Below are 50,147 nucleotides of genomic sequence, written 5' to 3' on the forward strand. Positions count from 1 at the left end.
CACCCCCCGGATCATCAACAACAAGGGGGGGAAGTCATGCCGGACCCGAAGGCCGGAGGCCCCATTGCGGAGCCACGAAAAAGGTAACGGGGGGGGGGCCACCGAAGCCTGCCGGATGGTCCGCGTCCGTACCGCACCGGGAGATTCCTCGTATGACACAGAGACAGCCGCCGCAGGCGACGTCAGCTCCGCGGAAGAACCCGTCTCCCGTGCCCGCAGCCTCGCCCGGCTCCGCCGGGAAACCTTCGGGCGGCCCCTCGACGAAGCGCCTGGTCGGCGTGGACCTGGCCCGCGCGCTGGCGGTGTTCGGCATGTACATCGTCCACATCGGCCCGGTGCTCTCGTCCACGCACGGCGTCGGCACCTGGGTCCGGTATCTGGCCGACGGGCACTCGTCGGTGCTGTTCGCCACCCTCGCCGGGTTCTCGCTGATGCTGATCGCCGGCCGTCGTGAGCCGAAGACCGGCCTGGCGGGCCGGCAGGCGAAGGCCCGGATCGCGATCCGCGCCGTGGTCCTGCTCGCTCTGGGCACCGTGCTGGCGATGGAGTACGGGGGAGTGATCATCCTCGGCTTCTACGGTGTCTACTTCCTCCTCGCCCTGCCTCTGCTGCGGCTGTCGGCCAAGGCACTGGCGATCACCGCGGCCGGGCTCGCGCTCGTCACACCGCAGCTGGCGTTCGTCCTGAACTCGCTGCTCAGCGAGTCCGTCCAGCAGACCATCGACGCCTACGACCCGCTCAAGAAGATCAGCGAGGTCGGCGTGCTCGATCTGCTGCTCACCGGCTTCTACCCGACGATCACCTGGATGTCGTTCGTCGTCGCCGGCATGGCGCTGGCCCGCCTGGACCTGTCGGCCGTCTCCGTCCAGCGTCGCCTGGCCGCGCTCGGTGCCGCCCTGACCGTGGGCGCGTATGGCCTGTCGCTGCTGCTGGCGGGCCCGAACGCGCTGCGCAGCACGGCGGAGGGCGGGAAGTCGTCGTCCGCCGGGTTCGAGAAGGCGTCGTCGTTTGGCAGCGGATCCTTCGAGGCCCCCCGGCGGGCGGCCTCGGAACTGCTGTCCGCCGGGCCGCATAGCGGCACCACCTTCGACATCATCGGCAGCGTCGGCGTCGCCATCCTCGTGGTCGTCGGTGCGACGGTGCTCATGGACCGCCTGCCGCGCCTGCGCAGCCTGGCGAAACCCGTCATCGCCGTGGGCGCCATGTCCCTGACGGCCTACGTCGGCCACTTCCTCGCCCAGTCCATGCTCGCCGTATCGGCCGGTGAGAGCACCCAGACGTCCTGGATCCCCGTGCTCACGTTCATCCTCGGGGCGATCGTGTTCGCCGCGGTCTGGTCCCGCTTCTTCCGCCGCGGACCGCTGGAGGCGCTGCTCAACGCCGCCACCAAGCCGGCGAAGTACGTCCGTTGACGCCGGGCCGGGGCGGTCGGCCTTCGTGGTCCGCCCGCCCCGGCTCCGACGGTGTTTCGCGGCCCGCTCGGATCGGCCGTCGGGTCCGCTGCCCCGCCGAACGAGGGAAACAGGCCCCGAGCCGCTTGGACAGCAGTCCTCGGCGCCGCCGTCCACGGACGGCGGATCCTAGGGTCGGGTACGGCGGCGCTCCGACCGCGCTCACGAAGCCCTGCGTGGCGCGCTTTCCACCCGACAGAGCCCGGCCCCCCTCTTGACGTGTCGTCGTCCCGGAACCGGAATCCCCCTGACCTTCGTCCTGATCGTGATCACCGCCGTGACAGCCGGGTGGGCGCTCGTCGCCCGAGGGCTTGAGCGGGGGCACGTCAGAGCCCCCGTGGTGCTGGTCCTCGCGGGCGTCGTCACCGGGGTGTTCACGCACAGCCAGATCGCGGTCACGCTCAACTCCGAGATCGCCCAGCACGTGGCCGAGGTCATCCTGGCGGTCCTGCTGTTCGTCGACGCCACGGAACTGCCGGGTGGCCGGCTGTTCGGCAACGATCCCGGCGCGGCCGTCCGCACCCTGCTGGTGGCGCTGCCCCTGAGCCTGGCCGCCGTCGTCCTGCTCGGCACGCTGCTGCTCCCCGACCTGCCCGCGGTGATCCTCCTGATCATCGCGTGCATCATCGTCCCCACCGACTTCGCCCCGGCCGAGACCCTCGTACGGGACACCCGCATCGCGGCGCGCGTCCGCGACGTCCTCAACGTGGAGAGCGGCTACAACGATCTCCCCGACGGTCCCTCCGCGGACACCGCCCTGTACGCCATGACCATCACCGTGCTCGGCAGCGTCCTGCTCCACGGCCTCGGCTCGACGCCCCTCGCCCGCCTGCTCGCCGCCCCCGTCCCCGACTCCCCGGCCAGCCCGGGTCCGCTGAGCATGTGGGACCGGGCCCTGTTCAGCGGGACCCGCTGGTCCTTGGCCATGAGTATGGGCATGGGGACTCCAGGTGAGGTGGCGGACAGAGCGTGCAGGAGCGAACCGCCTGGTGACGCGGGCGCCGTCCTCAGCCTCACGCGCCGTCTGGTGCGCCGGTACCCGACGGCTGTCCGGCGCCACTCCGCCACCCAGCAGGGCTGCCCCCCGCCGCATGGCGGGGGGCAGCCCTGCGGAGCACTCCACTCACACGGCGGGGCGCTCGGCCGGGACCAGGAGCTGGGTCGCTGCCAGCTGTGCGTACAGCTCGTCGCTATCCACCAGTTCCTCATGGGTACCGATCGCACGGACCGTACCGGCGTCCATGACGACGATGCGGTCCGCGTCCGTCACCGTGGACAGGCGGTGCGCCACCACCAGGACGGTGGTCTCGCGTGCCGTCTCGGCAATGACGTCCCGCAGCGCCAGCTCGTTGACCGCGTCGAGCTGTGAGGTCGCCTCGTCCAGGAGCAGCAGCCGGGGCCTGCGCAGCAGCGCGCGGGCGATCGCGACGCGCTGGCGCTCACCGCCGGACAGCTTCGAGCCGCGGTGCCCGACCAAGGTGTCCAGGCCGTGCGGGAGACGCTCGACGAGAGTGTCGAGCCTGGTCCGGGCAAGGATTGCGCGGATGTCGTCGTCCGTCGCGCCGGGCGCGCTGAAGACCAGGTTCTCCCGCAGCGTGCCGGCGAGTACCGGCGCGTCCTGCTCGACGTACCCGATGGCGGACCGCAGCTCCGACAGCGGCCACTCGCGTATGTCCTCGCCATCGACCAGGATCCGGCCTCCACTCGTCTCGTAGAACCGCTCGATGAGCGAGAAGACCGTCGACTTGCCCGCACCCGAAGGCCCGACGAAGGCCGTCATCCCGGCGCCCGGCACCTCGAAGTCCACCCGGCGGTGGATATCGGGCAGCCCGGACCCGTAGCGGAAGGACACGTCCTCGAAGCGGACCGACGCCGGACGCACCTCGGTCCGCACCGGCTTGTACGTGGCCGGCGGCTCCGCAGCCAGACGGTCCACCTCCTTGATCCGGGAGATCGCGGCCGCGCCCTCCTGGTACGCGGAGGCGGCCTCGACCAGCTTGTACACCGGCTCCATCAGGTAGAACAGGTACAGCAGGAAGGCGATGAGCGTGGAGACAGGGATGTCTCCGGACGCCACCCGCGCCCCGCCTACCGCGAGCACCGCGAGGAACGCCAGCTCGACGGCGAGGTTGTCCGCCGTACCCAGCAGGGCCTCCCACTTCGCGCCGCGGACGCCGTGCCGCCACGCCCGCCGGGCCGACGCCTCGACGCGAGCGGTCTCCCGCTCCTCCGCGCCGGACGCCTTCACCGTACGGAACGCGCCGAACGCCCGCTCCAGGCCGGTGGACATCTCCCCGACCGCGGCCTGGGAGCGCTCGGCGGCCTGCCCGATCCTCGGCATCACCAGGGCGGCGCCCGCGCCGACGACCAGGACCACGACGAGGGTGACGCCGAGCAGGACGGCGTCCAGGAAGGCCATCACCACGACCGCCGCGATCACCGTCAGCGCCCCGGTCGCGGCATTGACCACCGCCTGCGTGCTGACGGCCCGCAGCAGCGTGGTGTCGGAGGTGACCCGGGACATCAGATCGCCCGGCTCCATCCGGTCCACGGCCGAGAGCCGCAGCCGCAGCAGGCGGCCGATGAGGCTGCGGCGGGCGGCCAGGACCACCGACTCCGCCGTCCGCTCCAGGACGTAGGCGCCGAACGCCTCGGCCACCGTGCTCAGCAGCACCAGCACGGTCAGGGCCAGCAGAATGGCGGCGAGCGTGTCGCCGGACGAGAGCCGGTCGACCAGCGCCTTTGTGGCCAGCGGCTGCAGCAGCCCGCCGGCCGCTCCCACCAGCGCCAGCAGCAGACCGAGTACGACAGCCCACCGGTGCGGGCGGACGTACCCGTGCAGCGCCTTGAGCGTCTCGCGGACGCGCAGGGACTCGGCACCCGTCGCCTCCGGGGCGGATGCGGTGTTCACAGGATTCCCTTCCTACGTGGTCGGCCGCGCACCTCGTCGGCGGCGTACGGCATCAGCCCGCACAGGGGCCTCGGGGGTCGGCTCAGCGAGCCAGGTCGGCGGCCGTCGCGGCAAGCAGGCGCACAACGGCATCGCGGAGATCAGGGCCTACGGCAGTCAGACAGAGGCCGCTCGCCACCACCGCCATGACGAAGAACCCCAGGCCTCGCCCCCCCCGGGGCGAGCTGGCGTTGTTGAGACTCCATGTTTCGGCTGGGGGCCGACGGCCGGTTTCGGGCTTCTCCTCGCAGGCACGGTGGTCCATGCCACAAGCTTGAAAGCCCGGGCGCTCACCGGTCCATCCGGCGATCGTCGGGTGCACCCCCGCCGAGTGGCGGGAGAGGTCACTTGCGCAGGCTACGCGGCGTAACCACTCGCATCGGAGGGCCTGGCTGTTGCGCGGGCGGCCGATGCTTGGCAATCGTGTCCGGCCCTTCGGCGTTTTCGCAGGTGAGGCGCGTGTGACACGCCCCACAGGACGGCGAATTTCTGAGCCCTTGTCGGCATTGTCGCCGAGGGCATCCCGATGAGGTGATACCGGGCGTGAACTCCTCGGATACGCCCACCCGCAGTCCAGTCGAACGCCGTCACCGATGTTCTCGGCCCGGCAACTACTGCGGTCCTGGCCTTACATGTGCCGCCAGCGTCACGCACACCGCGATGACGGAGAGCCCGGCAAGTACGCCGAACAGGCCACCGTATCCGCCGAGCGGGCCCGCCAGGGCGGCGCCGGCCCAGGGGGCGAGGGCGGCGGCGAGGTGGGCGGGGGCGCCGAGGAGGGCGGAGAGGCGGCCGTAGTGGGTGGTGCCCCAGCGGTCGGTGACGGCGGTGGCCTGGAGGAGGGTGAGGTTGCCGCGGACGACTCCGGCGAGGACCGCGAGCAGGACGAGGAGCGGGATCGGTCCGGGGACGAGGGCCAGCGCGGCTGTGGTCGCTCCGCCGAGGGCGATCAGCGTGGCGGTGCGCGTGGTGACCGATGTCCGGGAGGCGAGGCCGGCGTAGAGGGTGCGGCCGAGGGTCTGGCCGGCGCCGCCGAGTCCGAGAGCCCAGGCCGCGGCCGTGGTGCTCGCGCCGCGTTCCTGGAGGAGGGGGACGAGGCCGATGACGACCGCGTACATGGCGAAGCCGGAGAGGGTGAAGGCGACGGCCAGGAGGACGAAGGGACGGCTGCGGGCGATCGGGGTGCCGTCGCCCGTGGCCGGGGGAGCGGGTGGTGCCGGGGGCCAGGGCGCGCGCAGGGCGAGGGCGTGGGCCGGGATCGTGACGGCGGCGAGGATCACGGCGAGGACGGCGTACGTGGCGCGCCAGTCGAGGTGTTCGGCGAGGACGGCGGTGAGCGGGGCGAAGACCGTGCTCGCGAGACCGCCGGCGAGGGTGACGATGGTCAGGGCGCGGATGCGGCCGGTGCCCCACTGGGGGTCCCCCCGGACGGAGTGTGGGGGAGGGTGAGGGCGGCGAATGCGGGCTGGTAGAAGGTGGCGGCCATGGCGACGCCGGCCGCTGTCCAGGCGGCGAAGAACACGGGGAGGTTCGGTGCCGCGGCCATGGCGAGGACGGCCAGGACGGCGAGGACCGAGCCGCCGGTCATGACGAGATGGGGACCTCGCCGGTCCAGCGTTCTGCCGATCGGAATGCCCGCGACGGCCGAGACGAGCAGGGCGAGGGAGAAGGCGGCCGTCGCGGCGCTGGTGGACCAGCCGGTGTCGGCGGTGATGCGGGAGAGCAGGACGGGGAAGGCGTGGTAGACGATTCCCCAGCTGGTGATCTGGGTGGCGCAGAGCGCGGGGAGTACGCCGCGTGGCCGCGACCGGTCCCCCGTTCCGGTCGCGGCCACGTCGGCCTGGGTGTCGGGCACGGTGGTCAGCAGCCGCCGGAGGTGGCGGGGGTTCCGATGCCGATGGTGAGGGTGGCGGGGGCGGCGCAGCAGCCGCCGCCGTCGGCCGGGTTCGCCTCGGGCTCGTCGAAGAGGCCGGCGCCGCCGCAGACGCCCGTCTCGGGCAGGGTGAGTTCGACGCGCTCGGCGGCTTCCTGGTCGCCGGCGAGGGCGGCGGCGATGGAGCGGACCTGCTCGTAACCGGTCATGGCGAGGAACGTCGGGGCGCGGCCGTAGGACTTCATGCCCACGAGGAAGACGTCCTTCTCCGGGTGGGAGAGCTCGTTGACGCCGTGCGGGTAGACCGTGCCGCAGGAGTGCTGGTTCGGGTCGATGAGCGGGGCGAGCTCGGTGGGGGCCTGGAGGCGCTCGTCGAGGCCGAGACGGAGCTCGGAGAGGAAGGAGAGGTCGGGGCGCAGTCCGGTGAGGACGATGACCTCGTCGACCGGGTCGAGGCGTCGGCCGTCGTCACCGACGAGGACGAGCTTGTCGCCGTCGCGCTCGATCGTGTCCGTACGGAAGCCGGTGACGGCGTCGGCGTGGCCTTCGTCGACGGCGGCCTTGGCGGCGAGTCCGAGGGCGCCTCGGGCGGGGAGCTGGTCGGCGGTGCCGCCGCCGAAGGTGGAGCCGGAGATGCCACGGCGCAGGATCCAGACGGCATGGGTGCCGGTGCCGTCGTCGGACTTCGCGAGGTCGGCGAGCGTGGCGAGGGCGGTGAAGGCGGAGGCGCCGGAGCCGATGACGGCGGTGCGCTTCCCGGCGTAACGGGCTCGTACGGCAGGGTTCTTGAGGTCCGGGATGCGGTACGAGATACGGGCGGAGGCCGCCTTCTCGCCGAGGGCCGGGAGGCCGTTGCCGCCGATCGGGCTCGGGGTGGCCCAGGTGCCGGAGGCGTCGATGACCGCTCGGGCGAGGAGCCGCTGCTCGGAGCCGTCGGTCAGCTGGATCTGCACCGTGAAGGGCTGGGCCTCACGGTCGGCGTCGACGATGCGGTCGCGGCCGGCGCGGGAGACTCCGGTGACGGTGGCGCCGTAGCGGACCTTGTCGCCGAGGACGTCGGCGAGCGGCTGGAGGTACTTCTCGGCCCAGTCCGCGCCGGACGGGTACGTCGCGCCGTCAGGCTTCACCCAGCCGGTGGGCGCGAGGAGCTTCTCTGCGGCGGGGTCGACGACCTCGGACCAGGTGGAGAACAGCCGCACGTGGCCCCACTCACGGACCGCGCTGCCGGCGGCGGGTCCCGCTTCCAGGACGAGCGGCTCGATGCCGCGCTCGGTGAGGTGGGCGGCGGCGGCGAGGCCGGCCGGGCCGGCACCGATGACGACGACGGGAAGCTGCTGCTCGGACATGACGGGTGTTCTCCTCAACGCGGGGTGGTGGCAGGGCGGTAGGGGTGGAGCGAGTCGGCTCAGTGGGGGCCGAAGCTCAGCACCGAGGTCTGTACGCGCCGGCGGTGAGCCTCGGCGCGGCAGGTGCTGTCACAGACGTCGGTGCGGCCGTCACGGAAGCTGATGTCGGCGATCTGTCGGACGGCGCGGCGGGTGCGGGCGGCGTGGAGAGCGCTGCGCAGGCTGGTGATCACGACGGAACCCCCTGTTTTGATGCTTGTCGATGTCCTTCTGTGGCTGGAGCTTGCCACTTGCATCGACGACTGTCAACATAGACGTATGTCGAATTCATGGGTTGAGCTTCCTGTCGTCCAGGCCGAGCAGGTCGCTCCGTGCTGCCCGCCGCTCACCTCGGCGGAGCTCTCGCAGGCGGACGCGGAGAAGATGGCCGTGATGTTCAAGGCGCTCTCCGATCCGGTGCGGCTGCGGCTGTTCTCGAAGGTCGCCTCACACCCGGCCGGAGAGGCGTGCGTCTGCGACATCGCTGACGTGGGGGTCTCGCAGCCCACTGTCTCCCACCACCTGAAGAAGCTGCGCGAGGCCGGCCTGCTGGCTTCGGAGCGGCGCGGCACGTGGGTCTACTACCGGGTGGAGCCGTCCGTGGTCGCCGCCATGGCCGTACTGCTGGAGACCCCCGGGCCTCGCTGACAGCGCGAGCGGGCGGCCGCCGGAGCCGTCAGACTCCGCGGCCCGGCGGGCAGCCTGTCATGATCACCGCGATGTCGCCCGGACGATGCCTGCTGTTCGCCTGGGGGCCACCCCGCCCTCCCGAATATCGGTGAACATCTATGCGGCGGGGCGTCGGCACGGTCCTCGCCCGTTCATCCGTATGCCCCAGGGGGACCAAGGTGCAGCTCCGGCTTTCAGGACGAACCAGGCAGTGGAAGGCGATGGCCGCCGTGGCAGCAGGCGTGCTGGTGCTCGGCGCGTGTGGCGGAAGCGACGCGGACGGCGGCGCGAAGCCGGTCTCGGAAGAACCGGTCCCCGACATCGACTGCCCCACCACCGGCCAGGTGCGCGGCTCCGGTTCCACCGCGCAGCAGAACGCGATGAAGCGGTGGATGCGGCAGTACCAGCGCGCGTGCGGAGGAGTGCAGCTCGTCTACAACCCGCTCGGATCGGGCGCCGGGGTGGCCCAGTTCCAGCGCGGTGCCACGACGTTCGGGGGCACGGACCAGGCGCTGGCCGAAGAGGACCGCAAGATCTCGCAGGAGATGTGTTCGGGCGGGCAGGCGATCGACCTGCCCATGGTCGGCGGCCCCGTCGCCATCGGCTACAACCTCCCCGGTGTGACCGGCCTCGTCCTGGACGCTCCGACGCTCGCCCGTGTCTTCGACAGCCGGATCACGAAGTGGAACCACCCGGCGATCCAGAAGCTCAACCCGGGCGTCAGGCTTCCGGAGCTGCCCATCGTCCCCGTGCACCGTGCGGACGACTCCGGCACGACCCAGAACCTGAACGCTTACCTCAAGGGCGCGGCCGGTGACCGCTGGCCGTACCCGGCCGACAAGAAGTGGCAGGCGAGGGGCGGTCATTCGGCCAACGGCTCGGATGCGGTAGCTACCGACGTGACACAGACCGACGGCTCCATCGGCTACTTCGAGCTGTCGTTCGCGGTGAAGCGGAAGATCGAGACCGTCCACATCGCCACGGGCGCCGCCGAACCGGTCGCCCCGACCACGGAGACGGCCTCGAAGGGCATCGCCACCGCGGAAGTGGTGGGCGAAGGCAAGGACCTGAGCCTGAAGTTCGACTACAAGACTTCCGCAGAAGGGGCGTACCCCATCGTCCTTGTGACGTACGAGATCGTGTGCGACACCGGCAACGACCCCGTCAGCCTGCCGGCGCTGAAGTCCTTCCTCGCCTACACCGCCAGCCGGGAGGGCCAGGAGGAGCTGCACGCCATCCACTACGCGCCGCTGCCCGAGTCCGTCGCGACGCAGGTGCGCGAGGTCGTCAGCGCGCTGTCCTGACTCACGGATCCGTACCGGGACGCCCTGTGAGGGAGCCAGGAAGGAGCGGGCCACCGAAGCCGGCCCCGCCCCGGGGCCGGCTTCGGCATGTCAGCGCAGGTCGAGGAGTTCCACGATCGCCCGGGCGGCGTCGCGGGCCGGACGGCCGACGCCGATGAGGGTGGCGGAGGCCGGGCCGGTCCAGTCGCCGTAACCGAGCAGGTGGAGGCGAGGCTCCCGAAGGGACTGGGTACCCGCCGTGGGGATGTGACCGCGCGGGCCCCGCAGGCCGAGCGGCGCGAGGTGCGAGAGGGCGGGGCGGAAGCCGGTGCACCAGACGATCGCGTCGGCCTCTGCGCGGGTGCCGTCGGCCCACTCGACGCCGGTACGGGTGAGGCGCGCGAACATCTGCTGCGCCTTCAGGAGCCCGGCGTCCCGGGCCTCGCGTACGGGCGGGACGGCGACGATGTCGCCCAGCGACGCGACGCCTCCGGTGTCCGTACGGCCCTCGTCGAGGGCGCGGCGGCGGGCCGTGGCGTGGTCGAAGAGGGCGCGGCCGTCGATGTCGTCGGCGAGGAACCGGGCCGGGCGCTGGGTGACCCAGGTGAGGTCGGTGTCGTACGCGAGGTCGGCGGCGATCTGGGCGCCGGAGTTCCCGCCGCCGACGACGATCACCCGCTGTCCGGCGAGGTCGGCGGGCCTGCGGTACTCGACCGTGTGGAGCTGGGTGCCCTTGAACTCCGTACGGCCGGGGACAGCGGGCAGGAACGGCCGCCACCAGGTGCCGGTTGCGCTGATGACGGCACGGGCGCTCCAGTCCCCGGCGGGGCTCTCCACCCGCAGGTGGTCGCCGTCGCGATGGACCGCTTCGACCCGGACGGGGCGGACGACCGGGAGGTCGTAGCGCTGCTCGTAGTCGGTGAGGTAGTCGACGACGTGGGCCGCGCCGGGGTATGTCTCCCCGGGCTGCGGCGGCATGATCCGGCCCGGCAGGGAGGAGAAGGCGGCGGGCGAGAAGAGGTGCAGGGAGTCCCAGGTGTGCTGCCAGGCGCCGCCCGGCGTGTCCTGGGCGTCGAGGACGACGAAGTCCAGGCCGAGGCGGCGCAGGTGGTAGCCGGCCGCGAGTCCGGCCTGACCGCCGCCGATGACGACCACGTCGTGGTGCCTGCTCATTCCCTGGTGTTCCCTTCAGACGCGGCTGCCCCGCTGCGAGCAGCGGCGCAGCCGTGATGATGCCGTGCGACGACTACTTCCCCTGGGGGGTGGTGATCGCAGAGGCCGCGAACTTCTTCCGCCAGGCCAGCGAGACGTACACCAGCGCCACGAGGACGGGAACCTCGATCAGCGGGCCGACGACTCCGGACAGCGCCTGGCCGGACGTCACGCCGAAAGTGGCGATCGCGACGGCGATGGCGAGCTCGAAGTTGTTGCCGGCCGCCGTGAAGGCCAGCGTGGCCGTCCGGTCGTAGTTCAGGCCGATGGTCTTGCCGAGCAGGAACGTGCCGAACCACATCACCGCGAAGTAGACGAGCAGCGGGAGCGCGATCCGGGCGACGTCGAGGGGCTGAGAGGTGATGGTCTTGCCCTGGAGGGCGAAGAGGATGACGATCGTGAAGAGCAGGCCGTACAGCGCCCACGGACCGATCTTGGGCAGGAACTTCTGCTCGTACGACTCGCGGCCCATCTTCTTCTCGCCGATGCGGCGGGTGAGGAAGCCGGCGACGAGCGGGATGCCGAGGAAGATGACGACGTTGAGCGCGATCTTCCACATGGAGATGTCGAGGGTCTCGCCCTCGCCCAGGCCCAGCCAGCCCGGGAGGATGTCGAGGTAGAACCAGCCCAGCAGGCCGAACGCGATCACCTGGAAGACCGAGTTCAGGGCGACCAGGACCGCCGCCGCCTCGCGGTCGCCGCAGGCGAGGTCGTTCCAGATGATGACCATGGCGATGCAGCGGGCCAGGCCGACGATGATCAGGCCGGTGCGGTACTCGGGCAGGTCGGGCAGGAAGATCCAGGCGAGGGCGAACATGAGCGCCGGGCCGAGGACCCAGTTGATGACCAGCGACGAGATCATGAGCTTCTTGTCGCCGGTGACGGCGTCGAGCTTGTCGTACCGGACCTTGGCGAGGACCGGGTACATCATGATCAACAGGCCCACGGCGATGGGCAGGGAGATGCCGCCGATCTCGACCTTGGCGAGCGCGTCGTTAAGGCCCGGGATCAGCCGGCCCAGACCCAGTCCGAGGCCCATGGCCAGGAGGATCCAGACGGCGAGAAAACGGTCAAGCGTCGAAAGCTTCGCTACGACCGAGGGCTCCTCGGTCGGGGCGGGCGCTTGGGTGGGGGTCACGGACAGGCCCTCTTGTTCTCGGCAGCGGTACGGGCGGACTCGGCCAGGTCGGCGAACTGGCCGGCAACGGAGGCGATGACGTCCGGGCGGAGCTTGTAGTACGTGAAGCGTCCGCACGGTTCGGTCTCGACGACCCCGGCCTCACGCAGCACTCTCAGGTGGTTGGAGAGGTTGGTCTGCTTGGCACCGGTCTCCTCGACGAGGTGGGTGGTGCAGAGCATCTCGCGGGCGAGCAGGGTCACGATCCGCAGGCGCAGGGGATCGCCCAGCACCCGGATCAGTTCAGTGTCGACTGACGTCATCATGTACTGATACTCTCACATCAGTGGTGGATGACACCATCGGGCGCTGATTTCAGGCGCGCCTGACTTCGTCGCGAGACAAGAGAGACCTGCCGTGTCCGAGAAGCCCTCCGTCCTGTTCGTCTGTGTCCACAACGCCGGCCGTTCCCAGATGGCCGCCGCGTGGCTGTCGCGCCTGGCCGGGGACCGCGTCGAGGTCCGCTCCGCCGGTTCCGCCCCCGCCGACCGGGTCAACCCGGCCGCCGTCGAGGCGATGCGCGAGGTCGGCATCGACATCACCGCCGAGACTCCCAAGATCCTCACGGTCGACGCGGTCAAGGCGTCCGACGTGTGCATCACCATGGGCTGCGGCGACACCTGCCCGGTCTTCCCGGGCAAGCGCTACCTCGACTGGACGCTGGAGGACCCGGCCGGTCAGGGCGTCGAGGCCGTGCGCCCGATCCGCGACGAGATCAAGAAGCTCGTCGAGGGCCTGATCGAGGAGATCGCTCCGGAGCCCAAGGCGTGAACGCGGCTCCTGAGGCGTCCGAGGTCCGGAACGTCATCATCATCGGATCCGGTCCCGCCTCCGGAGCCCAAGGCGTGAACGCGGCTCCTGAGGCGTCCGAGGTCCGGAACGTCATCATCATCGGATCCGGTCCCGCCGGATACACCGCCCGCGCGCAGCTCAAGCCGCTGCTCTTCGGCAGCTCGATCTTCGTGGGCGGCTCGCTGACCACGACGACCGAGGTCGAGAACTTCCCCGGCTTTCCCGAGGGAGTCGACGGGTCGCTCCTCATGGAGAACATGCGGGCCCAGGCCGAGCGCTTCGGCGCCGAGATGATCGACGACGACATCGTCTCCGTCGATCTGACCGGCGAGGTCAAGGAAGTCACCGACTCCGAGGGCACCGTCCACCGGGCGAAGGCCGTGATCATCACGACCGGATCCGGCTACCGCAAGCTCGGCCTGCCGAACGAGGACGAGTTGTCCGGCCGGGGCGTGTCCTGGTGCGCGACGTGCGACGGGTTCTTCTTCCGTGACCGCGACATCGTCGTGGTCGGCGGCGGCGACACCGCCATGGAGGAGGCCACCTTCCTCACCCGGTTCGTCAGGTCCGTCACCGTCGTCCACCGGCGCTCGACCCTGCGGGCCTCCAAGACCATGCAGAACCGGGCCTTCGCGGACGACAAGATCTCCTTCGCCTTCGACAGCGAGATCGCGGAGATCAAGGCGGAGAACGGCATGCTCGGCGGCGTCGTCCTGCGCGACACCTTCACCGGCAAGACGCGAGACCTGGCGGCCACCGGTCTGTTCATCGCCATCGGCCACGACCCGCGCACCGAGCTCTTCACCGGCCAGATCGACCTGGACGACGAGGGCTACATCACGGTGGAGGCCCCCTCCACCCGGACGAACCTGCCCGGCGTCTTCGCCGCCGGCGACGTCGTCGACCACACCTACCGCCAGGCCATCACGGCCGCCGGCACCGGCGCGGCGGCGGGGCTCGACGCCGAGCGCTACCTCGCTGCCCTGGCCGACAAGACGGCAGCCCTGGCCGCGACCACGGTCTGAACCGGCGCCGAGCCCAGGGCCGCCCTTGTACGGGAAGCCGAGCCCAGGGCCGCCCTCGTACGGGAACCGGAGAGCTTCCTCTCCGAGTAACCGACCAGGCGCGGAACGAAATCCGGCCTCCGGCCCGCAACGGCGGGCGGAGGCCGGTTCGGTATCCCGAAGGGACGATCAGGCGGTCGCGGGGTCCAGGATGTCCCGGACGCGGCGCAGGCCCTCGTGGTCCACGGAGAACCAGGCCCAGGTGCCACGACGTTCACGCTTCAGCAGCCCGGCCTCGGTCATGATCTTCAGATGGTGGCTGACCGTCGGCTGGCGCAGGCCCAGGCACTCGGTCAGGTCGCACACGCACGCCTCGCCCTCGGGCGAGCGCTCGATCAGTCGCAGTATCTGCAGCCGGGTGGGGTCGGCGATGGCCTTGAGCGTGGCCGCCAGCCGCTGCGCCTCCTCCCGGTCGATCAGGAGGCAGGCCAGGTGGGGGGTGCGCGCCTCCGTCTCGGGGGGCGCACGTCCGGGGACGCGTCTATTGCAGTGGTAGCCATCTATTCACCATATGAGCGCGCGAGCCCTGGAAGGCGCCCCTACCGCCTGTTCATGGAATGTTCGCTTTTGATCCGGCCTGTCCGGAACGTAGACGCATATTTGTGGCTGTCCGTGGGAGCCGGCACGGCTTCCGGGGGCGCACTGAGAGGTGGCCCGCCGGGCCGTCGAGCGCCTGCGGCGCCCGCTGGGACCGCTCCGGCGCGCGGGCGTGGGTGGTGCGCGTGAATGGCTGAATTCCGATCTCGTTCTGAGGTTTAGACGCATGCACCGGCAAGTGTTCGTGGGGCGTACCGTCCGTTTGTCGGTCAAGAGGGGGGTCCGAAATGACCGGGCTTGACGGGGTAGGGGGGCGGGCGCGTGGCCGGAATTGTTGATTCCCCTACTAACGCAACTCCTGAGTAGGAAAATTGCGAGGTCACGGAGGTTGACGGACCCCGATTTCGATCATTAGCTTGTGCGATGCCGAGCACACCATGCTCGGCAGCTCCTCGAAATGCTGCTCCACACCCTGCGGAGGAACACCCCTCCTCGCAGGTTGCGAATACGGTTCACCCGCCAGTCGGAGGCAGTACGTTGTGTCAACACCCGAAAGAGGGTGGGCATGTGGTCGTCTCGATCCCCTGCCCTCTTCGCTCATTCTCCCCCCACCTGTACCCCGCTGGTCCCCGCCGCTCCGCAGCGGCTTGTGACGTGAACCAGCCGGCGGTCTTCTGACAGTCGCCCCCGTAGGCGACTTCTCCTTTTCCGGGCCGTTGTCCGTGTGCCCTGGGATGTTTCCGTGTGTTCCGGGATGTTTCCGCGCGTCCTGGTCCGTGAAATACCCATGCGTCAAACCAGGGTGTTTCTCTGTCCTGGTGCCGTATTCACGCGCCCTGATCCGGTAATTCTCCCTTCCCTGCCCGGAAGCGTGCCGTGGACGACGGCGCCTTTCCGTCCGGCTGCCTGTACAGATTCGAAAGGTCTACGGCTGAGATGACCCATGCCCCCACGAACGTGCTCACCCGGAAGCGTGTCCTCCCGAGTGGCGGAAACGGTTCCCTGTGGGCCGCCCGGCCGTCGTACGGAATCTTCGAGTTCCGCGGCAGGCAGCTGCGGATCGAGGTCACGGACCCGACGGAGGTGCTGTTCCCCACCGACTGCGGGCTGAGTCTGGTGGCCGCCCTCGACGGCGAGCACAGCCTGGACCTCCAGGGCGTCCACGCGCTCGACCTCGGCTGCGGATCCGGCCTGTACACGGTCGCGCTGCTCGCCGCCGGCGCCGCGCACGTGACCGCGCTGGACATCAACGGGGCCTCGGAGGCCGAGACCACGGCCAACGTCGAGCGCAACGGCCTCGACGTCGGCCGGCTGTCCTGCGTCACCGCCGACCTCGCCACGTACACGCCGGCCCGGAAGTTCGACCTCGTGGTCACGAACCCGCCGCACCTGCCGTACGACCCCAGCTACGCCACCGACAACGGCCTCGAAACGGCCCTGGTCGCCGGTCGGAACGGCCGCGCGCTGTACGACGCGGTCGTGGCCCGTGTCGACGATCTCCTCGCGCCCGGCGGCCGCATGATCATGGCGCATTCCTCGCTGGCCGACGTGCCGCGCACGATCACGGAACTGGAGCGGCGCGGCTACGAGTGGCGCGCCCTCGAAGTGTGCGAGATGGACATTCCGCTGCTGGCATATGCCGAGCACAAAGAGACGATGCTCGGTCTCCTCGAAGCACAGCGCGCTCTCGGCAGTGCCGACTTCGAGGGCGAGCGGTTCACGGTGCACGCCCTGGAATTCCGCCGGTCCTCCGACGCCGAAACCGTCTGACCTCCGTAAGCGCCACCCGCACCGCACGAATTCGTACCCGCACCGCACGTACACCCGCACCCACTCTCATTACACCAACAGGGGACTGAGATGAACGCCGAGGGAAGCACGTCGCGCGTCACGGCACCCGAAGTGGACGGGCTGCTCGCCCGCCATTTCGCGGAGGCCTTCGACACCGACCGGATGGCCGCACTGCGCAAGCAGTTCGACACGGAGCACATCGTCCCGCTCCGACAGCTCTGCCCGCCGGAGCTCTTCGGGCCGATCAAGGACGAGGCCTGCGCCATAATGGACCGCTACGGCGTCAGCCATGATCTCGTCTTCGAAATCACCGACAACACGCCCCGCAGCATGACCACGGTCGGGCAGCCGGTGATCAAGGACGAAGGTCCGCTGATCGACGCGTTCTACTTCTCTCCCCGACTCATCGAATTCGTCGGCGACGTCGTGGGCGAGCAGGTGCATTCCTGCCCCTACGCGGGCGAGCACTACGTCATCAGCCGGCTCGGAAAGTCGGGCGACACCCACGGCTGGCACTGGGACGACTTCACCTACGGGATCATCCTCGTCCTGGAGGCACCGCACTACACCGAGGGCGGATTCGTCCAGGCCGTCCCCCACACCTCCTGGGACAAGGAGAACCCGGACGTCTACGGCGCCCTCATCAGCAGCCAGGTGCGCTCCTACGCCCTGGAGCCGGGCGACGCGTACGTCGTGAAGACGAACACCACGATGCACCGCGTCCACCCGATCCGCGGCGAGGGTCGGCGCACCATCGTCAACATGACCCTGGCCAGTACGGACGACCTGACCAGGCCCATGACGCACGAGACCAACGACACCCTCTTCGGCGGCGTCCGGGACCCCCGAAGTGTCGGCTGAGCCGCTCCGGCCACCCGCCGAGGAGCCGTCGATGCGCCCCAGAGAGACGATGCGCGGCCTGCCGCGCTTCCTGCAGCCCTTCCTGACCTGGCTGACCGGTGTCCCGCTCGCCGGCGACGAACTGCGGGTGCGCTGGCGCCCCACGCTCGCCCTGATCGCCGGCGTCGTCCAGACCGCCGCGGGCATCGCCCTCGGCGCGTACGGACTCACCCGGCCCTGGTACCTGCTGGCCCCGCTGGTCCTGCTGTCCTGGCCGACCATCGCCGGCGGCATGCGCCGCCTGGACGTCGTCGTGGTGCACCAGACGCTGCACCGCATGTTCACCGCCTCCACCGGCGGCAACCGGGTCGTCAGCGAGATCGTCACCACCCTGCTCTGGCGCCCGCCGTACGACGGCAACCGCCAGGAACACCTCACCCACCACGCCTTCCCCTGCTCCCTCAAGGACGGCGACACGGTGTACCTGCAGAGCACCGGGGCGAGGCCGGGCATGACCCGGCGGGACTTCCGTCGCTACCTGCTGAAGGCCGTGTTCTCCCCGAGCCACCACTGGGGCTTCCTCTCCAGCAGGATCCGCGGCAACTTCCTCAGCCGGTCCCCGCTCTACCGGATGGCCATGGCGTACGCGTACCTCGCCGGCACCGTCGCCTTCCTGGCGCTGACCGGCTGGTGGCTGCAGTGGCTGCTGTTCTGGTTCCTGCCCGCCACCTTCTTCTTCCAGAACCAGACGCTGCTCTACACGCTCAGCGAGCACCGCTGGTGGCTCCACGACAACGCCGAGCGGCTCACCAAGGCCCAGCGCGACCAGCTCACCTTCGGCCGGTTCTGCGGCACACCCGTCCCGGACACCACCGGCGCCGGCGCCCTCGGACGCTGGGGCGCCTGGACCGGCTGGTGGCTGCGGATGGTGCTGCTGTACGCGCCCTACCGGATGTGGGTCCTGGTCGGCGACACCGTGCAGCACGACCTGCACCACGTACGTCCGAAGGTCGACTGGGCGAACTCCTCCTGGATCCGGAACGAGGACCTGGCGACCGGGAACGCCGACCGCTACTTCGAGGCGTGGGGCGGCCTGCTCACCCATGTGTACGTCGGGAACAGCGTCAGCGACTGGACGACCGCCGCGCCCTCCGCGCCGATCGCCGCGACCAGGGCGGGGTGACCCCGTGACCTCAGCAACCGACAAGGTCCTCGTGGTGGACGGCACCGGACGCGGCCACGCGATCTGCGAGCTGTTCACCCGCACCAACGCGGACGTGACCGTCTACTACGGCCCCGGCTGCGACGCGATCGACCACCCGCGCATCGTCCCGGCGGGCTCCGTCAGCCTGACCGAACCGGCCACCGCCCTCGACTTCCTGGCCGAGCACCCCGTCGAGCTGGTCTTCGTCTCGAACATCGACGCCCTCTCGCAGGGGTACGTGGAGGAGCTGCGGCGGGCCGGTCACCGGGTGATCGGACCCACGGCCGCCGCGGCTGCCCTGGAGTCCAGCAAGGCCCGCGGCAAGGAGTTCTGCCGCGACCACGGCATCCCGGTCGCCGAGTTCGAGGTGTTCACCGACGCCGCGAAGGCGAAGGAGTTCCTGGCCTCCGTCCCGTACCGGGTCGTCGTCAAGACGGACGGGCTCACACCGGACGGTGACGGCTCGGTGGTCTGCGACACGGCCGCCGAGGCGGTGGCGGCCGTCGACCGGTTCGCCGCCGAGGCCGCCGCCGCACCGGGTGACGTGCTGCGGCTGGTCGTCGAGGAGCGCCTCACCGGCCGGGAGATCTCGGTGTTCGCCCTCCTCGACGGCGACAGCGCACTCCTCTTCCCCACCGCGATGGACTACAAGCGGACCCTGGAGGCCGACGCGGGCAAGAACTGCGACGGCATGGGCTCCATCGCGCCCCACCCGGACGACACCCCCGCTCTGCGCGAGGAGTTGCGCCGCACGCTCGTCGACCCGCTGCTGCGCGGACTCGCCGCGGACGGCCTCGACTTCACCGGCTTCGTCTACATCGGGGCCATGCTGACCGCCCGGGGCCCGGTCGTCATCGAGATCAACGCGCGGTTCGGGGACTCCGAGGCCCAGGTCGTCCTGCCCGGTGTCCGCAGCGACTTCCTGGCCCTGTGCCGGGCCGTGCTCGCCCGCGACCTCGGCCGGCAGCGGCTGGACGCCGACGGTCTCGCCCGGTGCTCGGTCGCGCTGGTGCAGGGCTGCCTGGACCCGGCGGACCCGGACGCCCTGGTCGGCTGGCCGTTCGGCCCCTTCGCCACCGGACAGCCCGTCCACGGCCTGGTGCCGTACGACTCCACCTGCGGCACGGGCGGCCACGTCGCCGACGACACCCTGGTGTTCTGCGCCAACGTCCGCCGCGACGCCGCCGGCACGCCACGGAGCACCGGCGGCCGGGTGCTCCATGTCGTCGGCGCCGGCCACACCCTCGACGGGGCACGCGAGCGGGCCTACAGCCGGATCGCGCACGTCGGATTCCCCGGCATGCGCTACCGCACCGACATCGGGGCCGAACCGATCCCGAGCCCGGCCCAGGACCTCGCCCCCGCCCTCGCGGCCCCACGCGCCGACGCCGTCCGCGCCCCGCACGCCGACGCCAGGAAATGAGAACACCCATGCCACGCAGAAAAGCGTTCGTCCTCTTCGAGCTGATGAACGCCATGCTCTACACCGCGCGGGCGGCGAAGGCCCGGGGCTTCGACATCGTCGCCCTCAACCACAATCCGCTCTGCGCCACCGGCCCGTTCACCGTGGAACCGGGACTCGTCGACGAGGTCGTCACCGTCGCCTCCTGGTCCGACGCCGCCACCCTCGACGGCGTACTGAAGGACGTGGCGAGCCGGTACGAGGTCGTCGGCACGCACAGCATGCTCGAACCGTCCCTGCCGCACCAGGCGGCGCTGCGGCAGCTCGCCGGACTGCCGACCACGGACCCGGACACGCTCCTCGGCATCCTCGACAAGACCCGGGTCCGCACGGCGCTCTACGACGCCGGGCTCTCCGCCCTGCGCGGCGTCCCGCTCGACGAGGCCCTGACGTGGGACAGCTGGCGCTTCGACGGACCGGCCGTGCTCAAGCCGGCCAACGGCACCGGCAGCGCACTCTGCTTCGAGGTCGAGTCGACCACCGAACTGCACGCGCTCGCCGAACGGGTCCGGACCGCCGACGTCGTCAACCCGCTGATGCGCGACTACATCCGGGCACACGGCGGCTTCGTCCTGGAGGAGAAGGCCGCGGGCGAACTCCTGTCGGTCGAGTCCGTGGTGCACCGCGGCGAGGTCGGCTTCGTGACCCTGACCGGCCGGTACGTGCTGGCCTCTGACCCGGTGGTCGAGCAGGGCATGCAGACCCCCTACCACCACCCGCACCAGGCGCGGATCGTCGCCCTGTCCCGGGAGGTCCACGCCTGTCTCGGCTTCCACCACGGCGGCACACACCTGGAGTTCATGGTCGCCGAGGACGGCACGGCCGAACTCATCGACTTCAACCCGCGCCCCGCCGGCTTCGCCTCCCCGGTGTCCATCGGAGAGGCGTACGGGCTCGACTACGCCGAGGTCCTCGTCGACATCGGCTGCGGCACGGCACCGGATCTGGGCTTCACCCGGCGGCCGCCCCGGTACGCCGTCGAGATGGTGGTGATGCCCCCGCCGGGCACCACCGAGTTCCGCACCATCGAGTTCCCCGAGGGCAGCATCGCCGCCCGGGCGACCAAGGCCCCCGGGGAGCGGCTCAGCGGGCGAGCCGACCAGCTCGACGCCGTCGGCATGTTCATCGTCACCGCGGACACGGCCCCGGAGGCACACCGACTCGGCCTCGCCGCGCGGCGCGAGGTCGTCGTCAACGGGGTCCGGCTCGGCGACGGCCCGCACAACACCGTCGCCCACTCCCCGTACATCGGCCAGGACCTGCCCGTGCCGGACGCGTCGGACGCCCCTGCCGCACCCGTCACACCCGTCGCACCGGCCTCCGGACGGCAGCCGTGACCGACACCGAGCCGACCGCGAGAAAGGCAAGAAAGGCAACCATGACCACCCAAGGTCCCGGCCCGGCCGCCCTGTTCGACGACCGTGAATCGGCGGTCCGTTCGTACGTGCGGTCCTTCCCCGCCACCTTCGAGAGCGCTCACCAGGAGTTCCTGGTGAGCACCGACGGGACCCGCTACCTCGACTTCCTCGCCGGCGCGGGCGCCCTCAACTACGGCCACAACCCCCGCTTCGCCAAGCGCGCCCTCATCGACTACCTGGAGCGCGACGGGCTCGCCCACGCTCTCGACCTGGCCACCACCGCCAAGCAGGACTTCCTGGAGGTCTTCGGCGAGCGGGTGCTCCGGCCGCGTGGCCTCGACCACAAGGTGCAGTTCTGCAGCCCGTCGGGCACCAACGCGGTCGAGGCCGCGCTGAAGGTCGCCCGGCTGGTCACCGGCCGCACGAACGTCATCGCCTTCGGCGGCGGCTTCCACGGCATGAGCACCGGCGCGCTCGCGGCGGTCGGCGCCGACTTCTACAAGCAGGGCCTGCGCCCCACCCTCACCGGCGTGACTCACGTCCCCTACCCGGACTCCCCGATGGGGCCGTTCGACAGCCTCGACCTCCTCGACCGGCTGGTGCGCGACTCCAGCTCCGGCATGGAGATGCCGGCCGCGGTGCTGCTTGAGACCGTCCAGTGCGAAGGCGGGGTGTACGTCGCCCCGGACGCGTTCCTCACCGGCCTGCGGGCCTGGTGCGACGCCCACCGGGTGCTCCTGATCGTCGACGACATCCAGGTCGGATGCGGCCGCACCGGCACGTTCTTCTCCTTCGAACGGGCCGGCGTCACCCCGGACCTGATCACCCTCTCCAAGTCGATCAGCGGTTACGGCCTGCCCATGGCCCTGCTGCTGATCAAGCCCGAGTACGACGTGTGGAAGCCGGGCCAGCACAGCGGCACCTTCCGCGGCAACCAGCTCGCGTTCGTCGCGGCCGCGGAGGCCGTTCGCGCCCACTGGGCGGACGGCGCGGACCCCGCGTTCGCCGCCGAGGTGCGCCGCAAGGGCGAGCTGGTCGTCGACTTCCTCCGGCGCGAGGTGGTCTCGCGGTTCTCCGCGACCGTGCGCGGCCGCGGTCTGATCCTCGGCATCGATCTGAGCGCGTCGGGCATCGCGGGCACGAAGATCTCCCGGCGCTGCTTCGAGCGCGGGCTGATCGTGGAGACCTGCGGCCGGGACAGCGAGGTGGTCAAGATCCTGCCGCCGCTGACCGTCGCGGACAGCAGCCTGATCGAGGGCCTGGAGATCATCGTCGAGGCCCTCTACGACGAGGCGGAAGGCATGCGCCGAGGCTCCGCCGGCGCCGCGCCCGCACCGGTGGCGGCGCCCGCATGACGCGTGACCGCATGGCACGTGACCGCGTGGCGCGTGACCGCGTGGCGCGTGACCGCGTGACCGCATGGCACGTGACCGCATGGCACGTGACCTCGTGACGCATGACCGCATGACCGCATGACGCGTGACCTCGTGACGCGTGACACCGCACGGCGCGTGACCGCATGGCGCGTGGCCTCATGACGACCCAAGGGAGTACCGACGTGGACAGCTCCGCCCCGGACGGGCCCGGCACCATCCTGATCATCGGGGGCCGGCTGGAAGCCCTCCAGAAGGCCAAGGAACTCGGCCTGCGGGTCGTGTTCCTCCAGCACAAGGAGCGACTGCTGCCCGGCCAGGCCGAGACGGCGGACGCCCTCCTCCTGGTGGACTACCTCGACTGGGAGGTGACCCGGCCGATGGTCCTCGCCGCCCACGAGGCGTACGGCTTCACCGCCGTCATGACCCTCGTCGAGCAGGCCACCGAACTGGTCGGACGCATCAACGACATGCTCGGACTCGGCGGCACCTCCTTCGAGGTCGCCCAGCGCTTCCACGACAAGCTGCGGATGCGCGAATGGCTGCACCAGGCCGGCTTCGAGTCGGTGGGCTGCGCCGAGGTCTCCTCGGCGCAGGACGTCCGCGACTTCGCCGAGCGGTACGGCTTCCCGGTGATCGTCAAGCCGCTGGACGGCACGGCCAGCCGGGGCATCGCCGTGATCCACGACCCGGCGGAGACCGACGCGGCCTGGGCGGAGCTGACCGGCCTGCGGGGCCGTGCCGACCTGCCGATGGCGACCTTCTACCCGGTGGACCGGTTCATCGCCGAGGAGTACATCGACGGCGTCGAGTACAGTGCCGAGTCCTTCTCCTTCGACGGCGAGCACGTCGTCGTCTCGATCACCGACAAGTTCCACGACGGCTGCGTCGAGATGGGCCACGCCCTCCCCGCGATCCTCACCGAGGAGGCCGAGACCACCATCGTCGACCACGTGGTCGGCTTCCTGACCGCCATGGGCCTCAAGGACGGCGTCGGCCACACCGAGATCAAGCTCTCCTCGAAGGGCCCGCGGGTCATCGAGGGCCACGACCGGGTGGCCGGTGACCGGCTGCTCGACTTCATGGCGGTCACCCACGGCTTCGACATGGAGCGGTACGCCTCCGGCTGGCCGCTACGCCGGCTGCCGGCTCTGACCGGCCGGCCGGAACCGGTCCTCGGCTCGGTGACCAAGTGGGTGAACGGCCTCCCCGGCATCGTCGAGTCCATCGAGGGCGTCGAGGAACTCCGGGCCGAGGAGGGCGTGTTCGGCGTCGATGTGCACATCGCTCCCGGCGACGAGATCGAGCCGATGGCCGACAACTTCGGCCGGCACGTCCAGGTTCTGGTGACCGCCGACACCACCGCGGCCGCCATCGCCCGCATCGACGAGCTGATCGGCCGGGTGCGGATCGTCACCCGGCCCGCCGCGGGCTGAGCGGGCGGGACAGTGACCACCACCCTCGCACCCGAGCCGATCTGGCAACGACTCGGCATCCCGCGGCTGACGGGAAACGGCCGGTTCGTCTCCGCGAGTCTGATCGACAGCCTCGGCACCGGGCTGATCATGGCGTTCACGCTCGTGTACTTCGCCCGGACGACCTCGCTCTCGGTCACCGCGATCGGCGCCGCGATGACCGTCGCGCGGCTGCTCGCGCTGCCCGCGTCGATCGTCGTGGGCCCTCTGATCGACCGGTTCACCGCCCGCAGGACGGCCGCGTGGGGAAACCTCGTGTCGGTCACCGGATACCTCGGCTTCCTGCTCGCCCACTCGGCCTGGCAGGTCGTCGTGGTGGTCTTCCTGGTGCAGGTGGGCCACACGACGTACTGGACCTCCAGCAGCGGTCTGGTGGTGCTGGCCTCGCCCGAGGACCGGCGCACCAGCTGGTTCGGGTTCATGACGGCCCTGCGCAACACGGCCATGGCCCTCGGTGGCGCGCTGGCCGCCTTCGCCTTCACGCTGGGCGAGGGCACCGCCCTGCACGCCATCGTGATCGGCAACGCGGCCAGTTACGTCCTGGCGGCGACCCTGCTGTTCCTGTGGCGGCCGGCGCGGCACGAACCGGACGCGCCGGACGCGGCGGAGGCGCCCGTCCCACCGGTCGAACCGGCCGCGTCGCCGGCCCCCGGAAAGGCGCCCGCCACCGGAAAGGCGCCCGCCACCGGAAAGGCACCCGCCACCGGAAAGGCACCCGCCACCGGAAAGGCGGCGCCACCGCCCCGGGCCGGATACGCCACGGTCCTGCGGGACTTCTCGTACACCCTGCTGATCGGCGTCAACGCCACCCTGGTCTTCGGCCAGATGCTCATCAAGGTGCTGCTGGCGATCTACATCGTCGACGCCCTGGAGCTGCCGGCCTGGACCGCCGGCGCCCTCATCGTGGTCAACGCGGTGCAGGTCTCGCTCACCCAGACCCTGGTGTCCAAGCGGACCGAGCAGGTCCGGATGACCCGGGCCATCATGCTGGCCTCGGTCCTCAACGCCGCCGCCTTCGGCCTGTTCGCGCTGCTGTACGCGGCCCCCGACGCGGTTGCCTACCTCGGACTGTTCCTCGCCATGGTGGTCTTCACCCTCGCCGAGGTCATCGCCTTCCCCGCCATCGAGACCCTCAGCGTCTCGATGGCACCCCGCCACATCCGCGGCCGCTATCTGGCCACGTACCAACTGTCCTGGACCGTCGGCGAGATCGCCGCGCCAGGTCTGCTCACCTTCCTGCTGGCCCGCGGCGAGATCCTGCCGATGCTCTTCCTGCTAGGGCTGAGCCTGCTGGCGATCCCGCTGCTGCTGGCACTGGAACGGCGAGCCCCCACCCCATCGACGATCGGAGAGCCCGCATGAGGACAGTCGCCGTGATTTCGACCCGCGGTTTCGGGGTGTTCCGCCACGATCTGCTCGTGGCGCCGGACCAGGTCCGGTTCGTGGGCATCTTCTCGGAACAGGACAGCGCCAACGTCTCGGAGACCGAGCGGGCCTACTTCCACAAGATCCACGTGGTGCCCTGCGGCCTGGCGGAGCCCTCGTACACCGAGTCGTCGATCGTCGACCCGGCCGCCACCCGGGCGCTCGTCCGCGAGCTGGCGGCCGAGACCGGCCCCGGCGACCTCACCCTGCACTGCTTCGACGAGCGGAACCTGCTGCTCACCGCCGAGCTTCGGGAGGAGTTCGGCCTCACCGGACCCACCTACGAGCAGCTCCTGCCCTACCGCGACAAGTGCCTGATGAAGGAGAAGCTGGCCGGCACCGGACTGCGCGTGCCCCGGTTCGGCCTCTTCGACCAGCAGGCCTACGCCACTGACCCGGCCGCCTGCCTGGACCGGATCGTCGCCGACGTCGGCCTGCCCTTCGTCCTCAAGCCGGTCGACGCCGCCTCCGCCGACGGCGTCTACAAGATCTTCGAGCCGGCGGAGTTCTTCGCCCTGCCGCGCGACCTCGGCCGCAGCTACGAGTACGAGGAGCACATCGACGGCACCATGTTCAGCGTCAACCTGGTCGTCAAGGACGGCGAGACCGTCTTCGGCGGGGTGACGGAGTACCTGGTCAACTCCACCGAGGTACAGCGCGGCCGGGTGAACGCCGACATCAACCTCATCGACTCCGACCCGCGGGTGCCCCGCATGATCACCTTCGCCGAGACGGTCCTCGACGCGCTCGGCAAGCTGGACGGCGCCAGCCACCTGGAGCTCTTCCACACCAAGGACGACGAGCTGGTCTTCCTGGAGGTCGGGGCGCGCTTCAAGGGCCTTGCCGGGCTCGCCGCCATGCAGCAGAACTACGCCGTCGCGCTGCTCAACCTGGCCTTCGAGATCGAGGCCGGCCTGCCGAGCCGGCCCTGGGACCAGGAGCAGATGTACTGCTTCGACGCCGTCCTGCCCAAGCGCCCCGGCATCGTCTCCGAACTGGTGCTCCCCGACGTGGAGAGCGAGGTCGAGATGAAGTGGAAGGTACGGGTGGGGGAGGAGATCAAGCAGGGCGCCTCGCTCATCGACAACGGAGGCACCTTCCTGGTGCGCAACCACGACTACGCCGCCCTCTACCGGGACTTCGAACGACTCGCCTCGTACGAGCCCATCCGCTACGAGAACTAGCGCACGCGGAGAGGGAGGACCTTCATGCCCCGCAGACAACGCGAGGACGTCGACATCGAATCCGTCAGTGCCGCGGTGGCGCGGATCGTGGACGCGGACCAGTTCGACCGTTGGTTGCTGGAGCTCCCGGACCACGTACTGGTCGCGGTGGCCGCGCCGCTGGAGATGCTCGGCTTCCACCACCACCTGACGCCACGGCAGGACCTTCTGCTGATCAGAGCCGCGCGGGTGGTGTGGGACGCTGTCGCCGACCTTCTGGGCGACTGCCCGGACGACCTGGCCGCCGAGTTCGCGCAGCTCGGCGCCGCCCTCGTGGACCGTTCCGTCCTCGTGGACCGTTCCGTCGCGGGGCGTGGCGGCCAGGAGTGAGCCGGCCACGCCCTGAGCCCCGGCCCCTGCCGGGCAGCGACGACGGGAGCTTCACCATGCATTACGCCGGACTCGAACTCGACCGCGCCGGAGAGCGGCGCGCCGACACCGCCTGGATCGCGTCGCTCGCCGACCGGCCCGGCACCCGTGTCGTGCCGCTCTGGCGCGACCAGTGCCTGGTGCGCGACGGCGCGCCGGTGATCACCGGCGCGGCCGGGGCGAGGGCGCTGCTCGACACGGCCCCCGAGCCGGTGTTCCTGGGTCTCGACGGCGACGCCGCCGTCCTCGCGGCCGACCTGTCGGCCCTGTCGGAGGACGAGGCGCTCGCCCTGGCCGGCGCGGACGCGGTGCGGGACGTCCGCGCCCTGGTGGCCACGATCGGCGTCGACGAGGCGGGGCTGCTGGCGTACGCCAGGGGCCTGACCCACTGGAACCGCAACCAGCGGTTCTGCGGCGCCTGCGGCGGAGCCGCCGAGAGCCGCGACGGCGGCCACCTGCGGGTCTGCCGGGCCTGCGGCAAGCTGCTGTTTCCCCGGATCGAACCGGCCGTGATCGTCCTCGTCGAGCAAGCCGGCACACCCCGGCGCTGTCTGCTCGGCCGGCACGCCGGGGCCGGACCGGAGGCCTTCAGCACCCTCGCGGGATTCGTCGAGATCGGCGAGAGCCTGGAGGACGCCGTACGGCGCGAGGTCTTCGAGGAGGCGGGCGCCGTCGTGAAGGACGTGGCCTACCAGGGCTCCCAGGCCTGGCCGTTCCCGGCCGGCCTCATGGTCGGCTTCCGGGCCCAGGCCGTCGCGGACACCACGGCAGTCGACGGCCAGGAACTGGTCGAGGCCCGCTGGTTCACCGCCACCGAACTGCGCGCACACATCGAGGCCGGTCACGGCTACCGGCCGGACTCCATCGGAAAGCTCCTCATCGAGAGCTGGATTGCGGAGAACACGGATGAGAACACCGACGAGAACGACGAAGGAAGTACCGCCCGCGGGCGTGCGCGAAGCCCAGAACGGAGCCAGACCGGACGCTGACGTCAGACCGGGCCCGGAGGCCGTCGTCGTCCCGGCCCTGCGCGCCGCCGACTCCCGCGTCCTCGGAATTCCCGCGGCCGACCCCGAGACCGCCCTCGGCTACTTCCTCCGGGCCCGGCTCGCCTGCGAGACCGACCCCTACGACGTCCACCACGACCTCGCCGCGGGCGTCGGCGGCTTCGTCCTCGTCGACGCCCGCAGGACGGCGGCGTACGAGGAGGAGTGCCTGCCCGGCGCGCTCTCCCTGCCCCACGCCGAACTGACCGACACCGTGCTGAGCGGGCTGGACCCCGGTCCGGTCTACGTCACCTACGGCTGGGGCCCGGCCTGCAACGCGGGCTCCAGGGCCGCCGCGAAGCTCGCGGCGGCCGGCTTCCGGGTCAAGGAGATGATCGGCGGCCTGGAGTACTGGAAACGGCAGAACCATCCCACGGAGACGAGGCGGTAGCGGTGTCGATCGAGATCAAACTGGTCATCGACGAGGTCAACGAGATACGCGGCCGGATCGCCAAGGGGACGGATGTCACCGGCCCGCAGTTCCTCGCGGACCTGTTGGGGCAGTTGGAGGCGTCCGAGCACCTGCGCCATCAGCCGGTCGTCCGCGCCTTCATGGCCGACCTCCGGGCCGACGCGCGGAGGGACACCGGTAGGGACGTGTCCGGCGACGCCTCCTCGGACGTGTCAGGCGACGCCTCCTCCGCTGATGGCCCGCCGCGCCTGCTGCGCACCAAGGAGCACATCAACGCCGAGCGCGACCATCACCTGTTCTCGCTCTTCAACGCCACGTACTTCCCGCGGCTCTCGCTGGACTACCTGACGTACGACACGCTGCCGACCGATCCGCACCTCGCCCGGCGCTACGGCAGCAACACCATGCCGGTCAACATCACCGCCTGCTCGGACGGGTTCACCTCCCGGGTGGTCGTCGCCCTGTTCCCCGAGAACCACATCGACGGCCGGCAGGACCCCGACGACCTGATCTTCTACTTCATCAACAAGTTCGTCGAACGGCACAACCGCATCACCCGCAAGATGATCGACGAGGTCATGGCGCCCGGTAGTTTCCCGCGCATCCAGGGGGCCGACGACGACGTCGTCGAGGCGGCCTCCTCCTGGTGGGTGCGGCTGCACGAATACCACCACCGGCAGGGCGACATGCCCATCCCGGACTACCTGCACGCCAAGAAGCTCAAGCCGCTCGCCGGCCTCGAAGAGCTCCGCGTCGACGTCTCCTCCATGCTGGTGTGCCTGAACGACCCCGAACTCCCCGCCGACTCGGCGCGCGCGGCGTACGAGTACATCCTCGCCGAACGACTGCTGCGGTACGCCGTCGAGGGGATTCCGCGCCCCAACTACGACGCCGTGGCTTCCCAGTTGCTGTTCAACTACCTGTCGGAGCACGGCGGCATCGCGCTGCGGGACGACCGGATCCACCTGCTGCCCGACCTGCCCGCGGCGCTGGCGCGGTTCCTCGGCGAGATCCAGGCGATCGAGCAGCGCATCCACACCCAGCCGCTGGCCGAAGTGCGGTCCGCGCTCCTGGAGTTCACCAACCAGTTCACCGATCACGACGAGGAGGCGGGGGACTACCGCCACATCCCGTTCTTCGCCGAGGTCAAGCAGCGGCTGGGAGTCTGACCGGCGGTGGCCGGACCGTCCCGACGCAGGTCCCTGGCGGCCGAGCTGGTACTGGCGGCGAGCGGGGGCCCGCTGCGCTCGTCGTGGCGGCAGACCGAACTCGGCTTCGCCACGGCGGGGGCGGCGCTCCACGAGCTCGCCCGCGCGGGACGGATCGCCGTGTCGCCCGACGCGGTGTTCGCCCACAGCGCGGAACGCTGCCCCGACCCCGTGGCCGACCGGCTCCTCGAGCACCTGCTCCTCGCCGGACGCGCGCTCGGCCCACGGGAGTGGATCGAACGGCTGGGCCCGGAACTGCTCGACCTGACCCGGGCGGAGCTGATCACCCAGGGCCTGGTCGTGCAGGTGCGACGACGCGTGCTCGGGCTCTTCCCCGTACAGGAGTTCCTGAGCACCGGCGCGCCTGCCGCGGCGCCACGCGACGAGGTGGTGTCCGCACTGCTGCGGGCGATCCGACACCACGTCCCGGCACACGGCCGGCCGGGCCGGGCCCCGGACGCGTACGGCCCGCCGGGGCCGGCCCCGGACCCGATCACGGACGCGGTGGCGTCGGCGATGTCGGCGGCCTGGTTCGTGCTGGCCACGCCCTAGTGGACCGGTTCGGAGATGCTGTCGCGGCAGCGTGCGAGAGACCTGCGGGACGCTGAGGCAGCGGGTGTGGCCGACTCGCGTGGTGACCGCGCGGCCGTGGGCGGGGGAGGGAGCGTACGGGGCAGGTGGTCGTGCGCCGGTTGGGTGGCGTCCGTGCGCGTACCCCCTGGCTCCGTCCCCCGGTGGTCGCTTCCCGGGTCAGCGGAGGGCGAGTGCGACGATCTGGGTCACCGCGTCGTCGGCGAAGTTGTCGTCGCTGACGAGGACGAGGGTCTTCTCGCCGGAGGGGAGGGTGGGGCCCCAGGTCATGCCTTCGGTGTTGTCGACGGTGGACAGGTCCAGGGTGTGGAAGTCCGCGACGAGCTTCTTGCGCATGGGTACGACGGGCCGGTCGGTCAGGGAGTCGACCGCCTTCACGTCGGTGGCGCCGCGCGTGGTGGCGTCGTACAGGCGGATCTTGTATCCCGAGCCGGCGACCCAGGTCCGCTCCAGCACGAGGTAGCGGTGGGGGTCGTCAGGGAAGGCGAGGAGGGACGGTACGCCGGTGTCGGGGCCCCAGGGGCTGTCCGGGTCGGACTCGGCGAAGATCTTCTCGATCGGGTACGCGAACTGTCCGAGCACCCGGCCGTCGCGGGTCTGCCGCGTGACGCGGACGAGCGCGCCGTGCGTCGTGTCCGGCACCGGGCCGTCCTGGAGCAGCGGGCCCTCGATCGCGCTGGTCACCACCCTGCCGCGGGCGCCGAAGGTGAGTGCCTCGACGGACTGGTTCCGGCGGGGGCCGCGCTCCGGCGTGATCGTGTAGTTGTCCGGCAGGCGCAGGTTGCCGGAGTGGGCGCCGTCCGGCGCGGAGATCTCGATGGACGGCTGGATCACCGGCGGGCCGGCCACGGCGGGCCGGTCGCCCTCCTGGCCCCACCAGTACTGGCAGTCGAGCGGGTCGACGCGGATCTCCTCCGGGTCGACGGCCTTGCCGTCCCCGAGGGCGGGCGACGGGTAGACCGACCCGTTCGGCTGGAGGAAGGGGTGGGTGCCGGTGAAGTCGACGGCGTGCACGCCGCCGGCGTCGACGTTCAGCTTCGCGGTGTAGAAGCGCGCGGGCTGGAGGAAGGAACGGTCGTCGCTGATGAACACGTACTCGCCGGTGCACCGGTCGCGGTCGATGCCGGACAGGCCGCCGACCGTGGTGCCCTGGAAGTCGAGCTTGTGCGGAACGATCTTCTCGCCCAGCAGGCGGGCCTGCAGCGCGCGCCCCGACTCCGGCTTGGGGCCGCCGTGTTGGGGCGCGGCGACCACCGCGGGGGCCAGCGTGGACGTCAGGAGAAGTGCCGCGGCGCAGGCGCGGCGGACCAGGGAGGCGTTCATGCTGTTGATCATGGCCCGGCGTGCGCCCGTCCCGCAGTCACCCATGCGGGTATTCATTCCGCGCCGGCCGGGCGCATCCCCCGGATGGTCAGCCTGCGTTCGGGGAGGTGAGTGAGGGTCAGGTGGTTGGCATGGGGCGTGTGGGCGGGGGAGTTGGCGCATTGTTTGTTAGGAAGCTTTACTGACATCTTTTCGCCGGGCAGTATGGTCCGTACCTGACAACCTCACCTGGGGGTGGCGCATGTCGTACGGACGCTCAACCGCGGTCCTGCTGGCCGCACTTGCTCTAGGGCTGCTCGGCCTCGGCCTTCCCTCCGCGCCCGCCGAGGCGGCTCCCGTCTGGACGCTCCGGTGGTCCCCCGATCCTGCCGTCCAGGGTCTCGGGGCCTTCGAGACCGTCGAGGACGACCGGGCTGATTCGCACACCGGGGCCGCTCCGCACATCAAGGTCGCCAACGGCGCCTATCGATTTGACATGCACATGGTGGATCGGGACACCTCCACCGACCGGCAGCGCCACGAGGTCACCGGCAACCGCACCTCGTCGTCGAGCCATCTGCAGTGGCGGCTCGGCGAGACCTGGCGGGTCACGTACTCCATGTACATCCCCAGCTCGCTGATGGCGACGACCAGCTTCACCCACATCATGCAGACCAAGCAGCCGGGCACGGGCACCTCCCCGATCACCGTGACGTCGCTGCGGCGCGTCAACGGCGTCCAGACCATCGAGCACAAGGTCTTCGCCGAGAACGTCCTGGTGGGCCGGACGAACCTGGAGCCCCTCCAGAACAAGTGGATCGACATCGAGTACGAGATCAAGATCGGCGACGGCACGGCCGGCGCCGTCCGCTGGGTGGTCAAGAGCGCGGGCACCACGGTCGTCGACGCGACGAAGACCGGCGTCGACACCTTCCTCGCCGACCGGGTCCGCCCCAAGTGGGGCATCTACCGGTCCCTCGGCGACACCTCGGACTCCCTCCGCGACACCTATCTGCTCCTGCGCGACATGCGCGCCTACCAGCAGACCGGCACCACCCCGGACGGCGACACCCAGGCCCCGACCGTCCCGGGCGGACTGCGGACGACCGGCGTCACGTCCACCGGCGCCTCCCTTGCCTGGAACGCGGCCACCGACAACGTGGGGGTGACCGGCTACGAGGTCTACCGCGGCACCACCCTCGTCGGCACCGCCACCGGCACCACGTACACCGACACCGGGCTCGCCGCCGCCACCCCGTACACCTACACCGTCCGGGCCAAGGACGCCGCCGGCAACCGCTCCGCCGCCTCCGCGCCCCTCTCCGTCACGACCGCGTCCGCACCCGGCACCGAGACCCTGCTCTCCCAGGGCAGGCCGGCCACCGCCTCCTCCACGGAGGCCGTCGGCTACGAGCCCGGCAAGGCCGTCGACGGCCAGAGCGCCACCCGCTGGGCCTCCGCCGAGGGCATCGACCCCCAGTGGCTCCGCGTCGACCTCGGCACCACCGCCGCGCTCTCCCGCGTACGCCTCGACTGGGAGGCCGCCCACGCCTCCGTCTACCGGATCCAGTCCTCCGTCGACGGGGCGACCTGGACCGACCTCGCCACCGTCACGGGAGGCGACGGCGGCACCGACGAACTCACGGTGGGCGGCGACGCCCGCTACGTACGGATGTACGGCACCCAGCGGGGCACCCCGTACGGCTACTCGCTCTACGAGTTCAAGGTGTACGGCACCACCGGCACGGCGTGAGCCCAGAGGGTTTCCCGTCGGGTCGGTGACATCGGTGACATCGGTGACATCGGTGACATCGGTGACGTCGGGGACATCGGTGCGGCTGTGCGGCTGTGTGAAGTCCTCGTCTTGAGAAGTCCTTAAGAGTGGGCTTAGAGCGCGTCGCCATGATCGGTCACGTCTTGTTGCCCGGCCGGTTCCGTGGTCACTCCGCGGACTCCGGACCGGCCGGATTCCGATGAAGGGACGCGCTGTGAACATGACCCCCGAGACCGAGTTCGACCTGGACCTCGACCTGAGCATCGTCATCGAGGACGCCCCCGCCATGGAGGCCAAGTCCTTCACGGGCACCGGCACCTGCCTCTCCTGCCCGGTGACCTCCTGGCACTGCTGATCCGACCGCCGGTGCCGGGCGGCGGGCCGTGTGCCCGCCGCCCGGCACCGGCTTCGGCACGGGCGGCGAGCGACGAGGACAGGGGGCTGGTACGGGTGAGGGACGACATCGCATTCGACGCCGTGGGGCCGGTACTGCTGCGGGCGGCCGTGCTCCCGCTGCCCGGCCCGACCGCGGGACCGGGCCGGGTCCCGGACCCGGCGGAGCCCGGCGCCCTGCGGGCCGAAGTGGCCCGGGCGGCCGCCGACCCGCTCCTCATGGCCGCCGTCGAACTGGCCAGCCCCAGCCTGGCGGGCGAGGCCCGCCGCGTGGCGGCGGGCGAACCCGTCAAGGAGCGACGGTTGCGCCGACTCGTCGTGTCCCTCGTCAAGTACCGGCTGCGGATGACCTATCGCGCCACCCCGTTCGGATACTTCGCCGGTGTCGCGCTCGCCGCCTTCGGCCCCGAACCGGTGCGGGACCTCGGTACCGGACACCGCAGCGTGAGCCGGCCCGACGCGGCCTGGCTGGACGCCGTCCTGGACGCGCTCCGCCCGCTGCCCGGCGTCCTGGAGCGCACCCGCCTGACCGCCAACGACCTGCGCACGGTGCGGGACGGCCGGCTCTTCCTCACCGACCGGTACGACGCCGAGGGCAAGCGGCAGCTGGCCCACTCCGTACGCCTGACCGGCGTGGTCCGCCTCGCGCTGGAGCTCGCCGCCGAACCCGTCGGCCGGACCGAACTCGTCGCCAGGCTCGCCGAGCGGTTCCCGCACGCCCCCGACGGCGCCGTCGAGCAGTGCGTAGACGGGCTCGCCCAGTACCACTTCCTGCTCAGCGACCTCACGCCGCCGCCCGACTGCGCCACCCCGCTCGACCACGTCCTGAGCCGCCTCCAGGGGTGGGAACACCCCGTGGCCGACATGCTCAGGGACGTCCGGCTCGCCCTGAACGCACTGGACTCCGCGCCGCCCGAGCGCCGCGCGCCCGCGCTCGGCGCGGCCTCGGACCGGATGCGCGCGCTCCACCCCGCCGAGGACGTCATCCAGTCCGATCTCGCCCTCGACGCCCGTCTCGTGCTGCCCGACGCGGTGGCCAGGGAAGCCGAGCGCGCCGCGCACACACTCTGGCGGACCTCGCTGATCCTGCCGGGGAGCCCGCACCTGCGCGCGTACCACCTCGCCTTCCTGGAGCGCTACGGAACCGACCGCGCCGTGCCCGTCCTCGAACTCCTCGACGAGGGGCGCGGTCTCGGACTGCCCGAGCCCTACCGCACCCCGGGCGCCGCCCGGTCCGACCCGCACCCCGACGCCGAGCGCCGCGACCGGATCCTCGGTGAGCTCTTCCTCGACGCCGTGCACGGCCGCCCGGACGGCGCCCGCGGCGCGGGCGGGGGCGCCGGCCCGGCCGAAGTGGTCCTCGACGAGGCCGCCCTGGCCGCCCTCACCCCCACCGGCCCTCGTGTGCCCCCCGCCTCCCTGGAGCTCGGGGCCGAACTCGTCGCGCGTGGCTGGGCGGAGCTCCGCGCGGGCGACTTCGAGCTCGTGCTCGGCGCCAACCCGGGCTCACCGCTGGCGGGAGCCACCTTCAGCCGCTTCGCGCCCGTCCTCGGGGCGGAGGCGGACCGGATCGGCGAGCTCGTCCGGCGGGGCGAGGGCGGCGGACGCGGCGAGGGTGGCTGGCTCGGCGAGGACGGCGGGCTCGGTGAGGACGGCAGGGTCGGTGACGGTGGCCGGCGTGGCGAGGGCGGCGGGCCGCGGGGGGAGACGGTCGCCACCGTCGTCCATCGCCCCCGGGTGATCCGCTCCGCCAACGTGGCCACCGTCCCGCAGTGGCTGCCGCACCGCATCGCCCTGGGCGTCGGCCGCCCGGCGGCGGGCCCGGACGCGCGGGGCCGCGGGGTGACCGACCTCCACGTGGCGGACCTGGCCGTGCACGCCGACCTCGACGGGCTGCGGCTGACCGACCTCACCACCGGGCGCCGCGTGCGGCCGGTGTCGTACTCGATGCTCAACCCCGCCACGGGACACCTTCCCCAGGTCGCCCGCTTCCTCCTGGAACTGGGCCAGGAAGGTCTGGACTGGTGCGTCCCCTGGAACTGGGGTGCCTGGTCCGCCGCCCCCGCCCAGCCGCGCGTCCGGCACGGCAGGACCGTCCTGTCGCCCGCCCGGTGGCTGCCGGACGACTCGGTGCGGCGGGCCGCGTCCTCGGACGACACGGACCGGGGATTCGCCACGGTGGTCGCCCGATGGCGCGAGCGCAGGGGAGTTCCCCGGCACGTGCTGCTGACCCGCGCCGACAACCGGATCGCCGTCGACCTGGACGACCCGCTCCATCTCCTCGTCCTGCGCGAGGAGTCGAAGCGGCCCCGGGGGCTCACCGTCGTGGAGCGGTACGGCGCGGGGCACGGCGACTCCTGGCTGACCGGGCCCGACGGGGCGCACGCCGCCGAACTCGTCCTCCCGCTGGTCGCCCGACGGGACCGGGCGGCCGTCCCCGACCGGACCGCGCCGCCCCGTGCTTCGGCGGCGGCCGCCGTGCCCGTGGCGCGGAGCGGCTCGGCCCCCCATCTCCCGGGCGGGGAGTGGCTCTACGCCAAGGTCTACGTGCCCGCCGCCCACCAGGCCGCCGTCCTGGCCGGCCGCCTGCCGGCGGTGGCCGAGCCGGCGTTGCTGGCCGCGGCGGGCGTCGACACCTGGTTCTTCCTGCGGTACGCGGACCCCGACGCCCATCTCCGGCTCCGGTTCCACGGCAAACCCGCACAGCTCTGGCCGGTGCTGCTCCCCGAGCTGAACCGGTGGTCGGGGGAACTGCGGGACGCGGGCCTCGCCCACCGGATGGTCCTCGACACCTACGACCCGGAGATCGAGCGGTACGGCGGCGCGGACGTCCAGGTCCACGTCGAGCAGGTCTTCCGGGCCGACAGCGAGGCCGCCGCGGCGCAACTGGCTCTGCCCTCCGGGACGGTGGCGGGTCTTTCGGACACCGGGCTCGCCGCCCTGGGCGTCCTCGACGCCCTCACCCGGCTCGGCGGTCAGGAGGAGGCGCTGGAGTGGCTGGGCGGTGAGCAGGTCCTTGCGCGGCGCGGGGACGTGCCGCGCGCCGAGAAGAAGGCGGTGGCCGAGCTGTTCGCCGACGGAAGGGGACCGGGGACGCTCGCCGAACCATGGGAAGCGCGGGCCCGGGCCCTCGACGCCCTGCGCGAGGCGCTGACCGCGACGGGCGGGGCGGACGCGCCGCTCCGGGCCCAAGTGGCCATGAGCCTGGCCCATATGCACTGCAACCGGTACCTCGGGATCCGGCAGGACGACGAGATCCTGGCCCACGCGACCGCCCGCGAGGCGCTCACGGTCCACCTCGGCCGGAAACGGCACGGGCGATGAGCCGGCCACGCCCGGAGGCCGGGCCGGGGCAGGCGATGGGGCCTCGCCCGGCGGTGGGGAAACGGCCGGAGGTGGGGCAGCGGCCGAAGGTGGGGCCGGGGTCGGCGATGGGGCCACGTCTGGCGGCTGGGCCGGGGGCCGGGGAGTCGGCTCAGCGGCGGGATGCCGCGCGGGAGACGGCGTACCGGGTCGGCGAGCTGCTGCGGGACCCGGTGCGGGTCGCCCGCGTCACGGCCGAGACCTTCGGCCGCGCCCGACGAGCTCATGCTGCCGGGGTGGCAGCCGGCCTCGCTCCTGCTCGGCCACGCGGGCATCGCCCTGCTCCACACCCGGCTGGCCCGGCACGACCGCGGCTGGGCCCCCGTCGCGCACGCGCACCTGGCCGCCGCGGCCGCCGCCACCCCGGCGGTGGGGCCGGCCGCCGCGGGTGACCTCCTCCTGCCCGCCCGGCTCCAGGCGGCGCGGTTCGGCGGCTACGAGCGGCTGTTGACGCGCTCCGCCGAGGTGCACGCGGCCCGGGTGGAGCGGAGCGTCGCGGGGCTGAGGGACCGCCTCGGCCGACACGGCCCCGGCCTCTCGTACCTGGACTACGACGCCGTCGCCGGTCTGGCCCGGCAGGGCCGCTCCCTGCTGCCCGACCTGGCCGGACCGGGACCGGTGGCCGGGAGAAGCGCGGAGGTGCTGGACGGGGTCCTGCGGCTCCTGGTCGACCTGACCCGTCCGGTACGGGTCCGGGGCCACGAGGCGCCGGGCTGGTGGTGCGACCCGGACCGCTACGTGGTGCCGCGTGACCGTGCGGAGTTCCCCGGGGGCGACTTCAACGTGGGCGTCGCCCACGGCATCGCCGGCCCGCTGGCGCTGCTCGCGCTGGAGGAACGGGCCGGACACGGGGTGCCGGGAGGCCCGGCGGCCCTCCGGCGCATGACGGACTGGGTGCTGGCCAAGGCGTGCACCGACGCGTGGGGCCCGTACTGGCCCGGGAGGGTCTCGTTCGAGGAGGAGACGGGGGGCGGCGCGGCCGGCGCGTGTACGGACGGGGACGGCGTCGCCCGGACGGCCCGGGCCGGCTGGTGCTACGGCGTCACCGGCATCGCCTGGTCCCTCCGGCTCGCGGGGGCGGCGCTCGGCGACGAGGCCGTGACCTCGCTCGCCCGGACCGCGATGCGCGGGGCCCTGCGGCGCCCGCTGCCGGCCGCGACGGCGGACGATCCGGGGGTGTGCCACGGGAGGGCCGGGATCGTCCACGCCGGTGCGCGCATGGCGGCCGCGACGGGCGACGGGGCCCTGTGGGCGGATGTGGACGAGGGCGTCGCGGCGCTGGTCGACGGCTTCGCCGAGGACGCGGCGTTCGGCTACCGGCAGCATCTGAGGACCCCGGACGGGGCGGTCGACCTGGACAGTCCCTCGCTGCTCGACGGCGCGGCGGGAGTCGCCCTGGTCCTGTCCTCCTACGCGGACGCGCGCGGGGTCGAGGCCCCCGAGGACGGCCACGACGTCGCCGGAGGCCGTGGTGACGCGTACACCCCGCCCGGCGACTGGGACGCGGCGCTCGCGATGAGCTGAACCACCCCGGTCCCCAGGCCCACCCGTCCGGCTGGGCGGGCGGGCCCGGGGACCGCGGTACGTCGTGCTCAGCCGGTCTCCGCCATCAGCCGGGCCAGCGCGGCGCGCGAACGGACGTTGAGCTTGCGGTAGATACGGGCGAGATGGGCGTCGACCGTGCGGGGACTGACGCTGAGCTCCTGCGCGATCTCCCGTGTCTTCTTCCCCACGCCCGCGATGTCGGCGACCTCCCTCTCCCGCACGGTGAGCGACGACAGCGGCCCGGGCCCCTCGGCCCCTCCGAGGAGTTCGGCGTGGAGCGCGAGGGCGCCGGCGTGGAGCCGCGCGGCGCCGGTGCTGTCGGCCAGCTCCATGACGTACTCCAGGAGGGACAGCGCCTCGGGCGTGCGGCCGTCGGCCGCGACGCAGGCGGCGGCGTGCGTCATCGCCCAGGCCTGCGCCCAGGTGGCGCCGAGGGAGGCGAACAGGCAGGACGCCCGCTGGTGGAGCAGGGCCGCGTCGGCGGGGCGGCCACGCAGCGCGTGGGCGCGGGCCATCGCGGCGAAGGCGCGGGCCAGCGGCAGCTCGGTGCCCTCGCAGGACCGCTCGGCCAGGGAGGCCCATTCGGCAGGGGAGGGCGTGGCCGTCGGCGCGGACAGCGCGGCGAGCGTCTCGTACACCGCGGGCCGCAGGACGGGCGGGATCCTCCGCAGTTCCGGCCCTCCGCCCGCGGTGAGCAGCGCGGAGACGGCCGTCGCGGCGTCCCCCCGCTCCCGCGCGTCGAGCGCGAGTGCCAGCAGGTCGGGGACCGCCGGGCGGTCAGGGGGCGTGGGGCCGTCGGGAGGCGTGGGGCGGCTGGGGAGCGTGGAGCGGTCAGCGGGCGTGGGGCGGTCGGGGTGCGCGCGACGCTCGGGGACCGTGGGGCGGTGGGGGAGCGTGGGGCCGTCGGGAGGCGTTGGGTGGTTGGGGAGCGCAGGGCGGCGGTCGGGGGACGCGGGGCGGTCAGTGGGCCTGGGGCCGTCGGGGCGGTCGGAGTCGTCCGGGCGACCCGACCGTCCCGCGGGGGCCACCGGCGGCCGTCGCGTACCGGCCAGGAACGTCGTGGACGTCTCCAGGAGCGCGGTCAGCAGCGGGAGTTCGGCCCCGCCCGCGTCCCGTACCGCCCGTGCGGCGGCCCGGGTCCTCGTGCGGGCCGACGTGACGTCCGACCACAGGTGGGAGAGGGCCAGCCCTTGATGGACGAGGGGCGACAGGGGGGTGCGGCCGGTGCAGGCGAGGGCGGCCGCGGCCCGTTCGAGGTGGCGGGCCGCCCGGGTGCCGAGCCCCAGGAGGGCCTCGGCCCAGCCGAGCAGGGCGGCGTACTCGGGGAAGCGGCCGGCCTCGGTCTCGGTGAGGGTGTCGAGCAGGGCGGCGCAGCCGTCGACGGCCTGCCGGGCCTGTTCAGGGGGCGACGTCAGGGCCCTGGCCAGGGCGAGGAGCGCGAGCGCGCCGGCCCGCTCCGTCCGGTCGGCGTGGTCGAGCGCGGCCCGCGCCACGAGCTCCACGCGGTCCGGGTCGGGGAGCCGGCCGGCGAGGAGGCGCAGTATCTCACGCTGGACCGACAGGGGTACGGAATCGGGCAGGGGAGCGGCGAGTTCGGTCTCGAGCCTCCCACGATGACTGCGTTCGTCATGCCCGGCCGAGACCTCCCGTGCGGCGGCCCTCGACGAAGAAGACCCGGCGCACCTCCTTGACCTCCCGGGGCGGCACCGGGTCCGGCCACCGTCCGAAGTCGGCCTCCGGGTCGCCCGGCTGCACGGCGCGGACGTCGAAGCCGTGCCGGGCGAAGAGCTGCTCGGGCTCGTCCTCGCCGAACACCCACGGGCAGCCCCAGCCCGCGAACACGTCGAGCAGTCCCCGCATGTGAGGGAGGGTCAGTGCGGCCGAGTTGACGATGTCGGCGGTGATGCGGCTGCCCGGGGCGGAGATGGCCGCCACCCGGTCCAGCATCCGGTGCACGTCCGCCTCGGGGATGTAGTAGAGCAGCCCTTCGAGCAGCCAGGTCGACGGCAGCGACGGGTCGTAGCCGGCGTCGATCAGCTTCTTCTCCCAGTCGTCCGCGGTGAGGTCCACGGCGACCGTGCGATGGTCGACCTTCGGCTTCACGCCGCTCAGCCGGTCGGCCTTGAAGGCGAGCACGGCGGGCCGGTCGACCTCGAAGTAGCGGATGTGCTCCGGCCAGGACAGCCGGTAGCCGCGCGAGTCCATGCCGGCCGGGGCGAGCACGATCTGCGTCATCTCCGTTTCGGCCGCCGCCCGTTGCAGGTACTCGTCGAAGAAGCGGGTGCGGATCGCGTTGTAGTCGGGGGTGCTCGGCAGCGTCCGCGGCCGGTCCGGCGGGAACGTCGCCGCCCGCACCTCGGCGAGCAGCCGCGGGCCGGTGTCGCCCACCAGCCGTGCCGCGTACGGGTCTTCGTACAGCCGGTCCTCGCGCAGGGTCTCGGCGGAGCGGAGCGCGGCCGTCAGCAGCGCCGTCCGCTCGACGGGGTTCAAGGCGTCGGTCATGTGCGTTCTCCTCTGTCAGACCGCGGAAGACCGGGTCAGTCGCTGCCACAGGGCGTCGTCCTGCCGGAACAGGCGGTCCTTCACCTGGGTCGGCCGGACGCCGCCCGCCACGGCCGTGTGCCAGTCGCGGTCGAAGGCGTCGGGATCGAGCAACCGCGTGCCGACGGGCCCGAGCCGGCCCTCCCGGCGGGCCGTGGCGTAGCCGGCGGACTCCCTCCCGAGCGCCGCGTCGAGCAGCTCGGAGAAGCGTCCGGTCTCCGCCGGGAACCAGGGCGTACGGGGCGACACCGCGAACCGGTAGCGGGGGACCGCCCCCGGGCCGGGCTCCACCCGGCAGGCGGTGTTGCGCAGGGTGAGCCCGGTGGCGTCGAGCGCGCTGCGCAGCGCCCGGATCACCTGGGCGTCGCGCAGCCGCTCCCCGGCGGCGTCGGAGCGGGTGGACCGGCCCGCGTACTCCACGCGCGGCACCCCGCCCGCGAAGTCCACGACCGACCACGTCGCCGACCGTGTAGCGGTAGAAGCCGCCGACGTGGCTGAAGACGACGTGGTAGTCCCGCCCGGCCTCCAGCTCCTCCGGCAGCAGGGTGCGGACGTCGGGCGTCAGGTCCTCGTCGGCCGGCACGAACTCGTACAGCGACGCCGTCGGCACGAGGCTGCCGGCCGAGCCGTGCCGGTCCAGGGCGACCCCCACCGGCCCCTCGGAGGCGGCGACCGGCGCCGGCAGCGCCCGTACGCCGACCCCGAACTCCTCCCGCAGGCCCGGGAGATAGAGCGAGGCCATGCCCGTCGTCCAGGCGAACAGCGCCTCGACGCGCGGCCACACCTGAGCGGGCCGCACCGTCCCGTGGTACGCGGCGAGCCGCTCCAGCTCGGCGGCCCGTTCCGGGTCCGGGGGGAGGTGCGGAACGCCGCCGACGGTGCCGTCGCGGACCTCCTTGAGGATCCGCGGCCACCACAGGTTCAGCTGGTACGGGACGGCGGCGACCATCGCCGGATTGATGCCCACGAGCGCGCGCAGGTCGCTCCGCACGGCCATGAGCAGCCGCAGGTACGTCTTCTCCAGGTGGTCGTCGGGTTCGACCGCCACCGGCAGCGTGCCCCACGGCGCACCGGTGCCCAGCTCGGCCGCGAGCGGCTCCCCGAACTTCGCCCCGAAGTCCACCTGGCTCGCACCGACATGAGGACGGCCGCTCGCCGTCGTCGGCGGCGCGGTGAGCGGGTCGTGCTTGAGGTTGAGCACCGCGTCCGGCCGGCGCAGCACCTCGGGGACCTGCTCGATCAGCGGTGCCCAGGCCGCGTAGTAGAACGGCAGGAACGTCGTGCGCATGAAGCGCGCGGTGACCGGGATCTTCTTGTGCGCCCCGGTGCTGCCACTGCTGGTGAAGTAGAGGACCGGCGCGTCCGCCGAGAGCAGGTTCGGCTCACCGGCCGCCATGCGCTCGATCAGGGGCGCGTGGGCCGCGTAGTCCTGCACCGGCACGGCCTCGCGGAAGTCGTCCACCGTGATGATCCGGCCGAAGTCGTGGCGCCTGCCGAACTCGGTCCCGGCGTTGAAGGCGAGGATGTCCGCGAGGACCCGGTCCTGATGGCCGCGCAGGTCGGCCCGCGCGGCGGCGAGCCGGTCGCGCTCGGCGAACACCCGCTCCCGGTAGCGGTCGCCGTGCCCCGGGTTCCGCCATACGTTCGTCGCGCTCACGCGGAGACCACCTCCATGACGGCCTCCGCGGCCCGCGCGGCACTGGGCTGTTCGTCGATCACGGTCACCGGCACGTGGCGCACCTCTTCGAGCAGTAGTTTCCGCAGGCTCTTCTGATAGCCCTCGAACGAGAACCACTCGGGGGTCTCGCCCAGGTACTCCAGCGGATTGAGCAGTTCACCGGCGCGGCTGCGCCGCCACGCCGTCTCCGGGGCGACGTCCAGGAAGACCACCCCGGCGGGCTGGGGGAAGGAGCGCCACCACGTGTACATCGGGTTGTGGCGGGCCCCGAAGATCCGGCACTTGGCGAGGATCTTGTAGTAGTACGAGTCGACGAGGACCGGGGTGTCCGGGTCCTGCGCCTCGATGCGGTCCTTGAGGTGGACCACCGCCGTCTGCAGCATGCTCGTCAGGAAGTCCATGGAGTAGGTGCGGCCGAGGCCCGGCAGCACGTCCCGGACGACCCCGCGCCGCAGGTCCCGGAGGAGCCCGTGCTCGGTGTCCACGAACCGGCTGTCGGTGGACAGCAGCCGCCACTGCGGCCATCGCTCGGCGATGTGGGCCATGGCGCTCGACTTCCCCGCGCCGTCCGTTCCGAGGAGGACGAAGAAGCGCTGGTCGGGCGCGGCCGTCACGGCCGTCACCGGGGCAGCGCGGACGAGGAGGGCGCACCCTGTCCGTCCCCCGCCGGTGGCGCGGACGGCGCCTCACCCCGCGGCGCGGGCACCGAAGGGGCGCCGGCCGTGGCGCCGACCGCCGTGCCGACCGCCGTGCCGGCCGTCGCCGAGGCGGCGGCGGGTTCCGGTCGGCGGTCGCGGCCGAAGCGGCGCATGGCGGGCATCTCCACGGCCCGGTACAGCCCCCAGGCGAGCACCAGCGCCACCAGGCAGAACACGGCCATGAGGGCGAAGCCCGCCGCCACCGGCCAGGTGCGCTCCCGCCCGCCGATCAGCTGGTGGCCGTACGCGATCACCGCGATGTGGACCATGTAGAACGCGAAGGAGACCTCACCCGTCCACACCATGACCCGGCCGCCCAGGAAGCCCGTCCGGCCCTCGGCGTCCGCGGTCGCGGCCGCCGGGACGATCAGCGCCAGCGGCAGGACGGTCGCGGCCACGAGCCCGTACTCCAAGGGCACGTACAGCGCCGTGACATAGCCGGCGAGCAGCAGCAGGGAGGCGGGCAGCACTCCGAGCCGGATCCACTTCCCGGAGAGCACGATCAGCGCCATCAGGATCCCGAGCGCGAACTCCAGGAGCCGCACCGGCGGGAGGAACGACAGGGCGAAGTGGTGCCAGGACGAGACGGTCGGGTCCCAGGGCAGCGGCGGCGTCCCCGGCAGTACGGCCCTGACGACGGCCGGCAGCGCGACGATCACCGCGACGGTCGCCAGCGCCCAGCCCCACAGCCGCTCCGGCCGGATCCTCGACAGGGCCCGCATCAGCCAGGGGAAGCTCAGGTAGAAGAGCAGCTCGCAGGCGAGGGTCCAGCTCACCGGATTGCCCGCCACCGAGTACGAGATCTCCGGCAGCCAGGCCTGGAGGAGGAAGAGGCTCGCGACGCTCGGCAGCCAGCCGTCCACGCCGTCCAGGTGCGGAACGGTCTCGAAGGGCGAGGCCGCGATGCCGGTGGTGACCATCAGCAGGACCACCAGGGCCCAGGTCACGAGGTGGTTCGGGAGGATCTTGGCGAACCGCCGGCGCCAGAACCGGCCCTTGCTGTCGCCGGGCCGCGCCGACCAGGCGAGGACGAAGCCGCTCAGGACGAAGAAGAAGGAGACGCCCACCCCGCCCGCCGCGCCGAAGACGAACTGCACGTCCTGGTTGAGCTCGGCGCTGCGGAACAGGCCGGAGGTGGAGATGTGGAAGAAGAAGACGAGCAGCGCCGCGATGCCCCGCATGCCGGTGAGCGTCGAGAGCCGGGTGCGCGGCGGGCCGGCCACGGACGGGTTCGTCATGGGGTCAGCCCTCTTCCCGTACGGTGATGGCGCCCGCGGGGCAGCAGTCGACCGCCTCGTACACCGCGCGGTTCAGCTCGGCGGGCGGGCGCTCGACGAGCAGCAGCACGCGGCCGTCCGTGTCGTCCTGGTCGAAGACCTCGGGCAGCGCCGCGGCGCACTGTCCTGAGCTGCAGCACTTGTCGGTGTCGGCGCTGAGCAGCAGGCGCACGGCGCTCACCACTCCACCGGCAGCGTGAAGAGCCCGAAGATGTTGCCGCCGTGCCGGAAGTCCAGCTCCTCCAGCGGCTTGGCGACCCGCAGTCCGGGCAGCCGGCGCAGGAGTCCGGCGAGCGCCGACTGCAGCTCGATCCGGGCCAGGGGCTGGCCCAGGCACTGGTGGACACCGAAGCCGAAGGCCATGTGGCGGTGCGCGTCGCGCTCGATGTCCAGGGTGTCGGGATCGTCGAAGGCGTCCGGATCGCGGTTGGCGGCGCCTGTCTGGAGCAGGACGCCGTCACCGGCGCGGATCGTGACGCCGCCGATCTCCATGTCCTCGCGGGCCACCCGCTGGAGCCCGGTGGGGACGATGCTCTGGTGCCGCAGGATCTCCTCCACGGCGGCCGGTACGAGGGCGGGGTCCGCGACGAGCTTCTCCCACTGTCCCGGCTGCCGCTGGAGCGCGAGGACGCCCAGACCGATCTGGTTGGCGGTCGTCTCGTGGCCCGCGATGAGGAGGTTGAGGGCCATCCCGGCCACCTCGTGGCGGGTGAGACGCCCGGGTGTCTCGTGGTCGGCGACGAGCCGGCTGATCAGGTCGTCACCCGGTTCCGCGGCCTTCTCGCCGGCCAACCGGACCAGGTACTGGGCGAGTTCGCCGAGGGCGGCGTTCACGTCCTCCGGCGCGGCCGTGGTGTCCTGCACCATCTGGCTGCGCTTCTGGAAGTAGCCGTGGTCCTCGTACGGCACGCCGAGCATCCGGCAGATGACCATCGAGGGCAGCGGCAGCGCGAACGCCTCCATCAGATCGGCCCCTGAGGCGTCGGCGGTCATCCCGTCGAGCAGCGCGTCCACGGTGGCGTCGATCTCGGCGCGCATGGCCTCCATGCGCTTGACGATGAACTCCTGAGTGAGCATGCGGCGTTGTGCCGTGTGCTCGGGGGGATCCATCCGGATGAAGGTGATGAGGGCCTCGCCGATCGCCTCGGCCTGGGCGGCGGAGAGGAACGGGAAGCCGCGGCGCCGGACGTCGGAGCTCAGTCGGGGGTCGCGCAGTGCCTCGCGGATGTCCGCGTGCCGGGTCACCAGCCACGGGCGGCTGCCGTCCCAGAGGGTGACGCGGCTGACGGGCTTGTCGCGACGCAGCTCGCCGAGGAGCGGGGGCGGGTCCATCGGGCACCCGGTGGCGGCGAGGGGGAATGCGGGGGCTTCGGACTCGGTGGCAGTCATCGGCACGGACCTCCGGATGTAGCGGCACTCTGCCGGCGTTCACGGACGTTCGCCCACCGTGCGCCCGGCGCGCCGCGACGGCGTTCGGGTCGCGGCGCACCAGGTCAGGGGTGCACGGGGTGGGGACGGTTGGTGACGCTATCCGGGGGTCTCGGGCCGATGCCAACGAAGTTGACGCCGACTTGTCGACTTCGCAAACCTTTGACGATTCAGTGCGTGGCGACGGCCTTCGCGGGCTCGGAGCCGAACGCGAGGAGGAAGGTGCGGACCGCGCTCTCCGCCAGCTCGCGGAGATCCTCCTCGGGGAGCTGCTCGGTGCCGAACCGGGACCGCGCCTCCACCGGCCCGGTGAGGAGCGCGATGAACTGCTCGGCCGCCTGTGCCGGGTCGGTGGTCCGGAGCCGGCCTTCGAGGGTGAGCCGCGCGAGCCGGTCGGCGAGCGCTCCGGTCACCCGGGTGGTGCCGTCGCCGCGGACGGTCTCCAGCAGGTCCGGGAAGCGGGCGACCTCGGAGTAGAGCAGCCGGCGCAGGGCCCACGAGCGGTCGCTGGAGTAGCACTGGAGCAGCCGCAGCCCGACGTCCTGGAGCGCGGCCCGCAGGTCGTCGCCGGGGTCGGCGAGCCGCTCGACGACCGCGAGGTTCTCGGCCTGCGCCACCTCGGCGGCCACCTCGATCGCGCTGCGGAAGAGGTTCGCCTTGTCGTTGAGGTGGTTGTAGACGGTCGGCTTGGCGACGTTCGCCTCGGTGGCGATCACCTTCACGCAGGCGTTCGCGTAGCCCTCACGCGCGAACACGGTGAAAGCGGCGTCCAGGATCGCCTGCCGCTTGTCGATGCGTCCTCGGGAGGTCCTGGGCCTCGACGCCGTGGTCGTACTCGCTCCGGTCACCCCCTCATCGTACCCTCGGGGGCGTCAGCTTGGACTCATGGGTTCAATTTTATGGACGTAGTGGTTGCATAGGTCTCTCGAGATCACTAGATTGAACCCGCTGGTTCAAATTAGCTCTGAGACTTCAACCGGAGAAGTGATGACGCAAGTACGGGATGACCGCCTGGAACCCGCACTGGTGCGGCTGATCGCCGTCATCCTGCTGGGCGGGATGCTGGGCATCCTCAACAGCACGATGGTGGCCGTAGCGATCGACCCCCTGAGCAAAGAGTTCGGCACCTCACTCAGCACCATCGGCTGGGCCTCCACCGGCTTCCTGCTGGCCGTCACCGCCATGATTCCGTTCACCTCGTGGGCGGTCGACCGGTTCGGCAGCAAGCGCATGTGGATCATCGGCCTCCTGCTCTTCCTCGGCGGCTCGCTCGCCTGCGCCCTGGCCTGGAACGTCGGCAGCCTCATCGCCTTCCGAGCCGTGCAGGGTGTCGGCGCGGGCATCCTCGACCCGCTCGTGCTCGTCCTCCTCGCGCGTGCGGCGGGCCCCTCCCGGGCCGGTCGTGTCATGGGTCTGATGGGTGTCGTCCTCTCGCTCGGACCGGTCCTCGGCCCGATCGCGGGCGGCGCCATCCTCGAGGGCCTGTCCTGGCGCTGGATGTTCCTGCTCAGCCTGCCCGTCGGCCTGATCGCGCTGTTCCTCGCGATGAAGGTCGTGCCGGCCGACCCGCCGCGCGGCACCGAGGAGCCCTTCAGCAAGCTGGACGTCATCGGCCTCGCCCTGCTCGGCCCCGGCTTCGCGGTGCTCGTCCTCGCCATGACCCAGTCCGCCGAGCGCACCGCGTTCGCGACCTGGCAGGTGCTGACCCCGCTGATCCTCGGTGTCGTGATGCTCCTCGGCTACGGCGTCCACGCCCTGCGGGAGCGCCGTGACACCCCGCCGCTGATCGACCTGCGGCTGTTCAAGAACACCAGCTTCACCGCGAGCGTCACCGTCATGACGCTGAGCGGCCTCGCCACCTTCGCGAGCCTGTTCGCCCTGCCCCTCTACTACCAGCAGGCGCACGGCATGGGCACCTTCGCCTCGGGCCTCCTGGTGACCCCGATCGGCCTGGGCGCCGCCGCCGCCATGCCGCTGGCCGGCAGCCTCAGCGACAAGATGGGCAGCCGGGGCCTCGCCCAGGGCGGCGCCGTCGTCGCCGCACTCGGCGGCTTCGTGCTCACCCAGGTCAGCGCGGACACCAGCGTGGTGTGGACCTCGATCGCCGCACTGATCGTCGGCCTCGGACTCGGTTTCGTCGGTGCGCCGACGATGGGCTCCCTGTACCGCACCCTGCCCGGACACCTCGTCCCCCAGGGCAGCTCCGTGCTCTACATGCTCAACCAGCTGGGCGCGGCGATCGGTATCGCCCTCGTCACCGTCATCCTCAAGACGATCGGCGGCACCGACGTGATGAAGGGCATCCACGGCGTCTACTGGTTCGCGATCGGAACCCTCGCCGTGCTGCTCGTCGCCACCCTCTTCCTGCCCGGGCGCATCGAGACCCCGCCCGTGGCCGTCGGGCCCCCCGGTGGCGAGCCGCAGGCCACCCCCGACCAGAAGTCCGCCGAAGCCCCCGCGTCCCGCTGAGGCCGGTCCGGCCCCCGGGCCGGACCCCCGTCCTCCCCCGAACCCCCGCGCCAGGTCTCAACCCCCGTACCTGGCGCGGGTCGACGCGCCCCCGCCCCGTGCCGGCCCCGTGCCGGCGCGGGGCTTCGGCATGTCCCGGTCGCCCCGCGCGCGCCCCGCCCCCGGCAGCCTCTCTGACGCGGCTCTGACATTGCCCTGACCTTCCGCGCGCATTTCCCGAAACCCTGAGATTCCTTCAAGAAGCCCTGAATCAAGGGCTACTGGACGGGGGGTCGAGCCAACCCAGACTGAGAAGGGCAAAGATTTCCCGAGTTCCGTTCCCAGGAGGGTCCCGGCACATGGACGCAACGAACACCCAGGAACCTCAGCAGCCCAACCCGGGCCAGGTCATGGGAATCCTGTCCGGCTACTGGCAGACCAAGATGCTGCTCGCCGCGACCGAATCCGACCTCTTCACCCACCTGTCGGGCACCTCGGCCACCGCGGCCGAACTGAGCGAGCGCCTCGGATACGTGATGCCCGGCGCCGGTGACTTCTTCCTCGCCCTCGCCGGCCTGGGACTGCTCGAATCGGAAGACGGCCGGTACCGCAACTCGCCGGCCGCGGAGACGTTCCTGGTGCGCGGCCGCCCCGAATTCGTCGGCGGATACCTCCAGTTCTGCGAGCGCGAGCTGAATCCGGCGTGGGACGGCCTCGGCCAGTCGCTGCGCACCGGAAAGCCGCACAACGCGGCGGCGGTCGCGGGCAGCAACCCGTACCACTCGCTCTACGCCGACGAGGAGGCCACCGACTCCTTCCTCGCCAGCATGGACATGTTCAACACCCCGATCGCGGCCCGCGTCGCGGCCCTCGACTGGAGCCGGTACGAGTCGTTCGTCGACGTCGGCGGCGCCCGCGGCAACCTCGCGTACCACCTCACCTCCGCCCACCCGCACCTGAAGGGCGGCGTCTTCGACCTGGCCCAGCTCGACCGGGCCTTCGACAAGCACATGGCGACGCTCTCGCCCGACCGGCCGATCACCTTCCACGGCGGCGACTTCTTCACCGACCCGCTGCCGGGCGCCGACGCGCTGATCTTCGGCCACATCCTGCACAACTGGGGCACGGAGGACCGGCTCAAGCTGCTGCGGAGCGCCTACGACGCGGTGCGCCCGGGCGGGTCCGTGATCATCTACGACCCCATGGTCAGTGACGACACCCCGCCGCTGTTCGCCGTCATGGCGAGCCTCAGCATGCTCGTCTGGTCGGCCGGCGGCCACGAGTACTCGGTGGAGGACTGCCACGGCTGGCTGAAGGAGGCCGGCTTCCGTCCGGAGACCGTCGGCCTCGCCAACTCCCAGGACGACGTCCTGATCATCGGCCACAAGGACCGCTGAGTCCCGGCTCTCCCTGTCGGCCGGACAGAAAGGCTCCGTCGTGCGCAAGGTGCTCATCGCCAACCGTGGCGAAATCGCTGTCCGTGTGGCCCGGGCGTGCCGGGACGCGGGTATCGGCAGCGTGGCCGTGTAC

The 50,147-nt window shown here is 71.8% G+C and carries 42 protein-coding genes and 4 pseudogenes; 28 read left to right on the forward strand and 18 right to left on the reverse strand.

Translation table 11 applies throughout. From position 1 onward, the window contains the following. The first annotated feature begins 152 nt into the window (after positions 1-152). On the forward strand, positions 153-1,412 hold the full coding sequence (locus tag ACWFR1_RS31340) for a DUF418 domain-containing protein (RefSeq protein WP_453557172.1): 1,260 nt from the start codon (positions 153-155) through the stop codon (positions 1,410-1,412). Between the two features lie 316 nt (positions 1,413-1,728). Further along, positions 1,729-2,169, forward strand: a pseudogene (locus ACWFR1_RS31345) (cation:proton antiporter domain-containing protein); the annotation flags it as partial. 405 nt (positions 2,170-2,574) lie between these two features. On the opposite strand, the gene ACWFR1_RS31350 reads toward ACWFR1_RS31345, so the two are convergent. The 4 genes and pseudogenes from ACWFR1_RS31350 to ACWFR1_RS31365 form a co-directional block, all read right to left on the reverse strand. Continuing rightward, complete coding sequence (locus ACWFR1_RS31350) at positions 2,575-4,362, reverse strand: ABC transporter ATP-binding protein (RefSeq protein WP_453557173.1); 1,788 nt, start codon at positions 4,360-4,362, stop codon at positions 2,575-2,577. A 650-nt stretch (positions 4,363-5,012) separates the two neighbouring features. After that, positions 5,013-6,256 (reverse strand): annotated as a pseudogene (locus tag ACWFR1_RS31355) (MFS transporter). A 5-nt stretch (positions 6,257-6,261) separates the two neighbouring features. Next, a complete protein-coding gene (locus ACWFR1_RS31360) occupies positions 6,262-7,620 on the reverse strand; it encodes an FAD-dependent oxidoreductase (protein WP_453557175.1) in 1,359 nt (452 codons plus the stop codon). 59 nt (positions 7,621-7,679) lie between these two features. Next, positions 7,680-7,853 carry a hypothetical protein gene (locus ACWFR1_RS31365; protein ID WP_453557177.1) on the reverse strand — a complete coding sequence of 58 codons (174 nt, stop codon included), beginning with the start codon at positions 7,851-7,853 and terminating at the stop codon, positions 7,680-7,682. An 85-nt stretch (positions 7,854-7,938) separates the two neighbouring features. On the opposite strand from ACWFR1_RS31365, the gene ACWFR1_RS31370 reads away from it, so the two are divergent. Both ACWFR1_RS31370 and pstS read left to right on the forward strand, forming a co-directional pair. Continuing rightward, entirely contained in the window at positions 7,939-8,307 is a 369-nt protein-coding gene (locus ACWFR1_RS31370) for an ArsR/SmtB family transcription factor (RefSeq protein WP_453557179.1), read from the forward strand. Between the two features lie 242 nt (positions 8,308-8,549). Beyond that, a complete protein-coding gene (gene pstS / locus ACWFR1_RS31375) occupies positions 8,550-9,632 on the forward strand; it encodes a phosphate ABC transporter substrate-binding protein PstS (protein WP_453557181.1) in 1,083 nt (360 codons plus the stop codon). A 90-nt stretch (positions 9,633-9,722) separates the two neighbouring features. Here the strand turns inward: pstS and ACWFR1_RS31380 are convergent, their stop codons facing one another. From ACWFR1_RS31380 to ACWFR1_RS31390, 3 genes are all read right to left on the reverse strand, one after another. Then, positions 9,723-10,784 carry an ArsO family NAD(P)H-dependent flavin-containing monooxygenase gene (locus ACWFR1_RS31380; RefSeq protein ID WP_453557183.1) on the reverse strand — a complete coding sequence of 354 codons (1,062 nt, stop codon included), beginning with the start codon at positions 10,782-10,784 and terminating at the stop codon, positions 9,723-9,725. Positions 10,785-10,857: 73 nt separating this feature from the next. After that, on the reverse strand, positions 10,858-11,961 hold the full coding sequence (gene arsB / locus ACWFR1_RS31385; RefSeq protein WP_453557185.1) for an ACR3 family arsenite efflux transporter: 1,104 nt from the start codon (positions 11,959-11,961) through the stop codon (positions 10,858-10,860). After that, positions 11,958-12,266 (reverse strand): ArsR/SmtB family transcription factor, encoded by a 309-nt coding sequence (locus ACWFR1_RS31390; protein WP_392324467.1) that lies wholly within the window; start codon positions 12,264-12,266, stop codon positions 11,958-11,960. The genes arsB and ACWFR1_RS31390 overlap by 4 nt, the downstream gene beginning before the upstream one ends. Positions 12,267-12,357: 91 nt before the next feature. On the opposite strand from ACWFR1_RS31390, the gene ACWFR1_RS31395 reads away from it, so the two are divergent. Together ACWFR1_RS31395 and trxB are read left to right on the forward strand one after the other, a co-directional pair. Beyond that, on the forward strand, positions 12,358-12,771 hold the full coding sequence (locus ACWFR1_RS31395) for an arsenate reductase ArsC (protein ID WP_453557188.1): 414 nt from the start codon (positions 12,358-12,360) through the stop codon (positions 12,769-12,771). A 41-nt stretch (positions 12,772-12,812) separates the two neighbouring features. Beyond that, positions 12,813-13,817: a thioredoxin-disulfide reductase gene (gene trxB, locus ACWFR1_RS31400; protein ID WP_453557245.1), complete on the forward strand. Its 1,005-nt coding sequence runs from the start codon at positions 12,813-12,815 to the stop codon at positions 13,815-13,817. A gap of 168 nt (positions 13,818-13,985) precedes the next feature. On the opposite strand, the gene ACWFR1_RS31405 is transcribed toward trxB, so the two are convergent. Continuing rightward, positions 13,986-14,360, reverse strand: a complete 375-nt coding sequence (locus ACWFR1_RS31405; protein ID WP_453557247.1) for an ArsR/SmtB family transcription factor — start codon at positions 14,358-14,360, stop codon at positions 13,986-13,988. A 969-nt stretch (positions 14,361-15,329) separates the two neighbouring features. Here ACWFR1_RS31405 and ACWFR1_RS31410 point away from each other — a divergent pair. The 14 genes from ACWFR1_RS31410 to ACWFR1_RS31475 all read left to right on the forward strand — a co-directional run bounded on the left by ACWFR1_RS31410 (position 15,330) and on the right by ACWFR1_RS31475 (position 30,131). Continuing rightward, positions 15,330-16,163 carry a methyltransferase gene (locus ACWFR1_RS31410; protein WP_453557190.1) on the forward strand — a complete coding sequence of 278 codons (834 nt, stop codon included), beginning with the start codon at positions 15,330-15,332 and terminating at the stop codon, positions 16,161-16,163. A gap of 90 nt (positions 16,164-16,253) precedes the next feature. After that, complete coding sequence (locus ACWFR1_RS31415; RefSeq protein ID WP_453557192.1) at positions 16,254-17,045, forward strand: HalD/BesD family halogenase; 792 nt, start codon at positions 16,254-16,256, stop codon at positions 17,043-17,045. A gap of 31 nt (positions 17,046-17,076) precedes the next feature. After that, entirely contained in the window at positions 17,077-18,207 is a 1,131-nt protein-coding gene (locus ACWFR1_RS31420) for a fatty acid desaturase (protein WP_453557194.1), read from the forward strand. A 4-nt stretch (positions 18,208-18,211) separates the two neighbouring features. Next, complete coding sequence (purD, locus tag ACWFR1_RS31425; protein ID WP_453557196.1) at positions 18,212-19,651, forward strand: phosphoribosylamine--glycine ligase; 1,440 nt, start codon at positions 18,212-18,214, stop codon at positions 19,649-19,651. Positions 19,652-19,659: 8 nt separating this feature from the next. After that, the gene (locus tag ACWFR1_RS31430) at positions 19,660-21,027 is read left to right on the forward strand and encodes an ATP-grasp domain-containing protein (protein ID WP_453557198.1); all 1,368 of its coding nucleotides are present in this window, start codon (positions 19,660-19,662) and stop codon (positions 21,025-21,027) included. A 41-nt stretch (positions 21,028-21,068) separates the two neighbouring features. Further along, positions 21,069-22,403, forward strand: a complete 1,335-nt coding sequence (locus ACWFR1_RS31435; RefSeq protein WP_453557200.1) for a diaminobutyrate--2-oxoglutarate transaminase — start codon at positions 21,069-21,071, stop codon at positions 22,401-22,403. Between the two features lie 203 nt (positions 22,404-22,606). After that, on the forward strand, positions 22,607-23,857 hold the full coding sequence (locus tag ACWFR1_RS31440; protein WP_453557202.1) for an ATP-grasp domain-containing protein: 1,251 nt from the start codon (positions 22,607-22,609) through the stop codon (positions 23,855-23,857). Between the two features lie 12 nt (positions 23,858-23,869). After that, positions 23,870-25,258: an MFS transporter gene (locus ACWFR1_RS31445; protein WP_453557204.1), complete on the forward strand. Its 1,389-nt coding sequence runs from the start codon at positions 23,870-23,872 to the stop codon at positions 25,256-25,258. An 11-nt stretch (positions 25,259-25,269) separates the two neighbouring features. Beyond that, the gene (locus tag ACWFR1_RS31450) at positions 25,270-26,505 is read left to right on the forward strand and encodes an ATP-grasp domain-containing protein (protein ID WP_453557206.1); all 1,236 of its coding nucleotides are present in this window, start codon (positions 25,270-25,272) and stop codon (positions 26,503-26,505) included. A 24-nt stretch (positions 26,506-26,529) separates the two neighbouring features. Then, a complete protein-coding gene (locus ACWFR1_RS31455) occupies positions 26,530-26,874 on the forward strand; it encodes a hypothetical protein (protein WP_453557208.1) in 345 nt (114 codons plus the stop codon). A 56-nt stretch (positions 26,875-26,930) separates the two neighbouring features. Further along, positions 26,931-27,902 carry an NAD(+) diphosphatase gene (nudC, locus tag ACWFR1_RS31460; protein WP_453557210.1) on the forward strand — a complete coding sequence of 324 codons (972 nt, stop codon included), beginning with the start codon at positions 26,931-26,933 and terminating at the stop codon, positions 27,900-27,902. Next, positions 27,865-28,350, forward strand: a complete 486-nt coding sequence (locus ACWFR1_RS31465) for a rhodanese-like domain-containing protein (RefSeq protein WP_453557212.1) — start codon at positions 27,865-27,867, stop codon at positions 28,348-28,350. The genes nudC and ACWFR1_RS31465 overlap by 38 nt, the downstream gene beginning before the upstream one ends. Before the next feature lie 2 nt (positions 28,351-28,352). Continuing rightward, positions 28,353-29,540 carry a DUF6421 family protein gene (locus ACWFR1_RS31470; RefSeq protein WP_453557214.1) on the forward strand — a complete coding sequence of 396 codons (1,188 nt, stop codon included), beginning with the start codon at positions 28,353-28,355 and terminating at the stop codon, positions 29,538-29,540. 6 nt (positions 29,541-29,546) lie between these two features. Continuing rightward, on the forward strand, positions 29,547-30,131 hold the full coding sequence (locus ACWFR1_RS31475; protein WP_453557216.1) for a GOLPH3/VPS74 family protein: 585 nt from the start codon (positions 29,547-29,549) through the stop codon (positions 30,129-30,131). A 198-nt stretch (positions 30,132-30,329) separates the two neighbouring features. Here the strand turns inward: ACWFR1_RS31475 and ACWFR1_RS31480 are convergent, their stop codons facing one another. Next, on the reverse strand, positions 30,330-31,493 hold the full coding sequence (locus ACWFR1_RS31480; RefSeq protein WP_453557218.1) for an esterase-like activity of phytase family protein: 1,164 nt from the start codon (positions 31,491-31,493) through the stop codon (positions 30,330-30,332). Positions 31,494-31,734: 241 nt separating this feature from the next. Between ACWFR1_RS31480 and ACWFR1_RS31485 the strand changes: the two are divergent. From ACWFR1_RS31485 to ACWFR1_RS31505, 5 genes and pseudogenes are all read left to right on the forward strand, one after another. Next, positions 31,735-32,514, forward strand: a pseudogene (locus tag ACWFR1_RS31485) (Tat pathway signal sequence domain protein); the annotation flags it as partial. Further along, entirely contained in the window at positions 32,500-33,225 is a 726-nt protein-coding gene (locus ACWFR1_RS31490) for a discoidin domain-containing protein (protein WP_453557249.1), read from the forward strand. The pseudogene ACWFR1_RS31485 and the gene ACWFR1_RS31490, both read left to right, overlap by 15 nt. A gap of 241 nt (positions 33,226-33,466) precedes the next feature. Further along, positions 33,467-33,601 (forward strand): hypothetical protein, encoded by a 135-nt coding sequence (locus ACWFR1_RS31495; protein WP_453557220.1) that lies wholly within the window; start codon positions 33,467-33,469, stop codon positions 33,599-33,601. Between the two features lie 95 nt (positions 33,602-33,696). After that, complete coding sequence (locus tag ACWFR1_RS31500; protein WP_453557222.1) at positions 33,697-36,963, forward strand: lantibiotic dehydratase; 3,267 nt, start codon at positions 33,697-33,699, stop codon at positions 36,961-36,963. Positions 36,964-37,227: 264 nt separating this feature from the next. Further along, positions 37,228-38,526, forward strand: coding sequence for a lanthionine synthetase C family protein (locus ACWFR1_RS31505; protein ID WP_453557224.1), 1,299 nt, complete (start codon positions 37,228-37,230; stop codon positions 38,524-38,526). Positions 38,527-38,594: 68 nt separating this feature from the next. Here ACWFR1_RS31505 and ACWFR1_RS31510 read toward each other — a convergent pair whose 3' ends face one another. From ACWFR1_RS31510 to ACWFR1_RS31550, 9 genes and pseudogenes are all read right to left on the reverse strand, one after another. Continuing rightward, positions 38,595-40,049: a LuxR C-terminal-related transcriptional regulator gene (locus ACWFR1_RS31510; RefSeq protein ID WP_453557226.1), complete on the reverse strand. Its 1,455-nt coding sequence runs from the start codon at positions 40,047-40,049 to the stop codon at positions 38,595-38,597. Between the two features lie 124 nt (positions 40,050-40,173). Further along, entirely contained in the window at positions 40,174-41,049 is an 876-nt protein-coding gene (locus tag ACWFR1_RS31515) for an SAM-dependent methyltransferase (protein ID WP_453557228.1), read from the reverse strand. Between the two features lie 15 nt (positions 41,050-41,064). Then, positions 41,065-41,535, reverse strand: coding sequence for a hypothetical protein (locus ACWFR1_RS31520; protein WP_453557230.1), 471 nt, complete (start codon positions 41,533-41,535; stop codon positions 41,065-41,067). Positions 41,536-41,599: 64 nt separating this feature from the next. Further along, positions 41,600-42,745: pseudogene (locus tag ACWFR1_RS31525) on the reverse strand (GH3 family domain-containing protein); the annotation flags it as partial. Continuing rightward, positions 42,742-43,389 (reverse strand): hypothetical protein, encoded by a 648-nt coding sequence (locus ACWFR1_RS31530; protein ID WP_453557232.1) that lies wholly within the window; start codon positions 43,387-43,389, stop codon positions 42,742-42,744. The pseudogene ACWFR1_RS31525 and the gene ACWFR1_RS31530, both read right to left, overlap by 4 nt. Next, entirely contained in the window at positions 43,386-44,702 is a 1,317-nt protein-coding gene (locus ACWFR1_RS31535; protein WP_453557234.1) for an acyltransferase family protein, read from the reverse strand. Before ACWFR1_RS31535 ends, ACWFR1_RS31530 begins: the two co-directional genes overlap by 4 nt. 4 nt (positions 44,703-44,706) lie before the next feature. Continuing rightward, complete coding sequence (locus ACWFR1_RS31540; RefSeq protein ID WP_453557236.1) at positions 44,707-44,922, reverse strand: ferredoxin; 216 nt, start codon at positions 44,920-44,922, stop codon at positions 44,707-44,709. Continuing rightward, positions 44,919-46,130, reverse strand: coding sequence for a cytochrome P450 (locus ACWFR1_RS31545; protein WP_453557238.1), 1,212 nt, complete (start codon positions 46,128-46,130; stop codon positions 44,919-44,921). Before ACWFR1_RS31545 ends, ACWFR1_RS31540 begins: the two co-directional genes overlap by 4 nt. Before the next feature lie 209 nt (positions 46,131-46,339). Further along, positions 46,340-47,017 carry a TetR/AcrR family transcriptional regulator gene (locus ACWFR1_RS31550; RefSeq protein WP_453557240.1) on the reverse strand — a complete coding sequence of 226 codons (678 nt, stop codon included), beginning with the start codon at positions 47,015-47,017 and terminating at the stop codon, positions 46,340-46,342. Between the two features lie 139 nt (positions 47,018-47,156). On the opposite strand from ACWFR1_RS31550, the gene ACWFR1_RS31555 reads away from it, so the two are divergent. The 3 genes from ACWFR1_RS31555 to ACWFR1_RS31565 form a co-directional block, all read left to right on the forward strand. Then, positions 47,157-48,638, forward strand: coding sequence for a DHA2 family efflux MFS transporter permease subunit (locus tag ACWFR1_RS31555; protein WP_453557242.1), 1,482 nt, complete (start codon positions 47,157-47,159; stop codon positions 48,636-48,638). Between the two features lie 338 nt (positions 48,639-48,976). Beyond that, positions 48,977-50,014 carry a methyltransferase gene (locus ACWFR1_RS31560; protein WP_453557244.1) on the forward strand — a complete coding sequence of 346 codons (1,038 nt, stop codon included), beginning with the start codon at positions 48,977-48,979 and terminating at the stop codon, positions 50,012-50,014. Between the two features lie 40 nt (positions 50,015-50,054). Next, positions 50,055-50,147 (forward strand): biotin carboxylase N-terminal domain-containing protein (locus tag ACWFR1_RS31565; RefSeq protein WP_351219746.1); only part of this gene is annotated, 93 nt, incomplete at its 3' end.

It is taken from the genome of Streptomyces sp. NPDC055103, from assembly GCF_053607625.1.

What these genes read in the sequence shown, in the direction of transcription:
- ACWFR1_RS31340 (WP_453557172.1), top strand. Translation starts at nt 153, where the DNA reads ATGACACAGAGACAGCCGCCGCAGGCGACGTCAGCTCCGCGGAAGAAC.
- ACWFR1_RS31360 (WP_453557175.1), bottom strand. Translation starts at nt 7,620, where the DNA reads ATGTCCGAGCAGCAGCTTCCCGTCGTCGTCATCGGTGCCGGCCCGGCC.
- ACWFR1_RS31370 (WP_453557179.1), top strand. Translation starts at nt 7,939, where the DNA reads ATGTCGAATTCATGGGTTGAGCTTCCTGTCGTCCAGGCCGAGCAGGTC.
- pstS (WP_453557181.1), top strand. Translation starts at nt 8,550, where the DNA reads ATGGCCGCCGTGGCAGCAGGCGTGCTGGTGCTCGGCGCGTGTGGCGGA.
- ACWFR1_RS31380 (WP_453557183.1), bottom strand. Translation starts at nt 10,784, where the DNA reads ATGAGCAGGCACCACGACGTGGTCGTCATCGGCGGCGGTCAGGCCGGA.
- ACWFR1_RS31390 (WP_392324467.1), bottom strand. Translation starts at nt 12,266, where the DNA reads ATGATGACGTCAGTCGACACTGAACTGATCCGGGTGCTGGGCGATCCC.
- ACWFR1_RS31410 (WP_453557190.1), top strand. Translation starts at nt 15,330, where the DNA reads ATGACCCATGCCCCCACGAACGTGCTCACCCGGAAGCGTGTCCTCCCG.
- ACWFR1_RS31415 (WP_453557192.1), top strand. Translation starts at nt 16,254, where the DNA reads ATGAACGCCGAGGGAAGCACGTCGCGCGTCACGGCACCCGAAGTGGAC.
- ACWFR1_RS31420 (WP_453557194.1), top strand. Translation starts at nt 17,077, where the DNA reads ATGCGCCCCAGAGAGACGATGCGCGGCCTGCCGCGCTTCCTGCAGCCC.
- ACWFR1_RS31430 (WP_453557198.1), top strand. Translation starts at nt 19,660, where the DNA reads ATGCCACGCAGAAAAGCGTTCGTCCTCTTCGAGCTGATGAACGCCATG.
- ACWFR1_RS31435 (WP_453557200.1), top strand. Translation starts at nt 21,069, where the DNA reads ATGACCACCCAAGGTCCCGGCCCGGCCGCCCTGTTCGACGACCGTGAA.
- ACWFR1_RS31455 (WP_453557208.1), top strand. Translation starts at nt 26,530, where the DNA reads ATGCCCCGCAGACAACGCGAGGACGTCGACATCGAATCCGTCAGTGCC.
- nudC (WP_453557210.1), top strand. Translation starts at nt 26,931, where the DNA reads ATGCATTACGCCGGACTCGAACTCGACCGCGCCGGAGAGCGGCGCGCC.
- ACWFR1_RS31480 (WP_453557218.1), bottom strand. Translation starts at nt 31,493, where the DNA reads ATGAACGCCTCCCTGGTCCGCCGCGCCTGCGCCGCGGCACTTCTCCTG.
- ACWFR1_RS31490 (WP_453557249.1), top strand. Translation starts at nt 32,500, where the DNA reads ATGCGCGCCTACCAGCAGACCGGCACCACCCCGGACGGCGACACCCAG.
- ACWFR1_RS31495 (WP_453557220.1), top strand. Translation starts at nt 33,467, where the DNA reads ATGACCCCCGAGACCGAGTTCGACCTGGACCTCGACCTGAGCATCGTC.
- ACWFR1_RS31505 (WP_453557224.1), top strand. Translation starts at nt 37,228, where the DNA reads ATGCTGCCGGGGTGGCAGCCGGCCTCGCTCCTGCTCGGCCACGCGGGC.
- ACWFR1_RS31515 (WP_453557228.1), bottom strand. Translation starts at nt 41,049, where the DNA reads ATGACCGACGCCTTGAACCCCGTCGAGCGGACGGCGCTGCTGACGGCC.
- ACWFR1_RS31535 (WP_453557234.1), bottom strand. Translation starts at nt 44,702, where the DNA reads ATGACGAACCCGTCCGTGGCCGGCCCGCCGCGCACCCGGCTCTCGACG.
- ACWFR1_RS31545 (WP_453557238.1), bottom strand. Translation starts at nt 46,130, where the DNA reads ATGACTGCCACCGAGTCCGAAGCCCCCGCATTCCCCCTCGCCGCCACC.
- ACWFR1_RS31555 (WP_453557242.1), top strand. Translation starts at nt 47,157, where the DNA reads ATGACGCAAGTACGGGATGACCGCCTGGAACCCGCACTGGTGCGGCTG.
- ACWFR1_RS31560 (WP_453557244.1), top strand. Translation starts at nt 48,977, where the DNA reads ATGGACGCAACGAACACCCAGGAACCTCAGCAGCCCAACCCGGGCCAG.